Annotated in this window: 43 protein-coding genes, 1 other RNA gene and 1 pseudogene (2 of these 45 only partly in view); 33 read left to right on the plus strand and 12 right to left on the minus strand. The window is 74.2% G+C overall.

Annotated elements, in window-relative coordinates; genetic code table 11:
- Positions 1-1,527, plus strand: partial view of a gamma-glutamyltransferase family protein gene (locus tag BMW67_RS06800; protein WP_072746277.1) — the 3' portion only. It extends 72 nt beyond the left edge of the window; 1,527 of the gene's 1,599 nt are visible here — the last part of the coding sequence; its start codon lies beyond the left edge, outside the window; the stop codon is at positions 1,525-1,527.
- A gap of 35 nt (positions 1,528-1,562) precedes the next feature.
- Here the strand turns inward: BMW67_RS06800 and hspQ are convergent, their stop codons facing one another.
- Positions 1,563-1,907, minus strand: a complete 345-nt coding sequence (gene hspQ, locus BMW67_RS06805; RefSeq protein ID WP_245728475.1) for a heat shock protein HspQ — start codon at positions 1,905-1,907, stop codon at positions 1,563-1,565.
- Between the two features lie 182 nt (positions 1,908-2,089).
- On the opposite strand from hspQ, the gene BMW67_RS06810 reads away from it, so the two are divergent.
- The 3 genes from BMW67_RS06810 (at position 2,090) to alaS (ending at position 6,499) form a co-directional block, all read left to right on the plus strand.
- Positions 2,090-2,986: an AEC family transporter gene (locus BMW67_RS06810; protein WP_072746276.1), complete on the plus strand. Its 897-nt coding sequence runs from the start codon at positions 2,090-2,092 to the stop codon at positions 2,984-2,986.
- 106 nt (positions 2,987-3,092) lie between these two features.
- Positions 3,093-3,722 carry a transglycosylase SLT domain-containing protein gene (locus tag BMW67_RS06815; RefSeq protein ID WP_072746275.1) on the plus strand — a complete coding sequence of 210 codons (630 nt, stop codon included), beginning with the start codon at positions 3,093-3,095 and terminating at the stop codon, positions 3,720-3,722.
- Positions 3,723-3,832: 110 nt separating this feature from the next.
- Positions 3,833-6,499, plus strand: coding sequence for an alanine--tRNA ligase (gene alaS / locus BMW67_RS06820; RefSeq protein ID WP_072746274.1), 2,667 nt, complete (start codon positions 3,833-3,835; stop codon positions 6,497-6,499).
- A gap of 188 nt (positions 6,500-6,687) precedes the next feature.
- Here alaS and BMW67_RS06825 read toward each other — a convergent pair whose 3' ends face one another.
- Genes BMW67_RS06825 through BMW67_RS06835 form a run of 3 tightly spaced genes read right to left on the minus strand, consistent with a single transcriptional unit; the run spans position 6,688 to position 8,926 of the window.
- Entirely contained in the window at positions 6,688-7,047 is a 360-nt protein-coding gene (locus tag BMW67_RS06825; RefSeq protein WP_072746273.1) for a DMT family protein, read from the minus strand.
- 18 nt (positions 7,048-7,065) lie between these two features.
- Positions 7,066-7,881 (minus strand): fumarylacetoacetate hydrolase family protein, encoded by an 816-nt coding sequence (locus tag BMW67_RS06830; protein WP_072746272.1) that lies wholly within the window; start codon positions 7,879-7,881, stop codon positions 7,066-7,068.
- A gap of 34 nt (positions 7,882-7,915) precedes the next feature.
- Positions 7,916-8,926 (minus strand): Ldh family oxidoreductase, encoded by a 1,011-nt coding sequence (locus tag BMW67_RS06835; RefSeq protein WP_072746271.1) that lies wholly within the window; start codon positions 8,924-8,926, stop codon positions 7,916-7,918.
- Positions 8,927-9,059: 133 nt separating this feature from the next.
- Between BMW67_RS06835 and BMW67_RS06840 the strand changes: the two genes are divergently transcribed.
- Positions 9,060-9,722 carry a glutathione S-transferase family protein gene (locus tag BMW67_RS06840; RefSeq protein ID WP_218139759.1) on the plus strand — a complete coding sequence of 221 codons (663 nt, stop codon included), beginning with the start codon at positions 9,060-9,062 and terminating at the stop codon, positions 9,720-9,722.
- Between the two features lie 42 nt (positions 9,723-9,764).
- Here BMW67_RS06840 and BMW67_RS06845 read toward each other — a convergent pair whose 3' ends face one another.
- The gene (locus BMW67_RS06845) at positions 9,765-11,597 is read right to left on the minus strand and encodes a hypothetical protein (RefSeq protein ID WP_072746270.1); all 1,833 of its coding nucleotides are present in this window, start codon (positions 11,595-11,597) and stop codon (positions 9,765-9,767) included.
- A 108-nt stretch (positions 11,598-11,705) separates the two neighbouring features.
- Here BMW67_RS06845 and BMW67_RS06850 point away from each other — a divergent pair, with 108 nt between their 5' ends.
- On the plus strand, positions 11,706-12,395 hold the full coding sequence (locus tag BMW67_RS06850) for a thiamine diphosphokinase (RefSeq protein ID WP_072746269.1): 690 nt from the start codon (positions 11,706-11,708) through the stop codon (positions 12,393-12,395).
- On the opposite strand, the gene BMW67_RS06855 is transcribed toward BMW67_RS06850, so the two are convergent.
- Positions 12,376-13,770, minus strand: a complete 1,395-nt coding sequence (locus BMW67_RS06855) for an L-serine ammonia-lyase (RefSeq protein WP_072746268.1) — start codon at positions 13,768-13,770, stop codon at positions 12,376-12,378. The two genes, BMW67_RS06850 and BMW67_RS06855, sit on opposite strands and share 20 nt — an antisense overlap.
- Before the next feature lie 566 nt (positions 13,771-14,336).
- Between BMW67_RS06855 and rpiA the strand changes: the two genes are divergently transcribed.
- From rpiA to BMW67_RS06885, 6 genes are all read left to right on the plus strand, one after another.
- Positions 14,337-15,080, plus strand: coding sequence for a ribose-5-phosphate isomerase RpiA (gene rpiA, locus BMW67_RS06860; protein ID WP_072746267.1), 744 nt, complete (start codon positions 14,337-14,339; stop codon positions 15,078-15,080).
- Positions 15,081-15,109: 29 nt separating this feature from the next.
- On the plus strand, positions 15,110-16,462 hold the full coding sequence (gene gor, locus BMW67_RS06865) for a glutathione-disulfide reductase (protein ID WP_072746266.1): 1,353 nt from the start codon (positions 15,110-15,112) through the stop codon (positions 16,460-16,462).
- Between the two features lie 76 nt (positions 16,463-16,538).
- Complete coding sequence (hflK, locus tag BMW67_RS06870) at positions 16,539-17,705, plus strand: FtsH protease activity modulator HflK (protein WP_072746265.1); 1,167 nt, start codon at positions 16,539-16,541, stop codon at positions 17,703-17,705.
- A complete protein-coding gene (gene hflC, locus BMW67_RS06875; RefSeq protein WP_072746264.1) occupies positions 17,702-18,598 on the plus strand; it encodes a protease modulator HflC in 897 nt (298 codons plus the stop codon). Before hflK ends, hflC begins: the two co-directional genes overlap by 4 nt.
- Before the next feature lie 16 nt (positions 18,599-18,614).
- Positions 18,615-18,800 (plus strand): DUF2065 family protein, encoded by a 186-nt coding sequence (locus BMW67_RS06880; protein WP_072746263.1) that lies wholly within the window; start codon positions 18,615-18,617, stop codon positions 18,798-18,800.
- A 204-nt stretch (positions 18,801-19,004) separates the two neighbouring features.
- On the plus strand, positions 19,005-20,420 hold the full coding sequence (locus tag BMW67_RS06885; protein WP_072746576.1) for a DegQ family serine endoprotease: 1,416 nt from the start codon (positions 19,005-19,007) through the stop codon (positions 20,418-20,420).
- A gap of 341 nt (positions 20,421-20,761) precedes the next feature.
- Here BMW67_RS06885 and BMW67_RS06890 read toward each other — a convergent pair whose 3' ends face one another.
- Together BMW67_RS06890 and pepN are read right to left on the minus strand one after the other, a co-directional pair.
- Positions 20,762-24,046, minus strand: coding sequence for an error-prone DNA polymerase (locus BMW67_RS06890; RefSeq protein ID WP_072746262.1), 3,285 nt, complete (start codon positions 24,044-24,046; stop codon positions 20,762-20,764).
- Positions 24,047-24,656: 610 nt separating this feature from the next.
- Positions 24,657-27,287, minus strand: coding sequence for an aminopeptidase N (pepN, locus tag BMW67_RS06895; RefSeq protein ID WP_072746261.1), 2,631 nt, complete (start codon positions 27,285-27,287; stop codon positions 24,657-24,659).
- 201 nt (positions 27,288-27,488) lie between these two features.
- On the opposite strand from pepN, the gene BMW67_RS06900 reads away from it, so the two are divergent.
- The 6 genes from BMW67_RS06900 to BMW67_RS06925 all read left to right on the plus strand — a co-directional run bounded on the left by BMW67_RS06900 (position 27,489) and on the right by BMW67_RS06925 (position 33,986).
- Positions 27,489-29,651: a malate synthase G gene (locus BMW67_RS06900; protein ID WP_072746260.1), complete on the plus strand. Its 2,163-nt coding sequence runs from the start codon at positions 27,489-27,491 to the stop codon at positions 29,649-29,651.
- Complete coding sequence (locus tag BMW67_RS06905; protein ID WP_072746259.1) at positions 29,648-30,079, plus strand: GlcG/HbpS family heme-binding protein; 432 nt, start codon at positions 29,648-29,650, stop codon at positions 30,077-30,079. The genes BMW67_RS06900 and BMW67_RS06905 overlap by 4 nt, the downstream gene beginning before the upstream one ends.
- A 623-nt stretch (positions 30,080-30,702) precedes the next feature.
- Positions 30,703-31,248, plus strand: coding sequence for a VOC family protein (locus BMW67_RS06910; protein WP_072746258.1), 546 nt, complete (start codon positions 30,703-30,705; stop codon positions 31,246-31,248).
- Between the two features lie 86 nt (positions 31,249-31,334).
- Positions 31,335-32,621, plus strand: coding sequence for a glycerate kinase type-2 family protein (locus BMW67_RS06915; RefSeq protein WP_072746257.1), 1,287 nt, complete (start codon positions 31,335-31,337; stop codon positions 32,619-32,621).
- A gap of 173 nt (positions 32,622-32,794) precedes the next feature.
- Positions 32,795-33,409: a hypothetical protein gene (locus tag BMW67_RS06920; RefSeq protein ID WP_072746256.1), complete on the plus strand. Its 615-nt coding sequence runs from the start codon at positions 32,795-32,797 to the stop codon at positions 33,407-33,409.
- Between the two features lie 172 nt (positions 33,410-33,581).
- Positions 33,582-33,986, plus strand: coding sequence for a universal stress protein (locus BMW67_RS06925; protein WP_072746255.1), 405 nt, complete (start codon positions 33,582-33,584; stop codon positions 33,984-33,986).
- Positions 33,987-34,361: 375 nt separating this feature from the next.
- Here the strand turns inward: BMW67_RS06925 and BMW67_RS06930 are convergent, their stop codons facing one another.
- From BMW67_RS06930 to BMW67_RS06945, 4 genes are all read right to left on the minus strand, one after another.
- Positions 34,362-35,189, minus strand: a complete 828-nt coding sequence (locus tag BMW67_RS06930) for an SDH family Clp fold serine proteinase (RefSeq protein ID WP_072746254.1) — start codon at positions 35,187-35,189, stop codon at positions 34,362-34,364.
- Complete coding sequence (locus BMW67_RS06935) at positions 35,186-36,301, minus strand: RNA polymerase sigma factor (RefSeq protein WP_072746253.1); 1,116 nt, start codon at positions 36,299-36,301, stop codon at positions 35,186-35,188. Before BMW67_RS06935 ends, BMW67_RS06930 begins: the two co-directional genes overlap by 4 nt.
- A 58-nt stretch (positions 36,302-36,359) precedes the next feature.
- Complete coding sequence (locus BMW67_RS06940) at positions 36,360-37,124, minus strand: rhomboid family intramembrane serine protease (RefSeq protein ID WP_072746252.1); 765 nt, start codon at positions 37,122-37,124, stop codon at positions 36,360-36,362.
- A gap of 105 nt (positions 37,125-37,229) precedes the next feature.
- A complete protein-coding gene (locus BMW67_RS06945; protein WP_072746575.1) occupies positions 37,230-39,893 on the minus strand; it encodes an erythromycin esterase family protein in 2,664 nt (887 codons plus the stop codon).
- A gap of 157 nt (positions 39,894-40,050) precedes the next feature.
- On the opposite strand from BMW67_RS06945, the gene BMW67_RS06950 reads away from it, so the two are divergent.
- The 15 genes and pseudogenes from BMW67_RS06950 to BMW67_RS07020 all read left to right on the plus strand — a co-directional run.
- Positions 40,051-40,554, plus strand: coding sequence for a GNAT family N-acetyltransferase (locus BMW67_RS06950; protein WP_072746251.1), 504 nt, complete (start codon positions 40,051-40,053; stop codon positions 40,552-40,554).
- Positions 40,551-41,279, plus strand: coding sequence for an N-acetylmuramoyl-L-alanine amidase (locus tag BMW67_RS06955; RefSeq protein WP_072746250.1), 729 nt, complete (start codon positions 40,551-40,553; stop codon positions 41,277-41,279). Before BMW67_RS06950 ends, BMW67_RS06955 begins: the two co-directional genes overlap by 4 nt.
- A 283-nt stretch (positions 41,280-41,562) precedes the next feature.
- An RNA gene (rnpB, locus tag BMW67_RS06960) (RNase P RNA component class A) lies at positions 41,563-41,958 on the plus strand.
- 665 nt (positions 41,959-42,623) lie between these two features.
- The gene (locus BMW67_RS06965; RefSeq protein WP_072746249.1) at positions 42,624-43,121 is read left to right on the plus strand and encodes a division/cell wall cluster transcriptional repressor MraZ; all 498 of its coding nucleotides are present in this window, start codon (positions 42,624-42,626) and stop codon (positions 43,119-43,121) included.
- The gene (gene rsmH / locus BMW67_RS06970; protein ID WP_091764176.1) at positions 43,118-44,179 is read left to right on the plus strand and encodes a 16S rRNA (cytosine(1402)-N(4))-methyltransferase RsmH; all 1,062 of its coding nucleotides are present in this window, start codon (positions 43,118-43,120) and stop codon (positions 44,177-44,179) included. The genes BMW67_RS06965 and rsmH overlap by 4 nt, the downstream gene beginning before the upstream one ends.
- Positions 44,176-44,766 (plus strand): cell division protein FtsL, encoded by a 591-nt coding sequence (ftsL, locus tag BMW67_RS06975; RefSeq protein ID WP_072746248.1) that lies wholly within the window; start codon positions 44,176-44,178, stop codon positions 44,764-44,766. Before rsmH ends, ftsL begins: the two co-directional genes overlap by 4 nt.
- Positions 44,763-46,778, plus strand: coding sequence for a peptidoglycan D,D-transpeptidase FtsI family protein (locus BMW67_RS06980; RefSeq protein ID WP_245728476.1), 2,016 nt, complete (start codon positions 44,763-44,765; stop codon positions 46,776-46,778). The genes ftsL and BMW67_RS06980 overlap by 4 nt, the downstream gene beginning before the upstream one ends.
- Before the next feature lie 66 nt (positions 46,779-46,844).
- Positions 46,845-48,437, plus strand: coding sequence for a UDP-N-acetylmuramoyl-L-alanyl-D-glutamate--2,6-diaminopimelate ligase (locus BMW67_RS06985; RefSeq protein ID WP_072746247.1), 1,593 nt, complete (start codon positions 46,845-46,847; stop codon positions 48,435-48,437).
- The gene (locus BMW67_RS06990) at positions 48,434-49,888 is read left to right on the plus strand and encodes a UDP-N-acetylmuramoyl-tripeptide--D-alanyl-D-alanine ligase (RefSeq protein ID WP_072746246.1); all 1,455 of its coding nucleotides are present in this window, start codon (positions 48,434-48,436) and stop codon (positions 49,886-49,888) included. The genes BMW67_RS06985 and BMW67_RS06990 overlap by 4 nt, the downstream gene beginning before the upstream one ends.
- Positions 49,889-50,977: a phospho-N-acetylmuramoyl-pentapeptide-transferase gene (mraY, locus tag BMW67_RS06995; RefSeq protein ID WP_072746245.1), complete on the plus strand. Its 1,089-nt coding sequence runs from the start codon at positions 49,889-49,891 to the stop codon at positions 50,975-50,977.
- The gene (gene murD, locus BMW67_RS07000) at positions 50,974-52,422 is read left to right on the plus strand and encodes a UDP-N-acetylmuramoyl-L-alanine--D-glutamate ligase (RefSeq protein WP_072746244.1); all 1,449 of its coding nucleotides are present in this window, start codon (positions 50,974-50,976) and stop codon (positions 52,420-52,422) included. Before mraY ends, murD begins: the two co-directional genes overlap by 4 nt.
- Entirely contained in the window at positions 52,419-53,585 is a 1,167-nt protein-coding gene (locus BMW67_RS07005; RefSeq protein ID WP_072746243.1) for a peptidoglycan glycosyltransferase FtsW, read from the plus strand. The genes murD and BMW67_RS07005 overlap by 4 nt, the downstream gene beginning before the upstream one ends.
- A gap of 143 nt (positions 53,586-53,728) precedes the next feature.
- Positions 53,729-54,889, plus strand: a complete 1,161-nt coding sequence (locus BMW67_RS07010) for a UDP-N-acetylglucosamine--N-acetylmuramyl-(pentapeptide) pyrophosphoryl-undecaprenol N-acetylglucosamine transferase (protein WP_072746242.1) — start codon at positions 53,729-53,731, stop codon at positions 54,887-54,889.
- A pseudogene (gene murC, locus BMW67_RS07015) lies at positions 54,886-56,337 on the plus strand (UDP-N-acetylmuramate--L-alanine ligase); the annotation flags it as partial. The gene BMW67_RS07010 and the pseudogene murC, both read left to right, overlap by 4 nt.
- Before the next feature lie 91 nt (positions 56,338-56,428).
- Positions 56,429-56,974 carry the start of an APC family permease gene (locus tag BMW67_RS07020; protein ID WP_072746572.1) on the plus strand. The gene runs 675 nt beyond the window's last position, so only the first 546 of its 1,221 coding nucleotides appear in the window; the start codon lies at positions 56,429-56,431; its stop codon lies off the right edge, out of view.

Genomic DNA, 56,974 nt, shown 5'->3' on the forward strand with positions numbered 1-56,974 from the left:
GCCACCTCGCATCCGCTGGCGGCCAAGGCCGCGGTCGAGGTGATGGAGCAGGGCGGCAACGCCGTCGACGCCGCCATCGCCGCGGCGGTGCTGCTGGGCATTTGCGAGCCGCAGATGACGGGGCTGGGCGGCGACTGCTTCGCGCTGGTCGCCAAGCCCGACGGCGCGGTGATCGGGCTCAACGGCTCGGGCCGCGCGCCGGCGGCGCTGTCGGCCGAGGCGCTGCGCGCGCAGGGCTTCGAGCGCATGCCCGAACGCTCGCCCCATGCGGTGACGCTGCCCGGCGCGGTCGACGCCTTCGACCGCCTGTCGCGCGATCACGGGCGGCTGGGGCTGGCGGCCAGCCTGGCGCCGGCCATCCGCTATGCCGAAGAGGGCGTGCCCGTCGCCCCGCGCGTGGCCTTCGACTGGGCCCGAGGGGCGCAGAACCTGAGCGGCGCGGCGCGCGAGTTCTACCTGATCGACGGCGCGGCGCCGCGCGCGGGGCAGGTCTTTCGCGCGCCGCGCCAGGCCGAGATCCTGCGCCGCATCGCCGCGCAGGGGCGCGCCGCCTTCTACGAGGGCGAGGTGGCGCAGGACATGGTCGACACCCTGCGCGCGCTGGGCGGCGTGCACACCATGGAGGACTTCGCCGCCGTCGAGAGCGAGTATGTCGAGCCCGTCAGCGGCGACTACCGCGGCGTCGAGCTGGTCGAGCTGCCGCCGAACGGGCAGGGGGCCACGGCGATCCTGATGGCCAACATCCTGCGCCGGTTCGATCTGTCGGCGCTCGATCCCTTCGGCGCCAAGCGCGCGCATCTCGAGGCCGAGGCGACGCGCCTTGCCTATGACGCGCGCGACCGCTTCATCGCCGATCCCGAGCACGCCGCGCTGCGGCTGGGGCACATGCTGTCCGAGCGCACGGCCGAGCGTCTGGCCGCCCTGATCGACCCCGAACGCGCGCTGCCCGAGCCGGTCAAGGCCGCGACCGAGGCCGTGCACCGCGAGACGGTCTATGTCAGCGTCGTGGACAAGGACCGCATGGCCGTGTCGCTGATCTATTCCATCTTCCACTCGTTCGGGTCGGGCCTGGCGTCCGAGCGCTTCGGCGTGCTGATGCACAACCGCGGCGCGTGCTTCAACCTGATCCCCGGCCATCCGAACGAGGCCGCGGGGGGCAAGCGGCCCATGCACACCATCATTCCCGCGCTGCTGCGCCGGGGCGGGGCGGTGACGACCTCGTTCGGGGTCATGGGCGGCGCCTACCAGCCCTGCGGACATGTGCGCCACCTGACCAATCTGGTCGATTACGGGATGGAGCCGCAGGTCTCGATGGACGGCCCGCGCAGCTTTTTCGAGAAGGGCGCTCTGACGCTCGAGCGCGGCTACGATGCCGCGGCGGCCGAGCGCCTGGCGCAGATGGGTCACCGCGTCGAGCGCGCCGAATCGCCCATCGGCGGCAGCCAGTCCGTCACCATTGATCGCAAGCTGGGCGTTCTGATCGGGGCGTCCGATCCGCGCAAGGATGGCTGCGCGCTGGGCTACTAGCGCGGCGCCGGCGCGCGCGGGCGCCGGCGGCCCGTTCAGTGGCGGCTGATGCCCGCCACTTCGTACTGGTCGTCGTGCAGCTCGCCGAAATGCTCGATGACCTCGGGGTGATCGACGGGCTCGCCGCTGTCGTCGGCCACCAGGTTCTGCTCCGAGACGTAGGCGTGGTAGTAGCTGGTCTCGTTCTCGGCCAGCAGGTGGTAGAAGGGCTGGTCCTTGCGGGGGCGGTGATCCTCGGGGATCGAGTTCCACCACTCGTCGGTGTTCGAGAACACCGGATCCACGTCGAAGATGACCCCCCGGAAGGGGTGCAGCCGGTGGCGGACCACCTGGCCGATGCGGAACTTCGCTTCCGCGCGGATCTTCTTCGTCTGAGCCAATTCGCAATTCCTTTTCGGTCGTCTTCGCGCAGATATAGGCCGCGCGGGGAGTCGAGTCCATGGGCGGGCCCGGCGTCGTGCCCGGCCTCGGGGCCGGGCGGCCGCGGGGCGCGTTGCGCGGGGGCGGCGTTCATGTCATAAGGCCGCCTTATCGCCGTCGGGGGCGAGAGGAGGCGCCGTTCATGTCCGTCATCGTCGAGGTTCTGCGCGTGGTCGCGCCGGTGTTCGTCCTGGGCTTCGCGGGCTGGGCCTGGGTGCGCGCGGGCGAGGATTTTCCCCTGCGCTTCGTCACCCGGCTGTGCTTCACGGTGGCGGTTCCCTGCCTGATCTTCGTGGCGCTGGCGCGCGCCGAGCTCGACCGCGGGGCGCTGGCCTCGCTGGCGCTGGCGACGCTGGGCGGCTATGCGGCGGCGGGGTTGGCGCTGGCGGCGCTGCTGCGCGCGGCGGGCCTGTCGCAGCGAGCCTTCCTGGCGCCGCTGACCTTCGGCAACACGGGCAATGTGGGCCTGCCGGTGGCGCTGTTCGCCTGGGGCGAGCAGGGATTGGCGCTGGCCGTGGTCGTGTTCGCGGTCATGGCCTGCCTGAGCTTCACGGTCGGGGTGTGGCTTGTGTCGGGCGGCGGTTCGCCGCGCGAGGCGCTGCGCCAGCCGATCTTCTACGCCGCCGCGGGCGGGCTGGCCGCCGCCGGCTTCGGCGTCGCGCCGCCGGGCTGGGTGATGGACAGCCTGGCGCTGGCGGGGCAGATGGCGATTCCGCTCATGCTGTTCACGCTGGGCGTGGCCATGGCGCGGCTGACGCCCGCGGGGGCGGGGCGCGCGGCGCTGCTGTCGGGGGCGCGGCTGGTCGTCTGCGCGGCGGCGGCGCTGGGCGCGGCGCGGCTGGCGGGCCTGCCCGAGCTGGCCAGCCAGGTGCTGCTGATGCAGCTGACCATGCCGGTGGCGGTGACCTCGTATCTGATGGCCGAGCGCTACGACGCCCGCCCGGTCGACGTGGCGGGGCTGGTCGTGGTCTCGACGGCCATCGCGGTGCTGGCGATCCCGGCGATGCTGGCGGTTCTGCTGGGCGCGGGCGCGCCCTGACCGCGCGGCGGGCGGCCCCGGGCTTGGCCGCCGGGGCGATGCGCGCTATCGTGTCGCCAGAGCGGAACGAGCCCGCCGTCAGAGCCGGGCCGATGGATCGAGGCGCATGCGGATCATCGTCAGGGCAATGCGCGTCGCGGCGCTTTGCGCAGCCCTTGCAGGCTGCGCGGCCGATGATTCGCGCCCCGCGAACGTGATGGACGCCTGCGCGATCTACGCCGCGCGCCCGCACTGGGCCGAGGCGCTGGAACGTTCGCAGGCGCGCTGGGGCGCCCCGGCCCCGATCCAGCTGGCGATCATCCAGCGCGAGTCGAACTTCCGCAAGGACGCCCGCCCGCCCATGCGCTACGCGCTGGGGGTCGTGCCGGTGGGGCGGGCCTCGTCGGCCTACGGGTTTGCGCAGGCGCTCGACGGCACCTGGGACTGGTATCGGCGCGAGACGGGCGCGCATGGCGCCGACCGCGACGATTTCGCGGACAGCGCCGACTTCGTCGGCTGGTACATGGCGCGCACGGCGAGGGTGAACGGCGTGGACATGAACGACGCCTACGCCCACTACCTGGCCTATCACGAGGGCCACGCCGGCTATGCGCGCGGGCGCTGGCGCACCAAGCCCGGCGTGCTGCGCGCCGCGGCCGAGGTCGAGGCCCTGGCGCGCCTTTACGAGATCCAGCTGCGCGGCTGCGGGGCGGCGCGTTCGGCCGCGGCGGCGCCCGCGCCGCTGGGCGCCGGCTGAGCGGTCCGCGCGGCGCCCGGGCCCGAACTTCTTGCGCCGCGCCGCGCCAGGGCCTAGAAATCGCCCGCACTGAAGGCAGTGCCGCAACACCACACAGCGGGGCGACGCGCATGATCTCCGGCAACCAGATCCGGTCCGAATTCCTGAACTTCTTCAAAGAGCGCGATCACGAGATCGTCGACAGCTCGCCCATCGTGCCGCGCAACGATCCGACGCTGATGTTCGTGAACTCGGGCATGGTCCAGTTCAAGAACGTGTTCACCGGCGTCGAGACGCGGCCCTACTCGCGCGCCGCCAGCTCGCAGAAATGCGTGCGCGCGGGCGGCAAGCACAACGACCTCGACAATGTGGGCTACACGGCCCGCCACCACACCTTCTTCGAGATGCTGGGGAACTTCTCGTTCGGCGACTACTTCAAGGACGTCGCCATCGAGCAGGCCTGGACGCTCTCGACCAAGGTCTTCGGCCTGCCGCCCGAGAAGCTGCTGGTGACCGTCCACGCCTCGGACGACGAGGCGGCGGCGCTGTGGCGCAAGATCGCCGGCCTGCCCGAAGAGCGCATCATCCGCATCAACTCGGACGACAACTGGTGGCGCATGGGCGACACCGGCCCCAACGGCCCCTGCACCGAGCTGTTCTACGACCACGGCCCCGAGGTGCCCGGCGGCCCGCCCGGCAGCCCGGACGAGGACGGCGACCGCTTCGTCGAGTTCTGGAACCTGGTCTTCATGCAATACGAGACGCATGAGGACGGCTCGTCCACGCCGCTGCCCCGCCCCTCGGTCGACACGGGCATGGGGCTCGAGCGCATGACCACCATCCTGCAGGGCGTGCACAACAACTACGACACCGACCTGTTCCAGCCGATCATCCGCGCCTGCGCCGAGCTGACCGGCCAGGCCCCGGACGGCCCCATGGTCGTCAGCCACCGCGTCGTGGCCGATCACCTGCGCTGCGCCGCCTTCCTGATCGCCGAGGGCGTCCTGCCCTCGAACGAGGGGCGCGGCTACGTCCTGCGCCGCATCATGCGCCGGGGCATGCGCCACGCCCACATGCTGGGCGCGCGCGAGCCGCTTCTGCACCGGCTGGCGCCGGCGCTCATCGACCTGATGGGCGGCCATTACGTCGAGCTGCGCGCCGCCGAGCCGCTGATCCGCGAGACGCTGCGCGCCGAGGAAGAGCGCTTCAAGGCGCTGCTCGAGCGCGGGCTGCGCCTGCTCGACGCCGAGCTCGAGCGCCTCGACCCCGGCGCCCCGCTGCCCGGCGAGACGGCGTTCAAGCTGTATGACACCTACGGCTTCCCGCTGGACCTGACGCAGGACATCCTGCGCGGCAAGGGCGCGCAGGTCGACGTCGCCGGCTACGAGGCCGCCATGGCCGCGCAGAAGGCCGCCGCGCGCGCCGCCTGGGCGGGCACGGGCGACGCGGGCGCGCAGAAGCTGTGGTTCGACATCCGCGACCGCGTCGGGCCGACCGAGTTCCTCGGCTACCAGTCGCTCGAGGCGTCGGGCCGCGTGTTGGCGCTGGTGCGCGACGGCGCCGAGGTCGCCCACGCCGCCATCGGCGAGACCTTCGAGCTGGTCGCCAACCAGACCCCCTTCTACGCCGAGCAGGGCGGCCAGGCGGCCGACCGGGGCGTGATCGAGGCGCCCGGCGGCGTGCGCATCGAGGTGCTCGACGTGCAAAAGCGCGCCGACGGCGTCTTCGCCCATCTGTGCCGCATCGCCGGCGACGACGCGGCGCATGTGGTCAATGTCGGCGACACCATAACGCTGCGCGTCGATCCGGCGCGGCGCGCGGCGCTGTGCGCCCATCACTCGGCCACCCACCTTCTGCACGAGGCGCTGCGCCGCCGGCTTGGCGACCATGTGGCGCAGAAGGGCTCGCTGGTCGAGGCCGACCGCCTGCGCTTCGACATCTCGCACGGCAAGCCGCTGACGCCCGAGGACGTGGCCGCGGTCGAGCGCGAGGTGAACGCGCGCATCCGCGCCTGCACCCCCGTGGAGACTCGCGTGATGCCGCTGGACGAGGCGCGCGAAAGCGGCGCGCGCGCCCTGTTCGGCGAGAAATACGGCGACGAGGTGCGCGTGGTGTCCATGGGCGGGCGCGACCCCGGCCAGAACCGCCCCTGGTCGATCGAGCTGTGCGGCGGCACGCATGTGGCCAATACCGGGCAGATCGGCTTCTTCAAGATCCTGCGCGAAGAGGGTCTGGCCGCGGGCGTGCGCCGGGTCGAGGCCGTGGCGCACGAGGCGGCCGAGGCGCATGTGGCGCGGCTCGACCGCATCGTCTCGGGCGCGGCGGCCACGCTCCACGCCCAGCCCGACGAGATCGAGGCGCGCCTGTCCGCCCTTCTGGCCGAGCGCCGCGCGCTCGAGAACGAGCTGTCCGAGACGCGCCGCAAGCTGGCCGCCGGCGGCGCGGGCGGCGCCCCCGCGCGCAAGCTGGGCGAGGCCACGCTGACGCTGCGCGTGGTCGAGGGCATGGCCCCGCGCGAGCTCAAGGCCGCCGCGGACGAGATCCTGGCCGCCGCGCCGGGCGTCGCGGCGCTGGCCACGCGCTCGGACGACGGCAAGGGGTCGATCGTGGTCGCGGTCTCGCGCGACTTCCTCGACAAGGTGGACGCGGTGACGCTGGTGCGCGCGGCGGCGCCGCATCTGGGGGCCAAGGGCGGCGGCGGCCGGCCCGAGATGGCCCAGACCGGCGGCCCCGACGGCGCCGGCGTCGAGGCCGCGCTCAAGGCGGTGGAAGAGGCCGCGGCGGCGGCGCTGGGCTGAAGGCCCGCCGCCGCGCGCCCGCCGCCGCAAGGGGCGGGATGCGGCCCGTCATGTCGCCGGCGCGCCCGGCCTTCGCCGCGGGAAAGAGGGCGCGGCGTCAAGGCGCCGGCGCGCGGCGCGGCCTTCGGCCAGGGCGCGCCCCGAAGTCGGCGGCGTGGGTCGCGGCGCGGCGGCGTTCGCGCCCGCCCTCAGGGCTTGAAGAACACCAGCCCCGCGCCGCAGGCGATCAGCGCGAATCCCAGCAGCTGGCTCGGCGACATGGGCTCCTTGAGCCACAAGGCCGAGAAGCCCGCGAAGACCGTCAGGGTGATGACCTCCTGCATGGTCTTGAGCTGGGCGGCGGAATACACCTCGTGCCCGATCCTGTTCGCCGGCACCGCCAGCCAGTATTCGAAGAAGGCGATGCCCCAGCTGGCCAGAACCACCATCCACAGCGCCGTGGACTTGTAGGCCAGGTGCCCATACCAGGCGAAGGTCATGAACAGGTTCGACGCGAGCAGAAGCAGCGGCGGCAGAACCCAGGGCGCAAGCGACGATGACGAGGACATGCGCGCCTTCTCCTTGTCTCAGACGACCTCGAGCGCGACCGCGCCCAGCTGCGCGATCTCGAAGCGTAGGCGCGCCGGCGCGTCGATCTGGCGCGGGGGCAGATGCGCGCCCAGCAGCAGGGTCTCGCCCGCGCGCAGGGTCTGGCCCAGCGCGTTGAAGCGGTTGGCCAGGAAGGCGACGGCCTCGAGCGGGTCCATGGGCGCCGTGCCCTCGGCGTCCAGCAGGGTTTCGCCGTTCAGCGTGACGCGCGCGCGCAGCCGGGCGGGATCGACCTGATCGGGCGCGGCGCCGGGCCCGCCCAGCGCGGCGCCCGCGTTGAAGATGTTGGCCGCCACCACCGCGACCGGGCGCGCGCCCGGATCGACGCGGCGGCGGTCCAGGATCTCGAAGGCCGGGACCAGCCGCGCCACCGCCGCCGCGGCCGAGGCCCGGTCATGCCCGCCCGGGCGGGGGGCCATGTCGGCGGCCAGGATCGCGGCGATCTCGGGCTCGACCGCCAGCGACATGAAGCGCGCCGCCTCGATGCGCGCGGGCCCGTCCTGCGCCGCCGCGATCTGGTCGGCGAAGACATGCGCCGCGCCCGGTTCGGCAAGGCCGGCCATGGCCAGCTGCTGCGCGCTGTTCCAGGCGATCTTGCGCCCGGCGACGCCGCCGCGCCCGGGTGCCAGCCGCGCCGCGACCTCGAGCTGCACGGCATAGGCGGCGTCCATGTCGGCCAGATCCGGGCCTGGATCGCGGAAGGGCGCGGGCGCGGCGATGTCCGCGGCGATGTCGGGCGCAAGCCGCGATACGAGGGCGCGCAGGCGATGCTCGGCGGGGTCGATGTCGGACATGTGCAGGGTTCCGGAAAGCGTTTCGGGAATGGGGTCAGTCGCCCGCGGCCAGGGCGCGCAGGCGCTCGTTCAGCTTGCGCGGCACGCGCAGCCCTTCGGCCTGGGCGCGGGCGCGGGCCTGAAGGCGGCGCTGGCCGGGCAGGCGCGCGCCCTCGATGCCCGCCAGCGCCGCGGCCAGCGCGGCCATGCGCTCGGCGAAGCCGGGGGCGATCAGCTCGGGGTCGATGGCGATCAGCGTCTGCGCCAGGTCGGGAGGCGGCCCTTCGCCGTCGAACAGGCTCGAGGCATGAACGCCCAGCGCGCCGCCGCCAAGGCAGGCGGACAGCACCTCGACCATCAGCGCAAGCGCCGCGCCCTTGGGGCCGGCCATGGGCGCGACCGTGCCCTTGAGCGCGGTCTCGGGGTCGGTGGTCGGGCGCCCGTCGGGCCCCAGCGCCCAGCCTTCGGGGATCGGCGCGCCAAGCTCGCGCGCGGCCAGGATCTTGCCGCGCGGCACGGTCGAGGTCGCCATGTCCACCACCAGCGGCGGGCCGTCCGGCATGGGCGCGGCGAAGGCGATGGGGTTGGTGCCCAGCGCCGGGCGCGCGCCGCCCCAGGGCGCCATGGCGGCGGGCGCGTTGCCGAAGATCAGCGCCACGCGGCCAAGCTCGGCCAGGGCCTCGCAATGCGCGCCGGCGACGCCGAAGTGATTCGAGCGCCGCACCGCCCCCAGCGCGATCCCGGTGCGCCCGGCCAGCTCGGCCAGGGCGGGGATGAGCAGGTCGAAGGCCGGATAGGCGAAGCCGTGGGCCGCGTCGACGCGCAGCGCCGCCGGGGCCGGTTGCTCGAGCGTGGGGCGCGCGCGCCCGTCCGCCTTGCCCGCGCGGCATTGCGCGACGTAGGAGGGCACGCGGCTCAGCCCGTGCCCCGCATGGCCCGACGCCTCGGCCGCGACCAGCGCCGCGGCGACCGAGCGCGCGACTTCGGGCAGGGCGCCGGCGGCGGTCATCGCCGCCTCGGTCAGCCTGCGCGCCTCGTCGAGGGAAAGGGTGACGTGATCGTTCATCCGACTGCTCCTGCGCCCGGGCGGCGTTCATGCCTTATGCCGCGCCGGACGGGCGGACGAAAGGGGGCGCCGCTTGCCTGGCGCGCGGCGGGGCGCCATCGTGCGGGAAACCGCAACCGACAGGGAAGCCGCCATGACCCATCTGCCCGCCATGCACCGCCTCTACGTCACATCGACCGCGCCCAATCCGCGCCGCGTTCTGGCCTTTCTGGCCGAAAAGGGCGTCGAGGTCGAACTGGTCGAGCTCGACATGGGCCGGCGCGAGCATTACGACCCCGAATACGTCGCCCGCGCGGGCGCGCCGGTGATCCCGGCGCTCGAGCTCGAGAACGGCGAGTTCCTGACCGAATCCGTGGCCATCTGCCGCTATGTCGAGGCGCTGCACCCCGAGCCCAACCTGATGGGACGCGACGGGCTCGAGGCCGCGCGGATCGAGATGTGGCAGCGCCGCGTCGAGTTCGGCCTTCTGCTGCCGGTGGGTTTCGTGTTCCGCCATTCGCACCCCAGCATGGCCGGGTTCGAGAACCAGGTGCCCGAATGGGCCGAGGCCAACCGCCCGCGCGTGCTGGCCGGGCTCGAGATGCTGGACCGGCGTCTGTCCAGCGCGCCCTTCGTGGCCGGCGAGCGCTTCACCATCGCCGACATCACCGCCTGGCTGGCGATCGACTTCATGCGCGTCACGCGCATCGCCCCGCCCGAAGAGCTCGAGGCTCTGCGCCGCTGGCACGCGCGCCTGGCCGACCGCCCCGGCTTTCAGCGCCCGGCCCGGCCCGCGCGCAAGCAGACGGCGGGCTGACGGCCCGCAGGCCTGCCGGGCCCCGGAACCAGGGGCCCGGAACTAGAGGCCCAGGACGCGTTCGTATTCGCGCAGGGTCTTTTCGTTCATGGCGAAGCGGTCCCCATCGACGCGCACCAGCGCGCCGGTGCGGATCAGCTTGCCGAAGGCGCGCACCCGGTCCTCGGGTCCGAAGGCGTGCGCCTCTTCCAGCCCCGCGAGCATGGCGATCAGGTCCGAGCGGGTGAACAGCGGCGTGTCGCGCAGCAGCGTCGCATAGGCCGCGGCGGCCTCCATCTGGTCGGCCAGATCCTCGGCCTCGACATGGCGCACGAACTGTTCGAGCGAGATCGGCTCGCCGCGGCGCACCGCCTCGTCCAGCGAGGGCGTATGCGCCCGCATGACCGCCTGCGCGCTGGGCCGCGGCGCTTCGGGGCGCGGCGGTTCGGCGCTCTGCGGCGGAGGTGCCTTCGGCGCGCGGTCCGACGGCGCGCGGTCCGTTGGCGCATGATCGGATGCGGGGTCCGCGGCGGGCGCTTGCGGCGGCCGCTCGGGGCCGGGATGCGGGTCAGGAGTCGGGGCAGGGTTCGGGGCAGGGTTCGGGTCAGGGTGCGGGGCGGCGTCTGGCGCGGCGCCGGACGGCGATCGGGGCGCCGCCGCGGGCGGCGCGTCGCCGTCGCGCGGCGCCTGGGCTGCGCGCGCCGCGGCCTCGCCTTCGCCGGATTTCGGCGCGCGCGCGGGCCGCGAGAAGAACTCGTCGAGCCGCGCCTCGATGTCGTCGGGAATCGAGCTGATCGGCACGCCGGGCACATCGGCCAGCACCCGCGCCGGATCGGGCCTGGGCCGTTCGGGGCGGCTCTCGGGGGCGGGCCCTGGGGCGGCGGGCGGCTCGGGCTCGGGCGGCGGTCGCCGCCCGATCAGGCGCGACAGCAGCCCGCCGCCGCGCGCCGCGGGCTTTGGCGAAGCTTCGGGCCGGGGCGCGCGCGGGCCAAGGGCGGCGCCCTGCGCGAAGGCGTCGCGGGCCTTGGCGAGTCGCGCCGGATCGATCGGCTCGCCGGCGGCGCCGTCATCGGGGCGCGCGGCCTGATGCGGCGGCGCGTCGGCATCCGCCCCCGGCGCGGCCTTCGCCGAAGGGGCGGGCTGGCGCGCCGGATCGGGCGCGGGGGGCGCGCCGGGTGGGGTCGCGGCGTGCTGCGGGCCGGGCTGCGGAGCGTCGGGCGCGGCATCGCCGCCGCTGGGCGGGCTGGCCTCCGTCGCCGGGCGCGCGGCTTCGGCGGCCGGCGCATCGGCGGCGCCTGCATCTGCTGCGGCATCGGCCTGCGATCGGGCGGCGGCATGAGCCTGCGCGTCGGCCGCGTCCGGCGCGTCCGCCCGCCCCTTCGGGAGCGCGGCGCCATCCTCGGGCGCAGCAAGGGGCGCGTCGGCCGGGGGCGCATCACCGGCCTTGCCGGCGGCCAGATCGCGGGCGTTGCGGTCCTGCGCGTCCTCTATGGCGGCGGCGAAGGCCTCGCGCGCGGCGTCGTCCCGCTCCTGCGCGGCCGCCTCCTGCGCATCCTCGACGGCCGGCCTGGCGCCAAGGGCGCCGGCGCGCGGGGCGGGCGGGCCTTCGCCCTCTTGCGCCGAGGGTTCGGCGGGGTGGATCACGATCGCGTCGTCGCCCGGCGTCGCGCCCACGGCCGCCCCCAGCGCCATCATGCGCCGCTCGAGCCGCTCGACCATCGCCGCGCGCGCCTCGGGCGCCAGCGCCGACAGCTCGGGCGCGCCGAAGGCCGGGTTGCCGGCCGACGCCTCGCGGCACAGGTCGAACACCTGGCGCAGCACCTCGACCGGGTCGTCCATGCCCTCGACGATGCAAGAGAATGACCCGTAGTTGACGCTCAGACGCTTCTGGCTCACGGTCCGGCTCCTGACAGGCCGCCGCATGACGCGCGGCGGGGCCTGCAATGGTCGGGCAATTGCCGCCCCCGGTCAACCTTGGGCGGGCGGCGGGCAAGGATGCGGGAGATGACGCGGATCCTGGAATTCGACGCGCCGGTGGCGCTGATCGGCGGCGGAGCGGCGGGGCCGGCCGAGCTGGAGGCGGCGCTGGCGCGCGCGCCGCGCGTGGTGGCCGCCGACGGCGGGGCGAACCTGCTGGCCGGGCGCGCGCGCAAGCCCGACGCGGTGATCGGCGACATGGACAGCGTCGCCGATCCGGCGCGCTGGCGCGACGATCCCGAGGTGCGCTTCGTTCCGGTGGACGAGCAGGACAGCACCGATCTCGAGAAATGCCTGCGCCTGACGCGCGCGCCGCTTTACCTTGGCGCGGGGTTCCTGGGCGGGCGGATGGATCATTCGCTGGCGGCGCTGCACGCGCTGCTGCGCCACGCGGATCGGCGGGTGGTGCTGCTGGGCGCCCATGACGTCGCCTTCGCCGCGCCGCCGCTGTGGCGCGCGCGGCTGGCGCCGGGGGCGCGGGTGTCGATCTTTCCGCTGGCGCCGTGCCGGGCGCATGGCTCGCGCGGGCTGCGCTGGCCGCTGGACCCGCTGGCGCTGGCGGCCGGTTCGGTCATCGGGACCTCGAACGAGGCCGCTGCCGAGGAGGTGACGCTGCGCTTCGACGGACCCGGCGCGGTGATCCTGCTCGAGCCGCGCTTTCTGGACGCGGCGATCGAAAGCCTGACGGCGGCGCCGCTCAGCACTCGGGCAGGTTGACGGCGAGGCCCCCCAGGCTGGTCTCCTTGTAGCGCGAGTCCATGTCCCGCCCGGTCTGGCGCATGGTCTCGATGCACGCATCGAGCGGCACCACATGCGCCCCGTCGCCGCGCAGCGCCAGCGAGGCCGCCGCCACCGCCTTGACCGCGCCAAGGCCGTTGCGCTCGATGCAGGGCACCTGCACCAGCCCGCGCACCGGGTCGCAGGTCATGCCCAGATGGTGCTCGAGCGCGATCTCGGCGGCGTTCTCGACCTGCTCGGGGCGCCCACCCAGCGCCGTGCACAGCGCCGCCGCCGCCATGGCCGAGGCCGAGCGCACCTCGCCCTGGCAGCCGACCTCGGCCCCCGAGATCGAGGCGTTGAACTTGATGATCCCGCCGATGGCCGCGCCGGTCAGCAGCATCTCGCGCACGTCCGAGCGGCGCGCGCCGGGGCAGTGCTCGAGATAGTATTTCACCACGCCCGGAAACACGCCCGCCGCGCCGTTGGTCGGCGCGGTGACCACGCGCCCGCCGGCGGCGTTCTCTTCGTTCACGGCCATGGCGTAAAGGCTGATCCAGTCGTTGGCGACATGGGGCGGCGGCATGTTCGCGCCGCGCTCGGCTTCGAGCTGGCGGCGGATGGCGGCCGCGCGCCGGCGCACGCCCAGCCCGCCGGGCAGGGTTCCCTCCTGCGACAGGCCGCGGGCGATGCACGCATCCATCGCCTCCCAGATCCGGTCCAGGCCCCGGTCCAGCGCCGCGCGCGACATGCGCGTCTCTTCGTTCGCGCGCTTGAGGCCGGCGATGCTCAGCCCCGACTCGCGGCACATGCGCAGCATCTGCGCGGCGGTGCGGAAGGGGAAGGGCACGTCCTCGTCCACCGGGGCGTGGGCGGCGTCGCGGGCCAGCTCGGCCTCGGTCAGCACGAAGCCGCCGCCGATCGAGTAGTAGGTCTCGCGCAGGTGCAGCCGCCCTTCGGCGTCATAGGCCGACAGCACCATGCCGTTGGCGTGTCCGGGCAGGGGCGGGCCGTAGTCGAAGATGACCGCGCCTTCGGGGTCCAGCGCCATGGGCGGCAGGCCCGGCGGGGCGGCGCGGCGCTCGACCGCAAGGCGCGCCAGCGCGGCCTCGGCCTCGTCTGGGTCGAGCGTGTCGGGCCGGTGGCCCAGCAGCCCCAGCAGCACCGCCCGGTCGGTGGCGTGGCCCTTGCCGGTGAAGGCCAGCGAGCCGTGCAGCCGGCATTCCAGCCGCGCCGGCGCGCCCGCGCCCGGCACGCGCGCGTCGCCCGCGCGCAGCGCGTCCAGAAAGCGCGCCGCCGCCGTCATGGGACCCATGGTGTGCGAGCTGGAGGGCCCGACGCCGATCTTGAAGATGTCGAACACGCTCAGGAACATCGCTTCTCTCCGCCGCCTCGCCGTCTCTCGCGCCGTCTCTCGCGCCGTCTTGCTCGCCGTCTTGCTCGCCGTCTTGCGCGCCCCGCGCGGGCCGCGCCGGCGCCGATCATAGCCGCGCGCGCCGCCCGCGGGCGAGGCGCTTGCGACCCTCGATGCGCCGATCGCGCCGCCGGCCCGCGCCGGGCGCAAGGGGCGAGCGTGCCGGGGGCTCGGCTCGAGCGGCGCGCGGGGCCTGCCGCCGCGCCCCGCGCGCCGTTGCCGCGCCCCGCCCCGCGCCCCGTCCCCGCGCCCGACCCCGCGCCCGTCCTCGCGCCCCGGGCCTGCCCCGCGCCCCGGGCTCGGACCCGGCGCCATTCCCCGGCCCGACCCAGCCCCGACCCAGCCCCGGCCGCAGACCTGGCTCCCGACCCGGCCCCGACCCGGCCCCGGCCCGGACCCGAACCGGCCCCCGCGCCGCCCGCCGCCGGGGGGCGCGCTTGTCCGGCCGGTCCGGCGCCGCGCGGCTTGCATCGCCCGGGCATCCGTATAGGTTCCGACTCGCCCTCGAACCACAGCAGGAAACCGCCATGGCCAAGACCCTCACCGCGGCCGACATCGCCAAGCGCGCCGCCGCGCGCGAAGCCGTCAAGCTTGTCGAATCCGGGATGCGCCTCGGGCTCGGCACCGGCTCCACCGCCGCCTGGTTCGTCGAGCTTCTGGGCGAGCGCATCCGCGAGGAGGGGCTGAAGGTGACCGGCACGCCCACCTCCGAGCGCACCGCGCGCCTGGCCGCGCGCCTCGGCGTGCCGCTGGTCACGCTGGACGAGGCCGGATGGCTGGACCTGACCGTGGACGGCGCCGACGAATTCGACGCCGCGCTGACGCTCATCAAGGGCGGCGGCGGTGCCTTGCTGCAGGAGAAGATCGTCGCCGTCGCCTCGGACCGCATGGTGGTCATCGCCGACGAGACCAAGCAGGTCGAGACCCTGGGCGCCTTTCCGCTGCCGGTCGAGATCGTGCCCTTCGGCTGGGAGACCACCAAGGCCATCGTCGAGGAGATGCTCGAGGACATGGACGTGGACGGCCGCTCGTCGACGCTGCGCATGGCCAAGGACGCGCCCTACGTCACCGATTGCGGGCACTACATCCTTGACCTGCACCTGCGGCGCATCGGCGACCCCGAGGATCTGAGCGGCGCGCTCAACGCCATTCCCGGCGTCGTCGAGAACGGCCTGTTCATCGAGATCGCCGACATGGCCGTGGTCGGCCACGAGGACGACACCGCCACGACCATCGAGGCGCCCGACCTGACCGAGGATGACGAGCATTGAGCGGCCCGGCGCGCGAGGAGGAAGACTCGATGGAGTTCGACTACGACCTGTTCGTGATCGGCGGCGGCTCGGGCGGGGTGCGCGCGGCGCGCATGGCGGCCGGCTACGGCGCGCGCGTCGGCGTGGCCGAGGAGTTCCGCTTCGGCGGCACCTGCGTGGTGCGCGGCTGCGTGCCGAAAAAGCTGATGGTCTACGCCTCGGCCTTCTCGGAACTGTTCGAGGACGCCGAGGGCTATGGCTGGCAGGTCGGCCCGCGCAGCTTCGACTGGAGCCGCTTCATCGCCGCCAAGGACGCCGAGATCGCCCGGCTCGAGGCCATCTATGCGCGCAACCTGGACCTGGCCGGGTGCGAGCTGCACCGCTGCCGGGCCGAGGTGACGGGGCCGCACACCGTGCGCCTGGCCTCGCACGGGCATGAGGTGCGCGCGCGCCACATCCTCATCGCCACCGGCGGGACGCCCTTCGTGCCCGACATTCCGGGCGCCCATCACGCCATCACCTCGAACGAGATCTTCGACCTGCCGCATCTGCCCGCGCGCGTCGCGGTGGTCGGCGGCGGCTACATCGCCTGCGAGTTCGCCGGCATCCTCAACGGGCTGGGCGCGCGCGTGACCCAGCTCTACCGCGGCGAACAGATCCTGCGCGGCTTCGACGACGACGTGCGCGGCCATGTCGCCGGGCTGATGCGCGCCAAGGGGATCGACCTGCGCACCGAAACCGACGTGGCGCGCATCGACCGCGCCGAGGACGGGCTTGTCCTGACGCTCGTGGACGGCGCGCGGCTGGCCGTCGACTGCGTGCTCTACGCCACCGGGCGCGTGCCCAACACGGCGGGGTTGGGGCTCGAGAAGGCGGGCGTGGCGCTGGGCCCGCGCGGCGAGGTGCTGGTGGACCGCTGGTCGCAGACCAACGTGCCCTCGATCTTCGCCGTGGGCGACGTCACCGACCGCCTGGCCCTGACCCCTGTCGCCATCCGCGAGGGCGCCGCCTTCGCCCGCACCGTCTTCGGGGGCGAGCCGACCGCGGCCGATCATTCCGACGTGCCCACCGCCGTCTTCACCCAGCCCGAGATCGGGACCGTGGGCCTGACCGAGGCCGAGGCGCGCCGCGAGGCCGAGGTCGAGATCTACCGCTCGACCTTCCGGCCCATGTTCCATACCCTGTCGGGGCGGGACGAAAGGATGCTGATGAAGATGGTGGTGCGCAAATCCGACCGGCGCGTGCTGGGCGTGCACATCGTGGGCCATGCCGCGGCCGAGATGATCCAGCTGGCCGGGGTCGCGGTGAAGATGGGCGCGACGAAGGAGGATTTTGACCGCACCGTCGCCGTCCACCCGACGGCGGCCGAAGAGCTGGTCACCATGCGCGATCCCGTCGCATAGCACTTGAACGCGGCGCCCGCCCCGCCATCTTGCAGGGCGGCGGCGACGCGAGAATTCACGGAGGACCGAAACCGACATGCCATTCAGCAACAACTCCGGCGGCCCATGGGGCGGCGGCGGCAAGGACGACCGGGGCTCGGGCGGCCGCAACCCCTGGGGGGGCGGGCCCGGCTCGGGCGGGCCGGGCGGCGGCGGGGGCGAAGGCCCCGACATGGACGAGCTGCTGCGCCAGGGGCGCGAGAGGCTGAAGGTCATCTTCGGCGGCGGCGGCCCGGGCGGGCCGGGCGGCGGCGGCTCGGGCGGCGGCGGCGGGCTTGGCCGCGGCGGCTGGACGCTGGCGGCGCTGGGCGCCTTCGCGCTGTGGGTCTACGCCTCGGTGTACACCGTCGCGCCCGAGGAACGCTCGGTCGAGCTGTTCTTCGGCGAGCTCTACGCCGTGCGCGATCCGGGCCTGAACTTCGCGCCCTGGCCGGTCGTCACCTACGAGAAGCTCGCAGTCACGCGCGAGAACCTGATCGACATCGGCTCCGAGCCGGCGACCTCGCGCCGCCGGGGCGGCGACACGGGCCTGATGCTGACCGGCGACGAGAACATCGTCGACATCGACTTCCAGGTGGTGTGGAACATCTCGGACCCGACCAAGTTCCTGTTCAACATCGCCGAGGCCGACGCCACCATCCGCGCCGTGTCGGAATCGGCCATGCGCGAGGTGATCGGCCGCTCGCAGCTCAAGCCGATTCTCAACCGCGACCGCGCCATCATCAGCCAGGAGGTCGAGAAGCTGATCCAGGACACGCTCGACAGCTATGAGTCGGGCGTGAACATCGTGCGCGTGAACTTCGACAAGGCCGACCCGCCGCCCGAGGTCATCGACGCCTTCCGCGACGTGCAGGCGGCCGCCCAGGACCGCGACACGGCCAAGAAGCAGGCCGAGGCCTACGCCAACAAGCGCCTGGCGCAGGCGCGCGGCGAAAGCGCCCAGATCCTGCAGGAGGCCGAGGGCTACGCCGCCCAGGTCGTCAACGAGGCCGAGGGCGAGGCGGCGCGCTTCCTGGCCGTCTACAAGGAATACGCCCGCGCCAAGGACGTGACGCGCAAGCGCCTCTACCTCGAGACCATGGAGCGCGTCCTGGCCGGGGTGGACAAGATCATCGTCGACGAGAACATCGCCGGCGGCGAGGGCGGCCCGGGCGTGGTGCCCTACCTGCCGCTCAACGAGCTCAACAAGGGGGCCAACCGATGAAGAAGGGACCCGTTCTGGCCGCGGTCCTCGCGGCGCTGGTCTTCGTGCTGGCCAATTCGGTGTTCATCGTCGATGAGCGCCAGCAGGCCCTCAAGCTGCAGTTCGGCAAGGTGGTGGGCGACCCCGACGGCTACCGCCAGCCGGGGCTCTACTTCAAGATCCCGTTCATCCAGAACGTGGTCTATTACGAGGACCGCATCCTGCCGCTCGAGACTTCCGAGCTCGAGATCACGCCGCTCGACGACCGCCGCCTGGTGGTGGACGCCTTCGCGCGCTGGCGCATCGTCGATCCGCTGCGCTTCCGCCAGGCGGTGCAGACCGAGGCGGCGGCGCTGCCGCGGCTCGAGCGCATCCTCAACGCCGCCCTGCGCGAGGTGCTGGGCTCGGTCATGTCCGACAACATCCTGTCCGACGACCGCGCGCAGCTGATGGCGCGCATCCGCGACGCCGCGCGCGGCAGCGCCGCGACGCTGGGCGTGCAGATCATCGACGTGCGCATCCGCCGCGCCGACCTGCCGCAGCAGAACCTTCAGGCGACCTTCGAGCGCATGAAGGCCGAGCGCGTGCGCGAGGCCGCCGACGAGCGCGCCCGCGGCGCCGAGGCCGCCCAGCGCGTGCGCGCCAACGCCGACCGCCAGGCCGTCGAGCTGGTTTCCGAAGCGCGGCGCGACAGCGAGATCATCCGCGGCGAGGCCGACGCCAAGCGCAACCGAATCTTCGCCGAGGCCTTCGGCAGGGACCCCGAGTTCTTCGCCTTCTACCGCTCGCTGGGCGCCTACGAGAAGTCGATCCAGCCCGGCAGCACGACGCTGGTGCTGACCCCGGGCAGCGAGTTCTTCGAGTATCTGGGCGGCGGCGCGGATCGCGACCCGCGCCGCGGCATGGCCGAATGAGCGAGGGGCGAGGGCGATGCGCGACGTCGTCTTCGCCATTGGCGCGGTGCTGGCCTTCGAGGGGCTGATGCTGGCCCTGGCGCCCGGGCTCGTGGTCCGGGCGCTGGCGTTTCTGCAGGCGGCGGGCGTCGAGCGGCGGCGCATGCTGGGTCTTGGCGCGGCGGCGGCGGGCGTGGCGCTGCTGATGATCGCGCGCTCGTGATCGCGGCGGGGCGCGATGCTCTTGCGGTGCGGCGCAAAAGACACATCTGAAAGGCGACGCCGCAGGCCCCGAGGGCGCCCGCAGGACGAAACAAGACAACGCAGGATCAGGAGGAGAACGACCTTGTCCATCACACGAACCCGCCGACCGGATGCGGTCGCGGCGGCCGCCGCGCGGCCCGGCGCGGCCCGGCTGCTGTGGGCCATGCTGGCCACGCTGGCGCTGGCCGCCGCGCTGGCGCTGGGCGCCGCGCGCGAGGCCGCCGCGCGCGGCGCGCCCGAAAGCTTCGCCGACCTGGCCGAGCGGCTCAGCCCGGCGGTGGTCAACGTCTCGACCTCGCAGACGGTGGCGCGTCCCTCGCGCCCGCTCGGGCCGCGCCTGCCCGAGAACTCGCCCTTCCGCGACCTGTTCCCCGAGCTGTTCGGCGATCAGGGCGGACCGCCGCGCAAGGTCAGCTCGCTGGGCTCGGGCTTCGTCATCTCGCAGGACGGCTACATCGTCACCAACAACCACGTCATCGACGGCGCGGACGAGATCAAGGTGAACTTCACCGACGGCGAGTCCCTGCCGGCCAAGGTCGTGGGCACGGACCCCAAGACCGACATCGCGCTGCTCAAGGTCGAGCCCAAGGCGCCGCTGCCCTTCGTGCCCTTCGGCGACAGCGACAAGGCGCGGGTGGGCGACTGGGTGCTGGCCATCGGCAACCCCTTCGGCCTTGGCGGGACGGTGACGGCGGGCATCATCTCGGCGCGCAACCGCGACATCAACGCCGGGCCCTATGACGACTTCCTGCAGACCGACGCGGCGATCAACCGCGGCAACTCGGGCGGTCCGCTGTTCAACATGGACGGCGAGGTGATCGGGGTGAACACGGCCATCATCTCGCCCTCGGGCGGGTCGATCGGCATCGGCTTCGCGGTGCCCTCGGCCATCGTCACCAAGGTGGTTTCGCAGCTGCGCGAGTTCGGCGAGACCCGCCGCGGCTGGCTGGGCGTGCAGATCCAGACCGTGACCGACGAGATCGCCGAGGGGCTGGGCCTTGACGCCGCGCGCGGCGCGCTGGTCTCGGGCGTGGTCGAGGGCGGCCCCGCCGCGCAGGCCGGCCTGCAGGTGGGCGACGTGATCCTGTCCTTCGACGGCAAGGACGTGAAGCAGATGCGCGACCTGCCGCGCATGGTCGCCGACGCCGAGGTGGGCAAGCCCGTGCGCGTGACCGTCTGGCGCAAGGGCAAGACGCACACGCTCAAGGTCACGCTCGGCCGGCTCGAGGAAAGCGAGCAGGCGGCCGCCGGCTCGGACGATGCGCCGCCCGCGCTGGGCGCGGTCGAGGCGCTGGGCATGAAGCTGACGGCCCTGACCCCCGAGCGCCGCGCCGCCGCCGATCTGCCCGAGAATGTCGAGGGCGTGCTGATCGAGGCGGTCGATCCCGAGGGGCCCGCCGCCGAGAAGGGCCTGCGCCCGGGCGACGTGATCGTCGAGGTCGGGCAGGAGCCGGTGCGCAGCCCCGCAGATGTCCGCCGCAAGGTCAAGGAGGCGAGGGAGGCCGGCCGCAAGGCGGTGCTGCTTCTGGTCCATGCGCGGGGCGATCTGCGCTTCGTGGCGGTGCCGCTCGAAGACTGACGCGCCGCCTGGACGCCAGGCGCGGCCCATGGCCCCGCCCGGTTCATCCGGGCGGGGCTTTTCGTTCGGGCGCCTCGTCGGGCCGCGGCGGGCGCCGGTCAGGGCCCGCTTTCCTGTTCGTTCCCTTTCAGCGGCGCCTTGGGGCCTTGGCCGCCCGGCTCCCGCGCGTCGCCGGGGTCCGATGGGCGGCGCCTTGCGCCTTCGGGCGCGGATTGCGCCGGGCGGCGGACCAGCGGCGCCCCGCGCTCTGCGTTTGCGCCGCCGGCGATCGCGGCGGCCGGCGCGGCGGGGGCCGGTCGGGCGGGTGGGTGGTCGGTCGGGCGGGCGGGCGGTCGGGGCGGTCAGCGGAATTCGCGCGCGGGGAAAAGGCGGCGCGCCTGGGCGCGCGGGTGGCCTGCGGGGCCGCGCGGCGCGCTGGCGGGGGATGCGCGGCGCGCGGCGGGGGATGCGGCATCGGACGAGTCGGGGTCCTCGGGCGGCGCGGCCAGCTCGTCGAGCAGCGCGCTCAGATCCTCGACCCGGTCGGCGACCAGATGCGTCACCTCGCCGTCGCGCTGGATGCGGCCGCGCACGCGCAGCAGCCGCCCGGCGATGATCGCGCGGCGAAAGCGCTCGTAGACCCTGGGCCAGACCACCACGTTCACCACGCCGGTCTCGTCCTCGAGCGTCAGGAACACCACCCCCTTGGCCGTGCCCGGCCGCTGGCGCACCAGCACCAGCCCCGCCGCATGGACCCGCGCGCCGGGCGGCGGGTGGTCCAGCGCGGCGGCGGGCAGCGGCGCGGGCGCGCGACCCATCCCCTGCGCCAGGCGCGGGCGCAGCAGCTCGAGCGGATGCCGGCGCAGGCTCAGGCGCAGGGCGGCGTAGTCGGCGGCCACCTCCTCGCCCGGGGCGACGGGCGGCAGGGCGATGGCGGGTTCGTCCAGCCCCTCGCCCTCGAGCGTGGCGTCGAACAGGGGCAACGGCGAGGCCGCCGCGCGCAGGGCGCGGACCTGCCACAGCGCCTGGCGCCGGGTCAGGCCGAGGGCGACGAAGGCGTCGGCTTCGGCCAGGCGCTCGAGCGTGGCGGCGCCGATCCCGGCGCGGCGGCGCAGATCCTCGGGCGCGGCGTAGCCGTTGCCGCGCGCGGCGGCGATCCAGCGCGCGTCCTCTTCGGGCACGCCGCGCGCCTGGCGAAAGCCCAGCCGCAGCGCCAGCCCCCCCGCCGAGCGCGCCGATGGTTCGAGCGTGTTGTCCCAATAGCTGGCGTTGACGCAGACGGGGCGGACCTCGACGCCATGGGCGCGCGCGTCGCGCACGATCTGGGCCGGGGCGTAGAAGCCCATGGGCTGCGCGTTGAGCAGCGCGCAGGCGAAGGCGGCCGGGTGATGGCGCTTGAGCCAGGCCGAGGCGTAGACCAGCAGCGCGAAGCTGGCGGCGTGGCTTTCGGGAAAGCCGTATTCGCCGAAGCCCTCGATCTGGCTGAAGCAGCGCTCGGCGAAGTCGCGCGCATAGCCCCTTGCGGTCATGCCCTCGACGAAGCGCTCGCGGAAGGCCGAGACGGTCCCGCTCTTGCGGAAGGCGGCCAGCGAGCGGCGCAGCCGGTCGGCCTCGGCGGGCGAGAAGCCGGCGCCGATGACGGCGATCTGCATGGCCTGCTCCTGGAACAGGGGCACGCCCAGCGTGCGCGCCAGAACCTCGCCCAGCGCGTCGGAGGGAAACGAGACCGGCTCTTCGCCGCGCCGCCGGCGCAGATAGGGGTGGACCATGTCGCCCTGGATGGGGCCGGGGCGGATGATGGCCACCTGGATGACCAGGTCGTAGAAGCAGCGCGGCTTCATGCGGGGCAGGAAGTTCATCTGCGCGCGGCTTTCGACCTGGAACACGCCCAGGCTGTCGGCCCGGCACAGCATGTCGTAGACCTCGGGATCCTCGGGCGGCAGGGTGGCCAGGGTCCAGCGCGGGCCGCCATGGGCCGCGATCAGGTCGAAGCACTTGCGGATGCAGGTCAGCATGCCCAGCGCCAGCACGTCGACCTTGAGGATGCCCAGCGCGTCGATGTCGTCCTTGTCCCACTCGATGACGGTGCGGTCCTCCATGGCGGCGTTCTCGATGGGGACCAGCTCGTCCAGCCGGCCGCGGGTGATGACGAACCCGCCCGTGTGCTGCGAGAGGTGGCGCGGAAAGCCGATGATCTGGCGGCACAGTTCGAGCGTCTGGCGCAGGCGGCGGTCGGCGGGGTCGAGGCCGATCTCGCGCAGGCGCGCCTCGTCGACGCCCTCGGCCGACCAGCTCCAGACCTGCGAGGCCAGGGCGCCGGTCACGTCCTCGGACAGGCCCATGGCCTTGCCCACCTCGCGCACGGCGCGGCGGGCGCGGTAGCGGATGACGGTGGCGCACAGCCCCGCGCGGCTGCGGCCGTAGCGGGCGTAGATGTGCTGGATGACTTCCTCGCGGCGTTCGTGCTCGAAATCCACGTCGATGTCGGGGGGCTCGTCGCGGGCTTCGGAGATGAAGCGCTCGAACACCATCGCGGCGACCTCGGGGGCGACGGCGGTGATGCGCAGCGCGTAGCACACCACCGAGTTCGCCGCCGAGCCGCGCCCCTGGCACAGGATGCCGCGGCTTTCGGCGAACTCGACCAGGTCGCGCACGGTCAGGAAGTAGCGCGCGTAGCCCAGCCGGGCGATCAGCGCCAGCTCGCGCTCGGCCATGGCCTGCACGCGGGCGGGGACGCCCTGGGGGTAGCGGCGGGCCAGGCCCTGGCGGGTCAGGCGCTCGAGCCGGGTCTGGGGGTCTTCGCCGCCGGCGACCTCGTCGGGGTATTCGTAGCGCAGCTGGTCGAGCGAGAAGGCGCAGGCGCGGGCCAGCTCGGCGGCGCGGTCCACGGCGTGCTCGTGGCCGGCGAAGATGCGGCGCATCTCGGCCTCGGCGCGCAGGCGCCGTTCGGCGTTGCGCAGGGCGCGGCGGCCGAGGCGGTCGATGACGGTCTTCTCGCGGATGCAGCGCAGCACGTCCGCCAGGCGCCGGCGCGCGCCATGGTGCATGATGGGGTCGGCCGTGGCGACCAGCGGCGCGCCGGCCTCTTCGGCGGCGGCGGCCAGGGCGGCCAGGCGTTCGCGGTCGCGCCCGTCATGGCGGGGGGCGGCGGCCAGGAACGTCTGCCCGGGAAGCCGGCGCGCCCAGCGTTGCGCCGCTTGCGCCGCGGCGCCCGCGCCGGCCGGGTCCGTTTGCGCGTCTTGCGCCGTTTCGGGCGGCGCCGTCAGCAGCAGGAACATGCCCTGGGCGTGGGCGGCGACGTCTTCGGCGCGCAGGATGCAGCCGCCCTTGCGCGCGCGCCGCTTGCCCAGGGTCAGCAGGCGCGTCAGCCGCCCCCAGGCCGCGCGGTCGCGGGGCAGGGCGACCAGGGTTTCGCCGTCCTCGAGCGCGAGCCGCGCGGCGGGGATCAGGCGCGGCGGGCGCAGGCCCTGCTCGGCGCATTCGCGCAGGGCCCGGTGGGCGCGCACCACGCCGGCCACCGAGTTGCGGTCGGCGATGGCGATGGCCTCGAGCCCCATGCGCGCGGCGCGCAGGACGTATTCCTCGGGATGCGAGGCGCCGACGAGGAAGGTGTAGTTCGAGGTGGCGCAGAGTTCGGCGAAGGCCATGGCGGAGGAATCCCGGCGCCCGCGGGGCGCGGGCGCGCGTATGTTCTCAATTTGTTCTTGTTTGTGCAAGCCGAGTCCGACCCCTGATGCGCGGCGGCGGGGCGAGGCGGCTCCGGCCCTTGCAAGCCGACGCCCGGGCGCGGCGCGGGGCGCCGTCGCGCGCGGGCCGACGGAGGGCGCAAACCCGCCGGCGCCGCTCTTCCTGCCGGCGGCGCGCCAGGCCGGGTGCGCGTCAATGCGGCCGAGGGCGCGGCGCGTGCGGCGGCGGGCGGCGGTCCAAACCTCGGCGGGGGGCGGTTCGGCCCCTGGCGCGGGCCGGACGAGCGGCACGGGCGGCACGGGCGGCGCGGGCAGCCCGGGGGGCGCCTGTCGGGCGCGGGCCGGCTCCCGCTTGCCCTGGGGGCGCCTTCGGCGGGGCGACGAGGGGCGTCGGCTCGGCCCGCGCGGCTCGGCCCGCCTGGTTCGGTTGACGCAGCCCGTCCGGCGCGAGCGGCGTGGTGCGGCTGACGCGCCTCGGTTGGCGCGCGTCAGCCGGCGCAGACCGGCCGGCGTGGGCGGCGCGGTGCGGGCGGCGCGCGGTGCGGGCAGCGCGCGGTCCGGGCGGCGCGCTTCAGCCGTCCAGCATGCGCTCGACCATCTCGGACAGATCGCGCGAAAGGCCCGGCTCGGCGGCGATGCGCTGCAGCTGGGCGCGCGCCAGCGCCTGGCGCCCGGCATCGAGGCGCCGCCATGTCTCGAACGCGCCGGCCATGCGCGCCGCCGTCTGGGGGTTGACCTTGTCCATGCGCAAGAGCCAGTCGGCGTAGAAGCGGTAGGGCGCGCCGTCGGCGGCGTGGAAGCGCGCCGGGTTGGCCATGGCGAAGGCCCCCACCAGCGAGCGCAGCCGGTTGGGGTTGCGCCACTGGAAGTCCTCGGCCTCGGACAGCGCCTTGACGCGGGCGAAGGCGTCGGGCTGGGGCGAGGTGGCCTGGATCATGCGCCACTTGTCCATCACCAGCGGATCGTGCGCCCACTGGCGGCGGAAGGCCTCGAGCGCCTCGTCGGCCTGCGGCGCGCCGTTGTGCGTCAGCGCCGTCAGCGCCGCCAGCTTGTCGGTCATGTTGTCGGCGGCGGCGAACTGCGCCGCCGCGTCGGCCTGGCCCTGCGGACGGCGCGCCAGAAGGGCCAGCGCGCCGTTGGCCAGGGCGCGGCGGCCGGCGTCGGCGGCCTCGGGGCTGTAGGGGCCGACGGGGCGGTGCAGGGCGCGCAGCGCGGCCAGGTCGTCGGCCAGCGCGTCGGTCAGCGCGTCCTTCCAGCGCTCGCGCGCGGCGTGGACGACCTGCGGATCGACCACGCCGTCGCGGTCGAACAGGGCCTGTGCGATCTCGTCTTCCGAGGGCGGGGCCAGGATCAGGGCGCGGAAGGCGGGGTCGAGCGTTTCGTCGCGCAGCGCCTTGCCCAGCGCCTCGACGACGCCGGGGGCGATGGGCGCGGGCGTCAGCGTCGGGACTCCGTCGCGCAGCGCCGTCTGCGCGGCGATGGCGTCGGCGGCCAGCGCGGCGCCGGCCTGCCAGCGGTTGAAGGGGTCGGAATCATGGGCCAGCAGGAAGGCGCGCTCGGCCGGATCGGCGTCGCGCTCGAGGATCACGGGCGCCGAGAAGCCGCGCAGCAGCGACAGCGTCGGCCGCTCGGGCAGCTCGATGCGCCAGCTTTGCTCGGCCTCGGTCAGCTCGAACAGGCGCCGGGGCGCGATCTCGTCGCCCGACTGGCCGAGAAAGCCGCAAGCGACGGGAATGACCATGGGCTTCTTGTCGGGCTGGCCGGGCGTGGGCGGCACGCGCTGGGACAGGGTCAGCGTCAGCGCGCGCCCGTCCCATTCCTCGCGCACGCGCAGGCGGGGCGTGCCGGCCTGCTCATACCACAGCTTGAACTGCGACAGGTCGCGGCCCGAGACGTCCTCGAACACCTTCAGCCAGTCCTCGACGGCGCAGGCCTGGCCGTCATGGCGCTCGAAATACAGGTCCATGCCCTTGCGCCAGGTCTCTTCGCCCACAAGCAGGCGCAGCATGCGGATGACCTCGGCGCCTTTCTCATAGACCGTGGCGGTGTAGAAGTTGTTGATCTCGCGATAGCTGTCGGGCCGCACGGGATGGGCCAGCGGGCCCGCGTCCTCGCGGAACTGGCGCGCGCGCAGCTGGCGCACGTCCTCGATGCGCTTGACCGCGGCCGAGCGCTGGTCGGCGGTGAACTCCTGATCGCGGAAGACGGTCAGCCCCTCTTTCAGGCACAGCTGGAACCAGTCGCGGCAGGTGATGCGGTTGCCGGTCCAGTTGTGGAAATACTCGTGGGCGACGATGCTCTCGATCAGCTCGTAGTCGCGGTCGGTGGCGGTCTGGGGGCTGGCGAGGACGTATTTCGAGTTGAAGATGTTCAGGCCCTTGTTCTCCATCGCGCCCATGTTGAAGTCGTCCACGGCGACGATGTTGAACACGCTCAGATCATATTCGCGGCCGTATTTCTCCTCGTCCCAGCGCATGGCGCGCTTGAGCGCGTCCAGCGCGTAGGCGCAGCGGTCCTCGTCGCCGGGGCGCACCCACACGTTCAGCGCCACCTTGCGCCCCGAGGCGGTGACGAAGGCGTCCGAGACGGCGCGCAGATCGCCCGCCACCAGCGCGAACAGATACGAGGGCTTGGGCCACGGATCGCGCCAGCAGGCGTAGCGGCGGCCGCCGGGCAGGGGGCCGCTCTCGCCCGGCTCGCCGTTCGACAGCAGCGTTCCCAGCTCGGCCGGGGCCTCGATGCGCACCGAGAACACCGCCATCACGTCGGGCCGGTCGGGATAGTAGGTGATCTTGCGAAAGCCCTGCGCCTCGCACTGGGTGCAATACATGCCGTTGGACAGGTAGAGCCCCTCGAGCGCGGTGTTCGCGGCCGGGGCGATCACGGTCTCGCATTCCCACACGAAGGCGTCGGGCAGGGGGGCGTCCAGCGTCAGCCCCTCGGCGTCCAGCGTCAGGCGGTCGGTGACGTCCTCGCCGTTGACCGAGGCGCGCAGCAGCCGCAGGCCCCGCCCGTCCAGCCGCAGCGGGCCGCCGGGGCCGTCGGGGTTGCGGGTGAAGTCGATGCGCGCGCGCACGCGCGTCGCGTCCGGGTGCAGGTCGAAGGTCAGATCCGTGGTTTCGACCAGCCAGGCGGGGGGCCGGTAGTCGGCCAGCCGGATGAGGGGGGCCTTGGGCGTGTCGTCGCGCCGGTCTGCGGGCATGTCGCTCTCCAGTCCAAAGGGTTCGCGGCACAGTTATGCAAACGCGCGCCCGGCTCAAGCGCCGCGCGCGCTTTCCGTGTGGTGAAATCGCATGTCATTTGCGTGGCGCCGCCGGCCGGGCCGCGCTTAGCTGCGCGCAGCAGGCGCCGACAGGCGCGAATCCGCCGCGAAGTATCCGCCGCAAGAAGGAGCCGCGAACCCATGACCGAGCGCATCGAGGCCGCGGGGCTGAAGGTCGCCCGCGAGCTGCACGACTTCATCGAGAACGAGGCCCTGCCCGGAACGGGCGTGACCTCGGAGGCCTTCTGGTCGGGCCTTGCGCGCATCGTGCGCGAGAAGGGGCCCGCGAACCGCGCCCTTTTGCAGCGGCGCGACGAGCTGCAGCGCAAGATCGACGCCTGGCACCGCGAGCGGCGCGGCGCGCCCCATGACGCGGCGGCCTATCGCGCCTTCCTCGAAGAGATCGGCTATCTGCTGCCCGAGGGGCCGGATTTCGAGATCACGACCGCCAATGTCGATCCCGAGATCGCGCAGGTGCCCGGCCCGCAGCTGGTGGTGCCGGTGACGAATGCGCGCTACGCGCTCAACGCCGCGAATGCGCGCTGGGGCTCGCTCTATGACGCGCTTTACGGCACCGACGCGCTGGGCGATCTGCCGCCGCCGGGCGGCTACGACGCGGCGCGCGGGGCGCGGGTGGTGGCCTGGGCCAAGGCGTTCCTGGACGAGGCCGCGCCGCTGGCCGGCGGCCGGCATGCGCAGGTCGAGGGCTATGCCGTGCGCGACGGCGCGTTGATCGCGCGCGGCCCGTGGGGCGAGACCGGCCTTGCCCGCCCCGAGGCCTTCGTCGGCTGGCGCGGCGCGCCCGACGCCCCCGAGGCGGTGCTGCTGCGCAACAACGGCCTGCATGTCGAGATCGCGATCGACCGCGCCGGCGCGGTCGGCGCCTCGGACCCGGCGGGGGTGCACGACGTGCTGCTCGAGTCGGCCGTCTCGACCATCATGGATTGCGAGGACAGCGTCGCGACCGTGGACGCCGAGGACAAGACCCGCGCCTATCGCAACTGGCTGGGGCTGATGAAGGGCGACCTGGCCGAAGAGGTCGAGAAGAACGGCCGCCGCTTCACCCGCGCGCTTGCGCCCGACCGCGTCTTCACGCGCCCCGACGGCGCCGAGGGCCGGCTGAAGGGGCGCTCGCTGATGCTGGTGCGCAATGTGGGCCTGCTGATGACCACCCCCGCCGTGCTGGGCCCCGACGGCGCCGAGATCCAGGAGCAGCAGCTCGACGCCATGGTCACGGCGCTGTGCGCCATGCACGACCTCAAGCGGCGCGCGAACTCGGCGACCGGCTCGATCTACACGGTCAATCCCAAGATGCACGGCCCCGACGAGGTGGCGCATGTCGCCTCGGTCCTGGCCATGGTCGAAGAGGCGCTGGGCCTTGCGCCCTGCACCATCAAGATGGGCATCATGGACGAAGAGCGCCGCACCACGGTCAACCTCAAGGAGTGCATCCGCGCCGCCCGCGACCGGGTCGTGTTCATCAACACTGGCTTCCTCGACCGCACCGGCGACGAGATCCACACCTCGATGGAGGCCGGGCCCATGGTCCGCAAGGCCGACATGAAGAGCCAGCCCTGGATCCTGGCCTACGAGGACTGGAACGTGGATGTGGGGCTGGCCTGCGGCCTGCGCGGCAAGGCGCAGATCGGCAAGGGCATGTGGGCCATGCCCGACATGATGGCGGCGATGCTCGAGCAGAAGATCGCCCATCCCATGGCCGGCGCCAACTGCGCCTGGGTGCCCAGCCCGACGGCCGCCACGCTGCACGCGACGCATTACCACAAGGTCGACGTGCTGGCCCGACAGGCCGAGCTGGCCGGGCGGCGGCGCGCGCGGCTGGACGACATCCTGACCATTCCGCTCGCCCCCGCGCCCGACTGGTCGGAGGACGAGATCCAGGCCGAGCTCGACAACAACGCGCAGGGCATCCTGGGCTATGTGGTGCGCTGGGTCGATCAGGGCATCGGCTGCTCGAAGGTGCCCGACATCAACGACGTCGGCCTGATGGAAGACCGCGCCACCTGCCGCATCTCGTCCCAGCATATGGCCAACTGGCTGCATCACGGCGTGGTGGACGAGGCCCGCATCATGGAGACGATGAAGCGCATGGCCCAGGTGGTGGACCGCCAGAACGCCGGCGATCCGGCCTATCGGCCCATGGCGCCCGATTTCGACGGCCCGGCCTTCCGCGCGGCCCGCGAGCTGGTGCTGCGCGGCGTCGAGGCGCCCTCGGGCTACACCGAGCCCACGCTGCACGCCTGGCGCCTGCGGCGCAAGGCCATGGACCGCGGAGAGGCGGCATGAGCGCCCTGACGCTGGAGGCCGCGCGGCGCGTCGTCGACGGCGCGCTGGCGCATGCGCGCGCGGCCGGCTTCAAGCCCATCGCCGTGCTGGTGCTGGATGCGGGCGGTCATCCCCTGGCCTTCGCGCGCGAGGACGGCGCCTCGCCGGGGCGCTGGGCCATCGCCCATGGCAAGGCGCATGGCGCGATCATGCTCGGAACGGGCTCGCGCGCGCTCATGGCCCGGGCCGAGGCGCAGGCCTATTTCGTGGCCGCCGCCAACGGCGCGCTGGGCGGCGCGCTGGTGCCGGTGCCGGGCGGCGTGCTGCTGCGCGCGGCCGATGGCGAGGTGATCGGCGCCGTCGGCGTCAGCGGCGAGACCTCGGACAATGACGAGGCCGCCGCCCTGGCCGGCGCCGCCGCGGCGGGCCTGCGCGCCGATCCCGGCTGATCCTGACGCGGCCCGGCGTATCGGCGATGTGCAATCGCGCAAGCATTCGGGCGCAAGGCATCCGGGCGCAAGCGCGAAGCGGCGATGCGCCGGGCGGCCCGTTCGCGGCCGCCGCGCCCCGCGCGCCCAGGGTCCGGCGCCGGCGCTGGGCGGGGCAGGGGCCGCGTCCGTGCGCAGGCATCGCCCGTGCCGATCCTCCGCCTGCGCCTTGCGGGGCGGGGCTCCGCCCCTGCGGTCCGCCCCCACGGCGCGACGGCACGCCGATGGCGCCGGCCCGACAGGCCCCGCTGCGCGGGGCGCGGTCGCAGCGACCTGCATGCGCCGGCTTCGCGCCAAGGCCAGGCGTCCCGTCGCGTCCCCTCGGCGGACCCCCGGCGGCCCCGCGCCCCGGCCGTTCGCCCGGCGGCCTTGCGCCCTGGCCCCCCGCCCCCCCGCCCCGCGCCTTGGCCTCTCGCCCGACGGCCCCGCCGCGCGTCGACGCGCCGGTCCGCCGCGGCCTTGCCCCCGCGCCCGGCGCCCTTCGGCCTGGCGCTCGGGCGCGGGTCGCTTTCGCCAGGCCGCGCGGCAGGCTATGCTTTCGGGAAACGGCGACGCCAGCGCCGGACAAGCGGAGGAAAACCGACATGCAGCCGATCCAGGTGCAAGGCGTTCATCACATCACCCTGACCGGCGCCGACCGGCGCAGCGCCATCGACTTCTGGCAAGGCGTGCTGGGCATGCCCTTCGTCTTCGAACAGCCCAACCTGGACGCGCCCGAAGAGAACCACCTTTACTTCGACCCCGGAGACGGGCGCCTCATCACCATCTTCACGCATGAGGGGCGCAAGCCCTCGGGCCGCCCGGCGCCGCAGGGGCCGGGCTGCGTGCACCACCTGGCGCTGACGGTCAGCCGCGCCGTCTTCGCCCAGGCGGCGCAGGGGCTCAAGGCGCGGGGCCTGGCCCATTCGGGGCCGAAGGATCGGGGCTTCATGGACTCGATCTACTTCCGCGAGCCGCTCGGCCTTCTGATCGAACTCTCCTGCTGGCGCTTCACGCCGCCCGAGGGCTTCGACCACGCCCGCGTGCTGGCCGAGGCCCACCGCCTGCGCGTGGCGCGCGGCGCCCCGGCCATAGCGGACGAGCATGTGGCCGAGGCCATCGCCGCCCTCGCCGCCGCGCGCGGGCGCTGAGGGCTGCGGCCGGCCGGCCCCGCAGAGCCAGACGTTTTCCCCGACGTTTCCCCAAAGGTTTCGATCCAGACCCGGAGCTTGTCGGCATGACCGCCCCCTTCGACGATCCGCGCGCCTTTCTGGCCGAGCTGTTCCACGCCGCCGTCGCCGCCGCCGACCCCGAGCGCGCGCTGGCGGCGCATCTGCCCGCCCCGCCGCGCGGGCGCGCCGTGGTGGTCGGCGCGGGCAAGGGCGCGGCGCAGATGGCCGCCGCGCTCGAACGCCTCTGGCAGGGGCCGCCGCTCGAGGGCGCGGTGGTCACGCGCTATGGACATGGCTGCGCCACGCGTCGCATCGAGGTGCTCGAGGCGGCGCATCCGGCGCCCGACGAGGCCGGTCTGGCCGCGTCCGAGCGCATGTTCGCGTTGGCGCGGGGCCTGGGGCCGGACGATCTGCTGATCGCGCTGATCTGCGGCGGAGGGTCCGCCCTGCTGCCCGCGCCGCCGCCGGGGCTGACGCTCGAGGACGAGATCGCGGTCAACCGCGCGCTGCTGAACTCGGGCGCGCCGATCGGGCAGATGAACGCGCTGCGCGTGTGCATGAGCCGCATCAAGGGCGGGCGGCTGGCGGCGGCGGCGCATCCGGCGCGGGTGGTCACGCTGGCCGCGTCGGACATTCCGGGCGACGATCCGGCGCTGATCGCCTCGGGGCCGACCATTCCCCAGCGCACCGGGCGCGCCGAGGCGCTGGCCGTTGCGCGGCGCTGGCGGCTGGACCTGCCCGAGGCGGCGCGCGCCTGGCTCGAGCGGGGCGACTGCGAACCGCCGCAGGCGGGCGATCCGGCCTTCGCCCGGGACGAGGCGCATGTGGTCGCCTCGGCGGGGCTTTCGCTCGAGGCCGCGGCGGCGCTGGCCGAGAAGCGGGGGGTGCGCGCGGCGATCCTGTCCGACTCGATCGAGGGCGAGGCGCGCGAGGCGGCGCGCGTGCTGGGCGCCGTGGCGCGCGAATGCGCGTTGCGCGCGCGCCCCTTCGCGCCGCCGGTGGCGCTGCTTTCGGGCGGCGAGACCAGCGTGCGCGTGCGCGGCAAGGGCCGCGGCGGGCGCAACGGCGAGTTCGCGCTGGCGCTGGCGCGAGAGCTGGACGGGCTCGAGGGGGTGTGCGCCCTTGCCGCCGACACCGACGGCATCGACGGCGCGGGCGACAATGCGGGCGCATTCTGCGACGGCGCCAGCTGGTCGCGCCTGGCCGGCGCCGGCGCGGACCCCGCCGCGCTGCTCGACGACAACGACGCATGGTCGGCCTTCGCGCGGCTGGACGACCTGTTCGTGACCGGGCCGACGGGCGTGAACGTGAACGACTTCCGCGCCATCCTGATCGCGCCGCGCGGCCGCTGAGCGCGGAACGCGCGCGTTGGCGCGGGGCGGGGCGCGTGACAGGGTCCGCGGCCAAGGCCGGACCGCGCGATGGTTCGGCCCGCGTCATGCGCAACGCGCGCGGCTTGCCGGCGGGCGTTTTCGGAATTCGTTCGCGTTCCTTGTGAAGTCTTTAAGATGATGGAACCCTTGACATGCTTCGCATTCTCATCGCCGCGGGCATCGCGGCCGCCGCGCTCTCGGCCGAGGCCCACGCGGCGCCGATCTCGGCCAACTTTCGCGCCGAGCTGAGCCTTCCCGAAGCCATCGGTCCGGACGCGCGGGTCTTCGAAGCTCTGGCCGAGCCGGTCGCGGGCGCGCCCGATCTGGACGCTACGAACGAAATCGCCAATCCCGAACGCTACGGGGGATTCGCCACGGTGGATCTGGACTCAAGCGGCCTCATCACCTTGACCGGCGACCAGTCCGAGGCGGGCTTCGCGGACGACCAGCTTGCGGTGTTCACCATCTCGGACATCGTTTTCGACGCCGGCGAGACCATTCTGGGGGTCGATGTCGCGTCTTCCGGCCTGCTCGATCCCGACCCGGGCTTCGTGGTGATCGCGCCGCTGGTCGAGTTCACGGCGAACAGCGTCACCATCACCTACGACGTGGGCGACGGCGAGTTTTTCCAGTTCCTCGACGGCGGCGCGTCGACCTTCGCGCTGAAGACCGGCGCCGCGGCGGTTCCGCTTCCGGTCGGCGGGGCGCTGCTGCTCGGCGCGCTGGCGGCGCTTGGGGTTGCGCGGCGCAGGCGCGTCGCGGCCTGACGTCGGGGCCGGGTCCGGCCTGGCCGCGCCTTCGGGCGAGGACCCGCGCAAGCGACGGCGCGGCGCGCAGGATGCGGGCCGCGCCGTTTGCTTTGGATCATTGCGCCGCGCGGCGGATGGGGCGAAGCTTGGCGCGCATCATGACCCGCATCATCGACGGAGCGACGACGCCATGTACAAGAACATCCTGATCCCGGTCGCGCTGGACCATGACGACGCCGCGCGCGCCTCGCTCGAGGTGGCGCGGGCGCTGGCGGCCGAGGGCGCGCGGCTGACGGTCATCCATGTGATCGAGGAAACGCCCTCCTACGTCGCGGCCTACATTCCCGAAGAGACCCTGCGCCACAACCGCGAAGAGGCGCGCCGCCACGTCGCCGCGCTGGCCGAGGGCGTGGGCGCGGCCCATGAGGTGGTCTCGGGTCACGCGGCGCGCACGATCGTGCGCTATGCCGAGGATCACGGCGCGGACTGCATCGTTCTGGCCTCGCACAAGCCGGGGCTCGAGGACTATTTCCTGGGCTCGACCGCCGCGCATGTGGTCCGTCACGCGCGCTGCTCGGTGCATGTGATGCGCTGACGCGCGGGGCGCATGTGCCGCGATGACGCGCGGGGCGCCCGAGATGCGCCGACGCGCCGGCCCATGGGGCGGCCCGCGCGCCGGGCCGCGCGGGGAAGAAGGGGCGCGCGGCGGCGCGACGATATCATGACATCATGACGCGCGAGGCCGCGCGCGGCGCCGGCGCGCGGCTCGTTCGGCCGGGCGGCGCCGGCCTCTGCCGCGGCCGACCGGCGAAACCGCGCGAAGAAGATGGCGCGCGTGGCGGGGCGACGACGCGCGGCGCGTGGACCGGCCGGACCGCGCGATGCGGTTTCGCGACGCGCCGCCGCGCGGCGGGCCGAAACGCGGCCGCCCCCGCGCGGGGCGGGGGCGGCGATCGGCCTGGCCTGACGATCAGCGGCGCGGCAGGCCGCGCTCGCGCGGGGTCGGGATGTATTCGACCCCGCCGGTCTGGCGCACCGGCTGGGGGTAGAGGGTCATCAGCTCGAGCACCTCGTCGGGGATCTCGGTGTTGACCGGCAGCCCCATCTCGCGCGCCTCGTCCGCCGAGATCGGATAATCATGCGTCCATGCGCCGGTGGCGAGGCGCGCGGCCAGCGCCTTGGCGGCGTCCGGCTCGAGGTGCTTGGACAGCAGGTCCGTCGCCGCCGCCTCGACCTGCGAGATCGCCTTGCGGCCGACATCGGCCATGATCAGCGTCTGGTCGTCGACCTCGGCGATGGGCTTGTCCTCGACCGCCTTGATGATCGAGGCCGCCGGCAGCTGGCCCAGCTGCGGATCGACCGGGCCGAGCACCGCGTGGCGGCTCATCACGATCTCGTCCGCCGCCAGCGCGATCAGCGTGCCGCCGGACATGGCGTAGTGGGGCACGAACACCGTCACCTTGCCCTTGTGGTCGCGCAGCGCGCGGGCGATCTGCAGCGCCGCCAGCACCAGCCCGCCCGGCGTGTGCAGCACCAGGTCGATGGGCATGTCGTCATCGGTCATCTGGATGGCGCGCAGCACCTCTTCCGAATCCTCGACGTTGATGAAGCGCATCACCGGAAAGCCCAGAAGGCTCATCGTTTCCTGCCTGTGCACCATGAGGATGACGCGCGATTCGCGGCTTTTCTCGATCTGGGCGATCTTGCGCGCGCGCATGGCGTCCAGATAGCGGCGCTGCAGCACGGGCTGCATGGCCGAGACGATGAAGAAGATCCAAAGAAGGTCGATGGGGTTCATGGCCGCTCCTCCGCCGCCCCGCCGGCCAGAAGGCGCGCGAGGTCGATTTCGTCGCCGCCGGCGAGGCCGGCGCGGGTGAGCCGCGCGACCACGAAGGCGCGCGCATGGACCACATGCGCCGCCGCGGTCTGCCGCGGAATGTCGAGGATATGCGCCAGGTCGGGCTCGTCGAAGCCTTCGATCTCGCGCAGCACCAGCGCGCGCCGCCAGAGGGCGGGCAGATCGCGCAGGATGGCGGCGACGAGGCCGCCGCGTTCGAGCGCTGCGTCGGCGGCCTCGATCTGCGCATCCTCGGCGGACATGGCCGACGGATCGGGCAGGATGTCGGCCAGGGACAGATCCTCGTCCGGCTGGTGGAATTCGTGGAACTCCTCCTGCACCATGTCCTCGGCCTGATCCTCGGCGTCGCGGGCCGGGCGCGCCTGAAGCGACAGCGCGTCGACGAAGACGCGGCCGTTCTCGGCCTCGCGGTCCAGCACCTTGAACAGGGTGCGCAGCAGCGCCCGCTCGACCTCTTCGGGCTTCAGGCCCGGGGTCCATGCGGCGCGGGTTTCGGCCAGCGTCTCGTCGATGACGTCGGTCAGGGTCGGATAGGCGGGTTCGAGCTCGCCCATGGCGCGCATGAAGGCCAGCTCGCGGCGGGCGATGCGCTCGAGCCGCGAAAGGTCGAGCCCGGCCAGCCCCGCCTCGGCCTCGCGCGCGATTTCGGGCGGCAGGGCGGCGACGCGGGCCTTGAGCGCGTGCAGACGCTCGCGCCGGGCGCGGCGGCGCCAGCTTTCCTGCCCGCGCAGGCGCTCGAGGGCGCGCTGGGCGCGGCGGCGCAGATGCTCGACGGCCTGTTCGACGACCGAGCCAAGGTCGCGCCCGGTCGCGCGGGCCTCGGCGACGTTGCGGCGCGGCAGGTGCAGGTGCAGGCGCACCTCGATGGGCGCGGCGCCCTTGCCCTCGTCCGTGACGACGGCGCGCAGGGGCTCGTGCGTCCAGCCGGCCGCGGCCAGCAGCGGCGCGATGCGGCGCGCGGCCAGCTCGCGCAGCGCGGCCTCGGCCTCGGCGCGGCGCGCGTCGTCCAGCCCTCGGGCGACGAATTGCAGGGGGATGCTGGCGTCGGTCATGGCGTTTCTCGTTCCTTTCTTGTCGTTTTGTCCGTCTTCGTCCGTCATCGCGCCGCCTTCAGCCCCATGGCCCCCGGACCCTGCGGCGGCTGCCGTCGGGGGCGAAGCCCATGCGCCCCTCGTCGGCGAAGTAGGGCCGGCGCGCCGAAGCGGGCAGCCGCACCCAGGGCGCCAGGACCCAGCCGGCAACGAAGCCGCCGATATGGGCCCACCAGGCGACGCCTCCGACGTCGGCGCTCTGGCCCAGGGTCATCAGGCCCGGCAGGATCTGGCTCAGGAACCAGAAGAGGGCGAAGGCGATGGCGTGAACCTCGAAGAATATGGGGATGAAGCCCAGCGGCGCCATGATGACGATGCGCGCAAGCGGGAACATGCGCACATAGCAGCCGATCACCCCGGCGATGGCGCCCGAGGCGCCCAGCGCCGGCAGCATCGATGTGGGGTTCATGGCCGCATGCGCCCACGAGGCGGCCACCCCGCACGCCAGGTAGAAGGCCAGGAAGCGCCCCGGGCCGAGGCGGTCCTCGACGGCGGGGCCGAACAGCCACAGCGTCCACATGTTGGCGATCAGGTGCATCCAGCCGCCATGCAGGAACATGTTGGTCGCGAAGGGCGCCCAGTCGGCCGGGCCCTGCGGCGGCGCGACCTGGGCCAGCGGCCCGAAGAAGCGCGCCGGAATCAGGGCGTATTCGCGCAGGAACGCTTCGAGCAGGTGCGGGGGCAACGAGATCTGGTGCAGGAACACCAGCACGTTGACCCCGATCAGCGTCCAGACGACGAAGGCGGGATTGCGGGTCGGGACCGAGTCCTGAATGGGGAACATGCGCGCTCCGTTGCTGCGGGCCGTGCGCGCCGCGGCGGGCGGCGCGGCGCTCGGGCACGCTAGCGCATTCGCGCCGCCGTCGCCACAGCCGGATCTGCGGCGCGCTCACAGGCCGAAGGGATAGGTGTCGTCCTCGCCGCCCTGCACGCGGGCGGGCAGGGGGGTGACGGCCGATCCTTCGGCGAACCAGAGCAGGGCGTCGAACTGTTCGGACATCAGCGCGTGGCTGTAGTGGCTCCAGCGCTCGGTCTCGGGGCGGTAGATGACGCCGATGAAGCGCTCGAGCCGCGGCTCGGCCAGCACGGCGCGCGCCGCCTCGTTGACGCCCGCGCGCAGGTCCAGAAGGCAGCGCGCGCCGCCGGCCTCGCGCACAAGGGCCTCGTGGCTGTCGGGGCGCGAGGGGCGCATCGCCTTGATCTCCATCGGCCCGTCCCAGTCCGTGGCCGCCGCGACCGTGCCGCGGTCGGCGCAAAGGCCGATCAGCGCGACCTCGCGGCCCCATTCCTCGCGGCACAGCTGGCCGATGTTGAGCTCGCCGCGCGCGGCGCCCATCTCGGTGGCGCGGGCGTCGCCGATATGCGAGTTGTGCGCCCACACCACCGCCTTCGCCTCGGGGCCGACATGCGCCAGCGTCGCGCGCAGCGTCTCGAACATGTGGCGGTCGCGCAGGTTCCACGATTCGCGCGCGCCGTAATACATCACGCGGTAGTAGCGTTCGGCGTCGGCCACCAGCTGCGCGTTGCGCTCGGCGTCGAAGAACTGATCGCCGTCCTGGCGGGCGTAGTCCAGCCGCTTGCGCATCAGCTCGGTCAGCACGCGCATGACGGGCTCTTCGCACGCGGCATGGCCTGCGGCCAGCGCCGCGCGGCCATAGGCGGCGGGCTCGGACGCCCAGGGCGCAAGGCAGCCGTAGCGGCGCCGGGCGGCGGCGGCGGCCTCGGGATCGACGCGGTCGAGATAGGCCAGGACCTCGGCCATCGAGGTGAACATGCTGTATAGGTCGAGCCCGCAGAAGCGCGCGCGCGCCTCGGGCGCCAACGCGGCGTTGCGTCGGCGCAGCCAGGCGACGAAGGCGTCCACCTCCTTGTTGCGCCACATCCAGGTGGGGAAGCGGGCGAAGGGCGCGACGTTGCGCCCGCGCGCGGGCAGGCCGCGCACATGGCGGTCGATGGCGGCGGCGTCCGGCCAGTCGGCCTCGACGGCGACGATGTTGAAGCCGTGCCGCTCGATCAGCCGGCGGGTGATGCGGTCGCGCGCGCGGTAGAATTCCGAGGTGCCGTGCGTGCTTTCTCCCAGCAGCACGACGCGCGCGTCGGCGAAGCGGTCGAAGGCGGCGGCGAAGGCGTCGTCCTCGATCTCGGGCAGCGGCTCGGCCGCCTGGCGCAGGATGGCGACGGGATCGCGCGGCGCGGCGGGCCGGACGTCGGCCCCGCTCGGCGCAGGCGCGGCGGCGTCGGCGGCGCGTCCCAGGTGGTGCTGGAACCACGCCCCGGCCAGCTGCGCGACCTGCTCGAGCGCGCCGGGCTCTTCGAACACATGGCCCGCGCCGGGGATGATGCGCAGGAGCTTCTCGCAGCGCAGCTCGGCCAGCGCGCGGCGGTTGAGCGCGAGGGTCTGCGGATCGTTCCCGCCGACGATCAGCAGGGTGGGCGCGGTCACCTCGGCCAGACGCGGGCCGGCAAGGTCGGGCCGCCCCCCGCGCGAAACCACCGCCGACACGCGCTCGCCCAGCTCGGCCGCGGCCAGCAGCGCCGCCCCCGCGCCCGTGCTGGCGCCGAACAGACCCAGCGGCAGCTCGGCCATGCCCGGCTCGGCGGCGACGCGCAGTTCGGCCTCGAGCAGCCTTTCGGCCAAGAGCGGGATGTCGAACACGTTGCGCCGGTCCTCGGCCTCGGCCGGGGTGAGCAGGTCGAGCAGCAGCGTCGCGAAGCCCAGCCGGTTCAGATGCTCGGCCACGGCGCGGTTGCGGGGGCTGAAGCGGCTGGAGCCGCTGCCATGAGCGAAGATGACGACGCCGCGCGGATCGGCCGGCACGCTCAGCTCGCCCGCAAGCCCGGCCGGAGGGACCGTGATCTCGCGCCGCAGGATCGGGCCGGCGGGGTCCTCTGCGGCCTCGGCCCAGACGCTGCGCAGAAGGCCGATGGTCTCTTCGTCGGTCAGCTGGTGGAAGTCGCGGTAAAAGCCGCCGACGCCGCGGAAATGCCGCGCCGGCAACAGGCAGACCACATCGTCCGCCAGCCGCGCCAGCTGGGGGATCTGCTCGGCGGGCGCCACCGGGACGGCCACGATCACGCGCGCCGCGCCCTGCGCGCGCAGCGCGGCCAGGGCGGCCTTCATGGTCGCGCCGGTGGCCAGACCGTCATCGACCACGATCGCCGTGCGTCCGGCGGGGCTGATCCGCGGGCGCTCGCTCAGGTAGCGCGCGCGCCGCCGGCGCAGCTCGGCCAGCTCGCGCGCGCGGGCGCGCTCGAACCACGCCGCATCGGCGCCCGCGGCGCGCATGACCTCTTCGTTGACGATGGTCCGGGGCGGGTCGCCCTCGACCACGGCGGCGGCGGCCACCTCGGGCGCGCCGGGGGCGCCGATCTTGCGCACCATCACCAGATCGAGCGGCGCGCCCAGCGCGTGGGCGATCTCGACCGCCACGGGCACGCCGCCGCGCGGCAGGGCGTAGACGACGGGGTTTTCGGGCGCCATCGCCGCCAGGCGCGCGGCAAGCCGGCGCCCGGCGTCGGCGCGATCCTCGAAGGGAAAGTCTTCGGCGTTCATGGCGGGCTCTCCTGTCGGGTTCTCGTTCGTCGCCAGCATGCCATGCGGCGGCGGCGGCGCCTTGACCCAGCGCAAGGCCGCCGCCATGGTCGCGCCCGGCGCCGAGCGCATGGCCGCTCGCGCCGCCCTTGTCCGCGCCCGGCGAAGGAGGACGCCCATGAGCCAACGCCTGCGCCCCGATCTGCGCCCGCGTCTTGCGACTCCCCGGGATCTGTCCCTGGTCGAGGAAGCCCTGCGCGCGCTGGCGCGCGATCTGGACGATCCGTTCCGCGCGTCGCCGCACGAAGTGGCCCGGGCGCTGTTCGGCCCCGAGGCCTTCGCCGAGGCGCTGATCGCGGCCGAGGGCGCGCGCCCGGCGGGGGTGTGTCTGTTCTGGCCGGTTCTCTCGACCGCGACGGGCGGGGCGGGGGTGCATGTCTCGGATCTGTGGACGGCCCCGAGCGCGCGCGGCGCGGGCCTTGGCCGCCGCCTGCTGGCCGCCGCCGCGGCGCGGGCGCGGGCGCGCTGGGGCGCGCGCTTTGCGCGGCTGAGCGTCTATGCCGACAATCCCCGCGCCGAGGCGCTATACCGGCGGCTGGGCTTCGAGCGCGAGCTGCGCGCCGCGCCCATGGCCCTGAGCGGCGCCGCCTTCGCGGCCCTCGCCCGCGAGGGAGAGGCATGAGCCTTGCGATCGCGCATCTGCCCTCGCCCAATCACGGCCCGCGGCGGGGCGCGGCGGCGCCGGACATGGCGGTGCTGCACCACACGGCGATGGAGCGGCTCGAGGACGCGCTGGCGCGGCTGCGCGATCCGGCGGCCGAAGTCTCGGCGCATTACGTCATCGCGCGCGACGGACGCATCTTCGCCCTTGTGCCCGAAGAGCGCCGCGCCTGGCATGCGGGGGTCTCGTTCTGGGCGGGCGAGCGCGACGTGAACTCGCGCTCGATCGGCATCGAGCTGGACCATCCGGGGCCGCTGGCCGGGGCGCCGCCCTATTTCGCGCCGCAGATGCTGGCGCTCGAGCGGCTGTTGGCCGACATCATGGCGCGCTGGGGCATCGTCCCGTCGCGGGTGGTGGGGCACTCGGACGTCGCGCCGGGGCGCAAGAGCGATCCGGGGCCGAAATTCGACTGGCGGCGCCTGGCGCTGCGCGGGCTGGCGCTGTGGAGCGACGCCGACGGCGCGGGCCGCCGCGACGATCCCGAGGCGAACCGCGCCGCCATCCTGCGCGCCGCCGCGCGCCTGGGCTACGCCCCGCCCGCCGACGCCGCGCAGGAGGCGGCGCTGATGCGCGCCTTGCAGCTGCGCTTCGCGCCGCACGCGCTCGGGGCGCCGCCGGGGCCTCTTCTGGCCGCGCGGCTCGAGGAGGTTGCCGAGCAAGCGCAGGGCCCGGCGCCGCCGGCCTGATCTTGCCGCGCGGGGCCGGCGCCCGGCCTGCCGCGCACAGGCGCGAGCGCCGCCCCGGTGCACGCCGCGCGGGCGCGGGGCCGGCGCCGCGCTTGGGCGGGGCTGCGGCCGCTTGTCCGATCGCGGCCGGCAGGCGAGGGGCGCGGCCGCCCCTGGTCCGGCGCCCTGCGCGCGCGCCGTCGGCCGCGTCTTGCGCGCGGCGCCGCCGTCCGGCCGCGACGGGGCGCTTTTCTTGCCGCCGGCTATTGTCAAACCGGGGCGCGGGCGCCTACATCCATGGCGTGCGGATGGCCGGGCGGCCGCGGCGCGCGGCTGGACCGCGCGGCGAGGAAAGTCCGGGCTCCACGAAGACGCGGCGCCGGATAACGTCCGGCCGGGGAAACCCGAGGGAAAGCGCCACAGAGAACAGACCTCCGTTCCGGGTTCGTCCCGGGGCGGGAAGGGTGAAACGGTGGAGTAAGAGCCCACCGCGCCCCCGGCGACGGGGGCGGCACGGCAAGCCCCGCCGGGAGCAAGGTCAAGTTGCGAGGGAGGCGGCCTTCGGGCCGCCGATGGGTCGTCTTCGCCCTCCCTCCGTGGTGGACCGCGAGAACGCCCGGGCGACCGGGCGTCCAGATGAATGGCCGCCCAGGGGCCGCAAGGCCCTGGACAGAACCCGGCTTACAGGCCATCCGCACGCATCTGACCGCTCATGCGCATCGCTCCGCGGCGCAGCAGGGCTGCGGCCGCGCGGCGCGGGGCCGGGGCGGGGCGCGCTCGGGGGAGCATTCGGGCCGAGCATTCGGGTTCGGCATTCGGGCGGAGCATTCGGGTTCGGCGTCCGGGTTCGGCATTCGGGCGGAGCATTCCTGGACGGGATCGAATCGACGCCCGGACGTCCGCGCCGCCGCCGATGGCCGCAAGCGGGCGGCGGATGGGGGCGCATGGGTTGCCATGGGACGCCATGGTCCGCGGGCGGTGGCGGGCGTTACTTCCTACATCTGCCATTGTTCTTGCAATGTTCGCCAACATTTGGGGTTTGCGGCGCGGATTAACTTTTGTTAACACCCCTGTTCGCCATTTTTTTCCATGTCATCCCATTTTTGACCGTTGAGAACCATGATTTCCCATGCTACAAGATTCCTGCGGCGGCCAAGGGGTCGGACAAGAAAACGAGCAGGTTTCATACAGGCCCTCCCGCCGCGCGGAAAAACCGACGCCCCGAAAGAAAACCAAGGGGGCGCGAAGCGCGAAGTCGGACACATCCCGAGGGACCAGCGGGTCGCGCTCTGAGGCAGGCGCGGCCCGCTTTTCCTTCCGGCCCCGACGGGCCGGGCGCGCGGACCAGAGGAGAGGGAGCGGCCCATGTGGCAGCGCTTCACATCCAGTTCGGTCCACAAGGTGGACGCCAAGGGCCGGGTCTCGGTCCCGGCCCTGTTCCGCCGCGTGCTCGAGCAAAGCGCCGTTCCCGGCGGGCTGGTGGTCATTCCCAACCTGCGCGGCTCGGAATGCCTCGAGGTCTTCACCCACGAGTTCATGGATCGCCTGGCGCGCAACATCGCGCGCATGAAGCCCTTCTCGAAAGAGCGGCGGCGGCTGGAATACGAGTTCCTGGCCAACGCGCTGCCCATGCAGATCGACGAGACCGGGCGCATCGTGCTCTCGCCCCAGCTCAAGGCGGCGGCGGGCATCCGCGACCAGGCGCGCTTCGTGGGGCTGGGCGACAGCTTCCAGATCTGGGCGCCCGACCGCTTCGAGCGCATGATGGCCGATCTGCGCGAGGCCGAGGACGCCGACGGCGCCGACCCCCTCGACGCCATGCCCTGGGACGATGCGGGCGATCCCTTCGGAGGCGGCGCATGAGCGGCGACGACGCGCTGGCCCGCGCCCGGGCGGCGCACGCGCCCGTCATGCTGGACGAGGTTCTGGCCGCTCTGGCCCCCGAGGGCGGCGGCGCGTGGGAGGGCGCGTGGCTCGACGGCACGCTGGGCGCGGGCGGCTATGCGCGCGCCATTCTCGAGCGCGGCGCGCGGCGGCTGGTGGCGATCGACCGCGACCCCGAGGCCGTCGCCCGCGCGCGCGAATGGGCCGGGATCTATGGCGAGCGGCTGGTCCTGGTCCACGGCGCCTTCGGCGATCTCGACCGTCACGCGGCGCCGACGCTGGCCGAGCTGGGCGCGCCGGGGCTGGCGGGGGTGGTGCTGGACATCGGCGTGAGCTCGATGCAGATCGACCAGCCCGAGCGCGGCTTCTCGTTCCAGAAGGACGGCCCGCTGGACATGCGCATGGCGCAGGAGGGGCCCTCGGCGGCCGATCTGGTCAACCGCGCCGAAGAGGCCGACCTGGCCGACATCCTGCATCATTACGGCGAGGAGCGCGCCGCGCGCCGCATCGCGCGCGCCATCGTCGCCGCCCGCCGCGAGGGGCCGATCGAGACCACGCTGCGCCTGGCGCGCATCGTCGAAAGCTGCCTGCCGCGCCCGCGTCCCGGCCAGCCGCACCCGGCCACGCGCAGCTTTCAGGCTCTGCGCATCGCGGTCAACGACGAGCTGGGCGAGCTGATCCGCGCCCTGTCCGCGGCCGAGCGCGCGCTCGCCCCCGGCGGGACGCTGGCGGTCGTCACCTTCCACTCGCTCGAGGACCGCATCGTGAAACGCTTTTTCCAGCAGCGCGCGGGCGGCGCCCCGGGCGGCTCGCGCCATGCGCCGCGCCTCGAGGGGCCGGCGCCCTCGTTCCGCCTGCTCTCGCGCAAGGCGGCGACGGCCTCGGAGGAAGAGCTGGCGCGCAACCCGCGCGCGCGCTCGGCCCGTCTGCGCGCCGCGCGCCGCACCGACGCGCCGCCCGTTCCGGCCGATCCCGCCTCGCTGGGCGCGCCGCGCCTTGGCGATCTTGCCGGTCTGATGAGGAGGATTTCGCGATGAGAAGCCTGCTCTACGTTCTGGCCCTGGCCTTCGTCGCCGCGGTGGCGGTCTGGGCCTATCGGGTGAACTATCAGACGCTCGAGGCCGCCGATCGCGTGGCCGCCCTTCGCGAAGAGATCGCGCGCGAGCGCGAGGCGCTCGAGATCCTGCGCGTCGAGTGGGCGCATCTGAACGCGCCCGAGCGCCTGGCGCGCCTGGCGCGCCGTCACGCCGATGCGTTGGGGCTGGCGCCCATGGGGCCCGATCATTTCGCCGAGACCGCCATGGCCGCCTTCCCGCCGCCGGCGCCGCTGCCCCCCGCGCCGCCGCCGGTCGAGCCGCCGCTGCTGGCGCCCGACGGGTTCATGATCCTGTCGGCGCTCGAGGTCACGCGCCACTTCGGCCGCCCCTCGCTCGAGGTGGCGAGCCTGTCGGCCGGCGCCGAGGCCGAGGCCGCGCCGGACTTCGACGCGCCGCCGCTTCCCTCGCGCGCCGGCGCGGCGCAGCTTGTCGCCTTTGCGCCGGCGCCCGCCGCGCGCGCGGGCGGCGGCGCGGCCCTGGCGGCGCTGGATCTTGGCGCGGCCTTCGGCATGGAGCGGGCCCGATGATGCGCCGCGCCGCGCCCGAGCCGGCCGCCCCCGGCGCCGCGGCCGGCGCGGGGGGCGAGCTGGCGCTGTTCGAGCGCCCGGCGCCGCCCGACGCCCGGGCCGGCGGCGGCCATGGCACGGGACATGGCACGGGACATGGCACGGGACATGGCGCGGGGCAGGGCGGGGAACATGGCGCGGGGTGGGCGCCCGATCCCGACCTTGACGACGCCGCGGCCCTGGGCGGTGCGCGGCTGGCCGACGTGATCGCCGCGCGCAGCCAGGGGCGCGACCCCAACGCCGAGGCCGCCCGCCGCCGGCGCGAGCGCGAGCGCCGCCGCCAGGCCGAGCTGCGCCGGCGCGCCCAGTGGCGCGTGTTCATGCTGTGCGGCGTGTTCCTGCTGGCCTATGCCGCGCTGGCCGGGCGGATGGCGCATCTGGCCGCCTCGGACCCGGCCGAGCCCGGCGTCATGGCCGCGGATCCGGGCTTCAGCGCCGTGCGCGCCGAGATCCGCGACCGAAACGGGGCGCTCTTGGCGGCGAACGTGCCGGTCTGGTCGCTCTACGCCCGCCCGGACGAGATGGTCGATCCCGCCGCGGCCGCGCGCGGGCTGGCGCGCATCTTTCCCGATCTGGACGAGAAGGCGCTGCTGCGCCGCTTCACCGACGGGCGGCGCTTCTTGTGGATCAGGCGCGCCATCACCCCGGCCGAGCGCCTTGCGGTGCATGACCTGGGCGAGCCGGGGCTGAAGTTCGGCCCGCGCGAGGCGCGCGTCTATCCCGCCGGGCGCGCCGCCGCGCATGTGCTGGGCGGCGCGAGCTATGGCAAGGAGGGCGTCGCCGCGGCCGAGATCGTGGGCGTGGCCGGCGTCGAGCGCCATTTCGACGCGCGCCTGCGCGACCCCGCCCGCGCGGCCGAGCCGCTGCGCCTGTCGATCGACCTGCGCGTGCAGGCCGCCTTCGCCGAGGTTCTGGACGAGGCCATGAAGCGGCTGCACGCGCGCGGCGCTGCGGGCGTGCTGATGGACGCGCGCAACGGCGAGGTGCTGGCCCTGGTCTCGCTGCCCGATTTCGACCCCAACCGCCGCCCGCCGCCCCCGGTGCGCGGTCGCCCCGACGATCATCCCACCTTCAACCGCGCCGCGCAGGGGGTGTATGAGCTGGGCTCGACCTTCAAGCCCCTGACCGCCGCCATGGTCATGGAGGCGGGGCTTGCCGGTCCCGACACGCTGGTGGACACGCGCGGCCCGCTCTATTGGGGGCGGTTCCGCATCTCGGACTTCCACCGCATGCCCGACCAGATGACGCTGCGCGAGGTGCTGGTGGAAAGCTCGAACGTGGGCACGGCGCGGCTGGCGATCCTGGCCGGGGCGCGGCGGCTGCAGGATTTCCTGGCCCGTCTGGGCCTGTTCGACCCGCTGCCGGTCGAGCTGCCCGAGGCGCGCTCGGCGCGGCCGCTGACGCCGCCGAACTGGTCCGAGATCGCGACCATGACGGTGTCCTACGGCCACGGCATGGCGGTGACGCCGCTGCATCTGGCGGCGGCCTATGCGACGCTGGCCAATGGCGGGCTGCGGGTGCGCCCGACCCTCGTCGCCGGCGCGCGCCCGCCGGGCGAGGAGGCGCGCGTGATCTCGGCCGAGACCTCGCGTAGGCTGCGCGAGATGCTGCGCGCCGTCGTCACCGAGGGCACGGGCCGCAACGCCGACGTGCCCGGCTACGAGATCGCCGGCAAGACGGGCACCGCCGAAAAGCCGCGCACCGACGGGCGCGGCTATGATCACGACAAGGTCATAGCCACTTTCGCCGGGTTTTTCCCCGCCCATGATCCGCGCTATGTCATCGTGGCGACCACGGACGAGGCGGTCGAGTCCTCGGGCCGCCGCCCGCGCCGCACCGCGGGCTGGACGGCGGCGCCGATCGTGGCCGAAGCCGTGCGCCGCATCGCGCCAATCCTGGGCATGCGGCCGCTGCCCGCCCCGCGCGCGACGGCCGATGCGGGGGGCGCGCCGGCGCGCGCGGCGCTGCGATGAGCGCCCCGGCCCGCTCGCGCCGCCCCCGCCCGGGCGCCCGCGATCTCACCTGGAACAGGAGCTTCGATGACCGCCGCCGCGCATGACGACGCCCTTTCGCTCGCCGCCCCGTCCCCGCGCCGGCTGGACGAGCTGGGCCTTGCCGCGCCGCCCGCCGCGCCGGCGGACGCCCTGGCGCGCGGGCTGACCGAGGACAGCCGCAAGGTCGCGCCGGGCTGGGTGTTCTTCGCGCTTGACGGCGTGCGCGCGCGCGGGGCCGATTTCGCGCCCTTCGCCCTGCGCCAGGGGGCGCTGGCGGTGGTGTGCTCGGCCGAGGGCGCCGAGCGCATCCGCGCCCTGTGGGCCGCCGAAGGCCGCGCCGAGCCGCCCGGCGGCCTGCCGCTGGTCGTCCGCCCCGACCCGCGCCTTGCGCTGGCGCGGGCGGCGGCCGTCTGGTTCGGCGAGCAGCCGCGCGTGATGGCCGCCGTCACCGGCACCAACGGCAAGACCTCGACCGCCAGCTTCCTGCGCCAGATCTGGACGGCGCTGGGGCGGCGGGCGGTCAACATCGGCACGACCGGCGTCGAGGGCGCGGTCGAGGCGCCCCTGGGGCACACGACGCCCGACCCGCTGACGCTGCACCGGACGCTGGCCGCGCTGGCGGCGCGGGGCGTCGATCACGCGGTCATGGAGGCCTCGTCCCATGGGCTGGTCCAGCGCCGGCTCGACGCGGTGCGCCTGCACGCGGCGGCGCTGACCAACATCACGCGCGATCACATGGACTACCACCGCGACCATGACGACTACGTGGCCGCCAAGCTCAAGCTCTTCGACCGCGTGCTGGCGCCCGGCGGAACGGCGGTGCTCAACACCGACGATCCGGCCTATGCGGCCGCGCGCCTGGTGGCCGAGGGCCGCCGCCAGCGCGTGCTGGGGGTGGGGCGCTCGGAAGAGGCGCTGCTGCGCCTTCTGGACGTGCGCTTCACGCCGACGGGGCAGGTCCTGCGCTTTCACTGGGCGGGCGACGCGGCCCCCGCGCACGAGGCGCGGCTGGAGCTGGTCGGCGCCTTCCAGGGGATGAACGCGCTCATGGCCGCGGGGCTGGCCATCGGCTGCGGAGAGGACCCGCCCGCGGTCTTCGCCGCCCTCGAGGGGCTGCGCGGCGTGCGCGGGCGCATGGAGCTGGTCGCCCGACGCGCCAACGGCGCGCCGATCTATGTGGACTACGCCCACACCCCCGACGGGCTGAGCGCGGCCATCGCGGCGCTTCGGCCGCATGTGCGCGGGCGCGTGGTGGCGGTGTTCGGCGCCGGGGGCGACCGCGACGCGGGCAAGCGGCCCTTGATGGGGCGCGCGGCGCTGGCGGCGGACGCGGCGATCGTGACCGACGACAACCCGCGCTCGGAGGACCCCGCGGCGATCCGCGCGCAGATCCTGATCGGCATGGCCGGCGCCGATCCCGCGCCGCTCGAGATCGGCGACCGCGCCGAGGCGATCCTGGCCGGGGCGGACATGCTGGGGCCCGAGGATTGCCTTCTGATCGCCGGAAAGGGGCACGAGACGGGGCAGATCGTCGCCGGCCGCACGCTGCCCTTCGACGACGCTGCGCAGGCGCGCGCGGCCGTGGCGGCGCTGGACGGCGACGCGGGGCCGGAAATCGGGACGGAGGAGGGCGCATGACCGCGCCGCTTTGGACATCGCAAGAGGTCGCCGCCGCGACGGGCGGGCGCGCGCTCGCGCCCTTCGCGGCGCGGGGCGTGTGCATCGACAGCCGCGCGGCGGCGCCGGGGGATCTGTTCGTGGCGCTCAGCGACCGGCGCGACGGGCACGACTTCGTCGCCGCGGCGCTGGCGGCGGGGGCGGCGGGGGCGCTGGTCTCGCGCATGCCGCCCGGGGTGGCGGCCGACGCGCCGCTGGTGCTGGTCGAGGACACGATGCGCGCGCTGACGGCGCTGGGCGCGGCGGCGCGCGCGCGGTCGCAGGCGCGCGTGGCGGCGGTGACCGGCTCGGCCGGCAAGACCAGCGTCAAGGAGATGCTGCGCGCCATGCTTGCGCCGCAGGGGCCGACCCACGCCGCCGAGAAAAGCTTCAACAACCATTGGGGCGTGCCGCTGACGCTGGCGCGCATGCCGCGCGAGACCCGCTTCGCCGTGATCGAGATCGGCATGAACCATCCGGGCGAGATCGGCCCCCTCTCGCGCCTGGCGCGCCCGCATGCGGCGATCGTGACCACGGTGGCCAAGGCGCATCTGGCCGCGTTCGACTCCGAAGCCGGCATCGCCCGCGCCAAGGCCGAGATCTTCGAGGGGCTCGAGCCCGGCGGGGCCGCGATACTCAACCGCGACAACCCGCATTTCGCGCTGCTGGCGCGGCGCGCGCGCCGGCGCGGGGCGCGGATCCTGCGCTTCGGCGCGGCGCAGCGCTGCCATGCGCGCCTGATCGGGGCCGAGGACGGGCCCGGCGGATGCGCGGTGCAGGCGCGCCTCATGGGCCGGCCGGCGCTGTTTCGCGTCGGCGCGCCGGGGCGGCACATGGCCATGAACGCGCTGGCCGCGCTGCTGGCCGCGCAGGCGCTGGGCGCCGATCCGGGGCGCGCGGCGCTGGAGCTGGCCGCCTGGACCCCGCCCGAGGGGCGCGGCATGCGCTGGCGCGTGGCGCTGGACGAGACCGGGCTGGACGGCGCCATTCACCTGATCGACGAGAGCTACAACGCCAACCCCGCCTCGATGTCGGCGTCGCTGGCGGTTCTGGCCGCCGCGCGCCCCGAGGACGGGATCGGCCGCGTCCCGCGCGGGCGGCGCATCGCCGTGCTGGGCGACATGCTCGAGCTGGGCGAGGAGGAGCGCGCCCTGCACGCCGCCATCGCCGACGACCCGGCCATGCAGGCGATCGACCGCGTGCATTGCGTGGGTCCGCGCATGAAGGCGCTGCACGAGGCGCTGCCGCGCGCGCGCCGCGGCGAATGGACCGAGGACAGCGCCGCCATGGCCGCCATGATGCGCCGGCTGCTTGACGCGGGCGACGTGGTCATGGTCAAGGGCTCGCTCGGCGCGCGCATGGCGCGAGTCGTCGAGGCTGTGATGAAGCTGGGGCGGCCCGAGCCGGCCCGCGCGGATCAAGAGGCGCTCTGAATGCTCTACCACCTGCTCACGCCCCTGTCCGACGGCGGCGACCTGTTCAACCTGTTCCGCTACATCTCGTTCCGCGCGGGGGGCGCGTTCCTGACGGCGCTTCTGTTCAGCTTCGCCTTCGGCCGGCCGATCATCGACGCCCTGCGGCGCCTGCAGAAGAAGGGCCAGCCCATCCGCGACGACGGCCCCGAGCGCCACCTGATCGAGAAGGCCGGCACGCCCACCATGGGCGGGGTGATGATCCTGGGCTCGCTGGTCTTCGCCACGCTGCTGTGGGCGCGGCTCGACGTGGGGCATGTGTGGATGGTGCTGTTCGTGACGCTGGGCTTCGGCGCCATCGGCTTCGCGGACGATTTCCTGAAGGTCTCGCGCTTCAACACGCGCGGCGTGCCCGGGCGCGTGCGCCTGGCGGCGGGCTTCGCCATCGCGGCGGCGGCGGCGGTCTGGGCCATGTGGCTGCAGCCCGAGGCCCTGTCCGGGCGCCTGGCGCTGCCGGTGCTCAAGGGCGCGCTGATCGATCTGGGCTGGCTGTTCGTGCCCTTCGCCATGATCGTCATCGTCGGCTCGGCCAACGCGGTGAACCTGACCGACGGGCTCGACGGGCTGGCGATCATGCCGGCGATGATCGCCGGGGGCAGCTTCGGGGTCATCGCCTATGTCGTCGGGCGCGTGGACTTCACCGAGTATCTGGGCCTGCACTACGTTCCCGGCACCGGCGAGATCGCCGTCTTCTGCGCCGCGCTGATCGGGGCGGGGCTGGGCTTTCTTTGGTACAACGCGCCGCCGGCGATGGTGTTCATGGGCGACACGGGCTCGCTGGCGCTGGGCGGCGCGCTGGGCGCCATCGCGGTGGCCACCAAGCACGAGATCGTGCTGGCGATCATCGGCGGGCTGTTCGTGGTCGAGGCGCTGAGCGTCATCATCCAGGTGCTCTACTTCAAGCTCACGGGAAAGAGGGTGTTCCTGATGGCGCCCATCCACCACCATTTCGAGAAGAAGGGCTGGCAGGAGCCGACCATCGTCATCCGCTTCTGGATCATTTCGGTGATCCTGGCGCTGATCGGCCTCGCCACGCTGAAGGTCCGATGATCCCGGCGCGCGGATATCAGGGCCGCCGGGTCGGCGTGCTGGGGCTGGGGCGCTCGGGCCTGGCGGCGGCGCGCGCGCTGGCGGCGGGCGGCGCGCAGCCGGTGTGCTGGGACGACGCCGAACCCGCCCGCGCCGCCGCCGCGGCCGAGGGGTTCGAGCTGGGCGATCTGACGCGCGAGGGCGCGGCGTGGGAGGGCCTGGCGGCGCTGATCGTCTCGCCGGGGATCCCGCATCTTCACCCCGCGCCGCACCGGGCGGTCGAGATCGCCTTCGCCCGCGGCGTGGCGGTGGACAACGATGTGGGGCTGTTCTTCCGCTCGGCCGCGACCGAGGACTGGGCCGCCTTCGACAGCCCGCCGCGCATCGTGTGCGTGACCGGCTCGAACGGGAAATCGACCACCACCGCGCTCATCGCCCACATCCTGCGCCGCGCCGGGCGCAAGGCGCAGATGGGCGGCAACATCGGGCGCGGGGTGCTGGACCTCGACCCGCTCGAGGACGGCGAGACGGTCGTGCTCGAGCTGTCGAGCTATCAGATCGAGCTGGCGCGGGCGCTGGCGCCGGACGTGGCGGTGTTCCTGAACCTTTCGCCCGATCATCTCGACCGGCACGCCGGCTTGGGCGGATATTTCGCCGCCAAGGCGCGCCTGTTCGAGCTGGGCGGCCCCGAGCGCGCGGTCATCGGCGTGGACCAGCCCGAGGGCCGTTTCCTGGCCAACCGCATGCGCGAGAACGAGGGCGACGGCGCCCCGGTCATCGCCGTGTCGGCGCGGCGCGTCGAGGATGCCGGCTGGAGCGTGACCTTCCGCAAGGGCTTCGTCGCCGAGCGCCGCGGCGGGCGCCAGGTGGCCGCCGTCGACCTGCGCCCGGCGCGGGCGCTGCGCGGCGCGCACAACTGGCAGAACGCGGCCTGCGCCTATGCCGCCTGCCGGGCGCTGGGCCTGTCGCCGCGCGCCATCGAGGCGGGGCTCATGGACTTTCCCGGCCTTCCCCATCGGCTCGAAACGGTGGGCGAGGCGGGCGGGGTGCCGTTCGTCAACGACTCCAAGGCCACCAACGCCGACGCGGCCGAAAAGGCGCTGTCCGCCTTCGAGCGCGTGCGCTGGATCGCCGGCGGCGTGCCCAAGGCGGGCGGCATAGCGCCGCTGGCGCCGCTGTTCGGGCGCGTGGCCAAGGCGTATCTGATCGGCCAGGCGGCGCCGGAATTCGCCGCCCAGCTGGGCGAGGTTCCGCACGAGATCTGCGGCGATCTCGAGACCGCCTTCGCCCTTGCCGCGCAGGAGGCCCGTCCCGGCGAGGCGGTGCTGCTGGCGCCGGCCTGCGCCAGCTTCGACCAGTTCCGCGACTTCGAGGCCCGCGGCGACGCCTTCCGCGCGCTGGCGCGCGCGTGGATCGCGCGTCATGATGGCCGCCTCGCCGCGGCCGATGAGGAGGATGCCCGATGACCGACATGACGTTCGGCGCCGCGCCCGCCCGCGACGACGTGGAATCGGTGCTGGCGCGCTGGTGGCGCACGGTCGATCGCTGGAGCGTGGGCGCCGTGCTGGCGCTGGCGGTGATCGGCCTGGTGCTGGGGCTGGCGGCCTCGGTGCCGCTGGCCGAGCGCAACGGGCTGGCGCCCTTTCACTACGTCACCCGCCAGGCGGCCTTCGCCGCGGTGGGGCTGGGGCTGATGTTCTGGCTGTCGCTGCAGTCGCCGGCGATGGTGCGGCGCATCGGCGTGATCGGCTTTGCGGGGGCGTTCGCGGCGCTGTGCCTGTTGCCCTTTCTGGGCACCGATTTCGGCAAGGGCGCGGTGCGCTGGTATTCGCTGGGCTTCGCCTCGCTTCAGCCCTCCGAGTTTCTCAAGCCCTTTCTCGTCGTGTTCTGCGCCTGGCTCATGGCCGCGGGGTTCGAGCGCAACGGTCCGCCGGGCAAGACGCTGAGCCTGCTCGTCGTGGCGACGGCGGCGGGGCTGTTGGCTATGCAGCCCGATTTCGGCCAGGCGATGCTGACGCTGACCGCCTGGGGGGTGATGTATTTCGTCGCCGGCGCCTCGCTGCCGCTGCTGGCGGGGCTGACGGCGCTGACGGGGGCGGCGGGGGTCTTCGCCTACACGCGCTCCGAGCACCTGGCGCGGCGCATCGACGGCTTTCTGGCCGCCGAGGTCGATCCGCGCACGCAGCTTGGCTATGCGGCGGACGCGATCCGACAGGGCGGGTATTTCGGCGTCGGGGTGGGCGAAGGCTCGGTCAAGACCATCCTGCCCGACGCGCATACCGACTTCATCATCGCCGTGGCGGCCGAGGAATACGGCCTCGTGCTGTGTCTGTTCGTCATTGCGCTGTTCCTTTTGCTGACGCTGCGCGCGCTGGCGCGGCTGGCGCATGAGCGCGACCACTTCGTGCGCCTCGCCGGCTGCGGGCTGGCGGCGCTGATCGGGCTTCAGGCCTTCGTGAACATGGGGGTTGCGGTGCGGCTTCTTCCGGCCAAGGGCATGACGCTGCCCTTCATCTCGTATGGCGGCTCGTCCATGCTGGCGGCGGGCATCGTCATGGGCATGCTGCTGGCGCTGACGCGAAGGCGCCCGCAGCGCGACGTGACCGACGCGCTCGAGGGCGAGGGCTGAGCGCGTCCGGCCCGTCCCCGCGTCCCGCCCGTCGCGGGGCCGCGTCCGCCCCCGCCCGGCCCGCCACCGAAGCGCGAAGCCCCCGGCCGGCCCCGTTCGCCCGCCCGCGGCGCCGCCGCGAAGCACAGCAGGATCGCCGCATCATGACCCCGCTCATCGTCATCGCCGCCGGAGGCACCGGCGGGCACATGTTCCCGGCCCAGGCCCTGGCCGAAGAGATGCTGCGCCGCGGCTGGCGCGTGGCGCTCAGCTCGGACGCGCGCGGCCTGCGCTTCGCCGGCGGCTTCCCGCCCGAGGTCGTCCGCCGCCGCGCCCGCGCCGCCACCTTCGCGCGCGGCGGGGCGGCGGCGAAGCTGGCGGCGCCGGGGCTGATCGCGCTGGGCGTGGCCGAGACCGCCGCCTGGTTCGCGCGCGCGCGCCCGGCCGTGGTCGCGGGCTTCGGCGGGTATCCGTCCTTGCCGGCGCTGGCGGCGGCGACGCTGACGGGCCGCCCGCGCCTGATCCACGAGCAGAACGGCGTGCTGGGGCGCGTCAACCGCCTGTTCGCCCCGCGCGTGGCGGCGGTGGCGTGCGGAACATGGCCGGTGGCGAACGCGCCCGCGGGCGCGCGCCTGGTTCGCACGGGCAACCCGCTGCGCGCCGACGCGCTCAGGGCGGCCGCCATTCCCTACGCGCCGCCCGCCCCGGACGGGCCGCTGCGCCTTCTGGTCTTCGGCGGCAGCCAGGGCGCGCGGGCGTTCTCGCGCCTGACGCCCGCGGCGGCGGCGCTTCTGCCCGAGGACATGCGCGCGCGGCTGCGGGTGACCCAGCAGGCCCGCCCCGAGGACGCCGAGGCCCTGCGCGCGGCCTGGGCGGCGCTGGGCGTGCAGGCCGAGGTCGCGCCCTTCTTCGACGACCTTCCCGCCCGCATGGCGCGCGCGCATCTGGCGCTGAGCCGCGCGGGCGCCTCGACCATGGCCGAGCTGACCGCCATCGGCCGGCCCGCCATCCTGATCCCCTACCCGCAGGCGATGGACGATCACCAGAGCGCCAACGCCCGCGGCCCGGCCGAGGCGGGCGCGGCGGTCGCGCTGCGCGAAGACGGGTTGACGGCCTCGGCGCTGGCGTCCCATATCCACGCCATCCTGTCCGACCCCGCGCGGGCGGCGGACATGGCCGCGCGCGCGCGCGCGCTGGGAGTGCCGGACGCCGGGGCGCGTCTGGCCGATCTGGTCGAGCGCGTCGCCGCGCGCGCCCCGATCGCCGCCGCGCCCGGCCCTGCGCCCGTTTCCGCCGCCCCGTCCCGCAAGGAGCCCGACCGATGAGCCCGACCGCCGCTTCCGCTCGCCGCGCCGCCGCAGGCACCCGCCTGCCGCAGGACATCGGCCCGATCCACTTCGTCGGCATCGGCGGCATCGGCATGTCCGGCATCGCCGAGGTGATGCTGAACCTGGGCTATGACGTGCAGGGCTCGGACCTGCGCGACGGCCCGATCCTGGAGCGGCTGCGCAAGCTGGGCGCGCGCATCGCCATCGGCCAGCGGGCCGAGAACCTGGACGGCGCCGAGGTGGTGGTGATTTCCTCGGCCATCAAGCCCGGCAATCCCGAGCTGGACGCCGCGCGCGCGCGCGGCCTGCCGGTGGTGCGCCGCGCCGAGATGCTGGCCGAGCTCATGCGCCTGCGCTCGAACGTGGCGGTGGCCGGCACGCATGGCAAGACGACGACGACCTCGATGGTGGCGGCGCTGCTGGATCGCGGCGGGCTGGACCCGACGGTGATCAACGGCGGCGTCATCCACGCCTATGGCTCGAACGCGCGCCTCGGGGCGGGCGAGTGGATGGTGGTCGAGGCCGACGAAAGCGACGGCACCTTCGTCAAGCTGCCCGCGACGCTCGCCATCGTCACCAACATCGATCCCGAGCATCTGGACCATTACGGCGATTTCGACGGCGTGCGCGCCGCCTTCGAGCAGTTCGTCTCGAACCTGCCCTTCTACGGGGCCGCGATCTGCTGCATCGACCATCCCGAGGTGCAAAGCCTGGTCGGGCGCGTGGACGATCGGCGCGTGGTCACCTACGGCTTCTCGCTGCAGGCGGATGTGTGCGGGGTGAACCTGCGCTATGTCGACGGCGCGGCGCGCTTCGACGTCATCGCCCGCGCCGGGCGCGGGGTGCGGGCCGGCGCGCACGAGCGCCGCCTCGAGGGGCTGACGCTGCCCATGCCGGGCGATCACAACGTGCAGAACGCGCTGGCGGCCATCGCCGTGGCGCTGGAGCTGGGCCTGTCCGACGACGCCATCCGCGAGGGGCTGGCGGGCTTCGGCGGCGTCAACCGCCGCTTCACCCGGGCCGGCAGCTGGAACGGGGTGACGGTGATCGACGATTACGCCCACCACCCGGTCGAGATCGCCGCCGTGCTGCGCGCCGCGCGCCAGGCGACGCGCGGGCGCGTGATCGCGGTGCACCAGCCCCACCGCTACAGCCGCCTGAGCTCGTTGTTCGAGCAGTTCTGCAAGTGCTTCAACGACGCCGACGTGGCGGCCATCGCCGACGTCTACCCGGCCGGCGAGGCGCCGATCGCCGGCGCCGACCGCGACGCGCTGGTGGCGGGGCTGCGCGCCCATGGCCATCGCTGCGCCGTGGCGCTGGAAAGCCCCGAGGCGCTGCCCGATCTGGTGCGCGCGCATGCCGCGCCGGGCGATCTGGTGGTGTGCCTCGGGGCGGGCTCGATCACCCAGTGGGCGCATGAGCTGGCCGAGCGGCTTGCGCAGGGCGGCGATTCCGCCCCCGACCCCGCCCCCGATCCCGCCCCCGGGGCCGATCACGACCCCGGGGCCGCGGCCGACGCGGCGCAGGGCTGAGGCCGTGCGTCCCGCCGCCGACGGCGTCCCGCCGCAGGGCCTGCCGCGCCGGCTCGGGCCCGGGCTGCTGACGCTTTACGGCGTCGGCATCATGGTCGGCGCCGGGATCTATGCGCTGATCGGGCAGGTGGCGGCGCTGGCCGGGGGCTGGGCGCCGGCGGCGTTCTTTCTGGCCGCGCTGGTCGCGCTGCCGACGGCGCTGTCCTATGCCGAGCTGTCGGCGCGTCTGCCCGAAGCGGGCGGCGAGGCGGCCTATCTGCGCGAGGCCTTCGGCCTGCCCATGGCGGGGCTGGCCGTGGCGGCGGCGATCCTGGGCGGCGCGATCATGTCCGGCGCGGCGGTGCTGCAGGCGGGGGCGGGCTATCTGGGCGCGCTGATCGAGGCGCCGCGCTGGGCGCTGATCGTCGCCATGGGCGCGGGGCTGGGCGCGGCGGCGGCCATCGGCGCGGTCGGCTCGCTGGCCATGGCGGCGGCGCTGACGCTGGCCGAGACGGGCGGGCTGGGGCTGGCCATCGCGGCCGGCTTCGTTGCGCCGCCCGCCGCCGACTGG

Origin of the sequence: Oceanicella actignis, assembly GCF_900111545.1 — a bacterium.
GTDB classification, from domain to species: Bacteria; Pseudomonadota; Alphaproteobacteria; order Rhodobacterales; family Rhodobacteraceae; genus Oceanicella; species Oceanicella actignis.

Coding starts and splice junctions, on each gene's coding strand:
- BMW67_RS06910 (WP_072746258.1), top strand. CDS start 30,703: ATGCAGCCGATCCAGGTGCAAGGCGTTCATCACATCACCCTGACCGGC.
- BMW67_RS06955 (WP_072746250.1), top strand. CDS start 40,551: ATGAGCCTTGCGATCGCGCATCTGCCCTCGCCCAATCACGGCCCGCGG.
- BMW67_RS06925 (WP_072746255.1), top strand. CDS start 33,582: ATGTACAAGAACATCCTGATCCCGGTCGCGCTGGACCATGACGACGCC.
- rsmH (WP_091764176.1), top strand. CDS start 43,118: ATGAGCGGCGACGACGCGCTGGCCCGCGCCCGGGCGGCGCACGCGCCC.
- BMW67_RS06920 (WP_072746256.1), top strand. CDS start 32,795: ATGCTTCGCATTCTCATCGCCGCGGGCATCGCGGCCGCCGCGCTCTCG.
- ftsL (WP_072746248.1), top strand. CDS start 44,176: ATGAGAAGCCTGCTCTACGTTCTGGCCCTGGCCTTCGTCGCCGCGGTG.
- BMW67_RS06940 (WP_072746252.1), bottom strand. CDS start 37,124: ATGTTCCCCATTCAGGACTCGGTCCCGACCCGCAATCCCGCCTTCGTC.
- BMW67_RS06840 (WP_218139759.1), top strand. CDS start 9,060: ATGACCCATCTGCCCGCCATGCACCGCCTCTACGTCACATCGACCGCG.
- BMW67_RS06985 (WP_072746247.1), top strand. CDS start 46,845: ATGACCGCCGCCGCGCATGACGACGCCCTTTCGCTCGCCGCCCCGTCC.
- BMW67_RS06885 (WP_072746576.1), top strand. CDS start 19,005: ATGCTGGCCACGCTGGCGCTGGCCGCCGCGCTGGCGCTGGGCGCCGCG.
- BMW67_RS06905 (WP_072746259.1), top strand. CDS start 29,648: ATGAGCGCCCTGACGCTGGAGGCCGCGCGGCGCGTCGTCGACGGCGCG.
- BMW67_RS06915 (WP_072746257.1), top strand. CDS start 31,335: ATGACCGCCCCCTTCGACGATCCGCGCGCCTTTCTGGCCGAGCTGTTC.
- BMW67_RS06890 (WP_072746262.1), bottom strand. CDS start 24,046: ATGGCCTTCGCCGAACTCTGCGCCACCTCGAACTACACCTTCCTCGTC.
- BMW67_RS06810 (WP_072746276.1), top strand. CDS start 2,090: ATGTCCGTCATCGTCGAGGTTCTGCGCGTGGTCGCGCCGGTGTTCGTC.
- BMW67_RS06815 (WP_072746275.1), top strand. CDS start 3,093: ATGCGGATCATCGTCAGGGCAATGCGCGTCGCGGCGCTTTGCGCAGCC.
- BMW67_RS06855 (WP_072746268.1), bottom strand. CDS start 13,770: ATGTTCCTGAGCGTGTTCGACATCTTCAAGATCGGCGTCGGGCCCTCC.
- BMW67_RS06850 (WP_072746269.1), top strand. CDS start 11,706: ATGACGCGGATCCTGGAATTCGACGCGCCGGTGGCGCTGATCGGCGGC.
- BMW67_RS06945 (WP_072746575.1), bottom strand. CDS start 39,893: ATGAACGCCGAAGACTTTCCCTTCGAGGATCGCGCCGACGCCGGGCGC.
- alaS (WP_072746274.1), top strand. CDS start 3,833: ATGATCTCCGGCAACCAGATCCGGTCCGAATTCCTGAACTTCTTCAAA.
- BMW67_RS06880 (WP_072746263.1), top strand. CDS start 18,615: ATGCGCGACGTCGTCTTCGCCATTGGCGCGGTGCTGGCCTTCGAGGGG.
- murD (WP_072746244.1), top strand. CDS start 50,974: ATGATCCCGGCGCGCGGATATCAGGGCCGCCGGGTCGGCGTGCTGGGG.
- BMW67_RS06825 (WP_072746273.1), bottom strand. CDS start 7,047: ATGTCCTCGTCATCGTCGCTTGCGCCCTGGGTTCTGCCGCCGCTGCTT.
- pepN (WP_072746261.1), bottom strand. CDS start 27,287: ATGCCCGCAGACCGGCGCGACGACACGCCCAAGGCCCCCCTCATCCGG.
- BMW67_RS07010 (WP_072746242.1), top strand. CDS start 53,729: ATGACCCCGCTCATCGTCATCGCCGCCGGAGGCACCGGCGGGCACATG.
- BMW67_RS06990 (WP_072746246.1), top strand. CDS start 48,434: ATGACCGCGCCGCTTTGGACATCGCAAGAGGTCGCCGCCGCGACGGGC.
- BMW67_RS06950 (WP_072746251.1), top strand. CDS start 40,051: ATGAGCCAACGCCTGCGCCCCGATCTGCGCCCGCGTCTTGCGACTCCC.
- BMW67_RS07005 (WP_072746243.1), top strand. CDS start 52,419: ATGACCGACATGACGTTCGGCGCCGCGCCCGCCCGCGACGACGTGGAA.
- BMW67_RS06900 (WP_072746260.1), top strand. CDS start 27,489: ATGACCGAGCGCATCGAGGCCGCGGGGCTGAAGGTCGCCCGCGAGCTG.
- hflK (WP_072746265.1), top strand. CDS start 16,539: ATGCCATTCAGCAACAACTCCGGCGGCCCATGGGGCGGCGGCGGCAAG.
- BMW67_RS06930 (WP_072746254.1), bottom strand. CDS start 35,189: ATGAACCCCATCGACCTTCTTTGGATCTTCTTCATCGTCTCGGCCATG.
- mraY (WP_072746245.1), top strand. CDS start 49,889: ATGCTCTACCACCTGCTCACGCCCCTGTCCGACGGCGGCGACCTGTTC.
- BMW67_RS06980 (WP_245728476.1), top strand. CDS start 44,763: ATGATGCGCCGCGCCGCGCCCGAGCCGGCCGCCCCCGGCGCCGCGGCC.
- gor (WP_072746266.1), top strand. CDS start 15,110: ATGGAGTTCGACTACGACCTGTTCGTGATCGGCGGCGGCTCGGGCGGG.
- BMW67_RS06965 (WP_072746249.1), top strand. CDS start 42,624: ATGTGGCAGCGCTTCACATCCAGTTCGGTCCACAAGGTGGACGCCAAG.
- BMW67_RS06835 (WP_072746271.1), bottom strand. CDS start 8,926: ATGAACGATCACGTCACCCTTTCCCTCGACGAGGCGCGCAGGCTGACC.
- BMW67_RS06830 (WP_072746272.1), bottom strand. CDS start 7,881: ATGTCCGACATCGACCCCGCCGAGCATCGCCTGCGCGCCCTCGTATCG.
- hflC (WP_072746264.1), top strand. CDS start 17,702: ATGAAGAAGGGACCCGTTCTGGCCGCGGTCCTCGCGGCGCTGGTCTTC.
- BMW67_RS06935 (WP_072746253.1), bottom strand. CDS start 36,301: ATGACCGACGCCAGCATCCCCCTGCAATTCGTCGCCCGAGGGCTGGAC.
- rpiA (WP_072746267.1), top strand. CDS start 14,337: ATGGCCAAGACCCTCACCGCGGCCGACATCGCCAAGCGCGCCGCCGCG.